Genomic DNA, 57,671 nt, shown 5'->3' with positions numbered 1-57,671 from the left:
GGGAATCGTTATGATGTGCGAAGGAGTTTTCTGAGTTCTTCTCCTGCGTCGAAGCCTTTCGGGTCCGGGGCCGGGCGTTTGAAGATGCCGCTGGCGCGGATGACGGGGTGTGGGCCGACGCGGCCGATTCCCTGGACGAACGCGGCGTTGCGGGTGACGCGCAGGACGTCGGCGTGGAATTCGACCCAGTCGCCGGGGCGGGCGGGGGCGAGGAAATCGACGGTGAGCGACATGGTTGGCAGGATGGGCACCTGCAGGTCGTGTTCGAACATGGCGGCTGTCGCCAGATAACCGTCGCAGACGGTGGCGAGCATGCCGCCGTGGCAGGTTCCGGCGTGATTGCAGTGTTTCGGTTCGACCCGGAAACCGGCGAGGAGATGTCCGTTTTCGGCCCGGACGGCGAAGGAGCCGGTCAGGGCGTCGAAGCCCGAGTGGCCAAAGACGGGGATCGACAGGAAATGTGCTGGCAGGGGCGCCGGCGGTTCGGCGGGGCGGGCTGGGGTCATGGTGTCGGTCTTTCCGGCGGGTTGTCGGGGTCGGATGCGGGAGACTGGCTTTCGGGCGGGCGCTGAAGAGGGGGGCGGATATTGCGGGGTCTGGCTGGTGGAGTGGGGGCGCTGATGGCGTGTGTCCCGGCGCGGCCCTGCTGTCGGACAGGGGACCGGGACAGGGACAGGGCCGCGCGGGGTGTGGCGGTCAGAAAACGTCTTCCGGAAGGCTCATCATCGAGGCTTTTCCTGATTTGATTTTGAGATACAGGGCGGCGGTGTCGGGGAGGATGCGATCGTAGAAAAACTGCGCCGAGCTCAGTTTGGCGGCGTAGAACGCTTTGTCGGGACCCTGCGCGTCTGTTTTCGATCCGGCGATCTGCGCGGTGCGCGCCCAGAGAAAGGCCAGGGCGACGAGGCCGGTGAGGCGGAGATAATCGGTTGCGGCGGCGGCGGCTTCTTCCGGGTCGCTCATGCCGCGCTGAGCGATGTGTCCGGTGGCGAGCTGGAGCGCGCCGAAAGCGCGTTCGAGATGTCCGGTCATTTTGCCGAGGGCCGGATGGGATCTGTTTTCCTCGATGAAGCGGGAGACCGGGTGGAACAGGCCGCGCAGGTTCCGGCCTGTATGCGCGGGGAGTTTCCGGCCGACGAGATCGAGGGCCTGGATTCCGTTCGTGCCTTCATAGATCATGGCGATTCGGGAATCGCGGGCGAGCTGTTCGACGCCGTGATCCACGATGTAACCGTGGCCGCCATAGGTCTGGACGGCGAGATTCGCGGCGTCATTGCCGAGATCGGTGAACATGGCTTTGACGACGGGGGTCATCAGCGCGACGAAATCCTCCGCGTCGCGGCGTTCGGTTTCGCTGGCGCCGTGTTCGGAGATGTCGAGTTCTCCGGCGACCCAGGCGCCGAGGGCGCGGCAGCCTTCGGCGGTGACGCGCATGGTCATCAGCATGCGGCGGACATCGGGGTGGACGATGATCGGGTCGGCCGGGAGGTTCGGGTAGCGGGTTCCGGCGAGGGAGCGGCCCTGCAGGCGGTCTTTCGCGTAGGCGACCGCGCTCTGGTAGGAGATTTCGGCGATGCCGAGGCCCTGGATGCCGACGCCGAGGCGTTCGCTGTTCATCATGGCGAACATGGCCTGCATGCCTTTATGGGCCTGCCCGACGAGCCAGCCTTTTGCGTCGTCGAAGCTGAGCTGGCAGGTGGCGGAGCCTCTGATGCCCATTTTATGTTCGAGAGCCGTGCAGACGACGCCGTTACGCTCGCCGGGGCTGCCGTCTTCGCGCGGCAGGAATTTCGGGACGAGGAACAGGCTGATGCCTTTGATGCCGGCGGGGGCGTCCGGGAGGCGGGCGAGGACGAGGTGGACGATGTTTTCTGTCAGGTCATGGTCGCCGGCGGAGATGAAGATTTTCGAGCCGGTGACGCGCCATGAGCCGTCATCGGCCGGAGTGGCGCGGGTGCGGACGAGGCCGAGATCGGTGCCGCACTGGGCTTCGGTGAGGCACATGCTGGCGGACCATGTGCCGCTGATCATCTTTTCCAGGTAACGTGATTTCAGATCCTCCGAGCCGTATTTGCGGAGGGCGGTCATCGCGCCGTTCGTCAGGCCGGGATAGAGGCCGAAGGAGAGATTGGCGGAGCAGATCATCTCCGAGATCAGCATGCCGATCGTTTCGGGCAGGCCCTGGCCGCCGTAATCCGGCAGGCCGGTGACGGAGGACCAGCCGGCCTCGCAGAAGGCGGCGTAGGCTTCCCTGAAGCCTGTGGGCGTGCGGACGATGCCGTTCTCAAGCCGGCAGCCTTCTCTGTCCCCGATGACGTTGAGGGGCAGCAGCACTTCGGAGACGAATTTTCCGGCCTCTTCGAGGACGGTCTCCGCGAGATCGGCATCGATGGCGGAGAACGCATCGAGTTTCGTGAGTCGCGAGAAGTCATGCAGTTCGCTGATGACGAATTTCATGTCGCGGAGCGGGGGGGTGTAGGTCTGCATATCTGTTTTCCCCGTCGTTCAGTTTCTGAGGGGTTTGCCGGTTTCGAGCATGTGCCCGATCCGGTCGAGAGTGGGTGTGGTGCGGATCAGGCGCATGAAGGAGGCGGCCTCGAGATCCAGCATCTGCTGCTCGGTGACGATTTCGGTCACGTCGTGGCCGTTTCCGGTCAGGACGATGGCCAGTTCGCCGGAGACGGTCCGGTCATGCGATGTGACGAGACCCTGTCTGGCCATTCCGTCGACGGCCATGGTGAAGGCGGTGCGTCCGGACTCGCCGGCGACGCGGAATTCCGGCTGTTCGGGGGCGACATAGCCTTCGGCCATGGAGAGGGCGCGGGCTTTGGCGTCGGCCAGAACGCGATCGCGATTCATGGTGATGCCGTCGTCTTTTCTCAGAAGGTGCATACGGCGCGCCTCGGCCGCCGATTTTGACACGCGGGCGGTGGCGATCATCTCGAAGACCTCGCGGGTGGCCGGGATGGGGCCGTGCGGTGTGCGCGGGTCGGCGCGGAGGCGCAGGAGCATTTCGCCGCAGCCGCCCCAGCCGGGGATCAGGCCGACGCCGCATTCGACGAGGCCGGCATAGAGTTCGGCATGGGCCTGGATGGCGTCGGCGTGCAGCATGAATTCGCAGCCGCCGCCGAGCGCCAGGCCGGCCGGGGCCGCGACGACGGGGAACGGGGCGTATTTCAGGGCTTTGAGAACGGTCTGGCCTTTCGCTGTCAGTTTTCTGATTTCCTCCCATGCCGCCATGTTGGCCGCGAACAGGGCGAGGCCGATATTGGCGCCGGCGGAGAAATTGTCCGCGTCGGAGTACAGGACGAGCGCCTTGAAATTTTCCTTTACATGGCTGACTGATTTTTCGAGGAGGGCGAGAACGCCGTCGTCGAACGTGTTCATTTTGGTGGTGATTTCGAAGCAGGCGACGCCGTCTCCGAGATCCCACAGGGCGCCGGATTTGTCGCCGAGAACGGGCCTGCCGCGTCTGCGGATGTCTTCGAGCAGCAGGATTCCGTCGGCGCGGGGGACGGGTTTGTATGTTCCGTCCGGGGAGAAGGCGTTTCTGATGTTATCGCGGTCTTCATAGAATTTTCCGGAACCGACTTTCTCCACGAGTGGCGGGACCGGGATGTTTTCCGCCTGTAGCAGCGCGGCGAAGCGGGCGGGGCCGATTTCGTCGATCAGGGCGAAGGGGCCTTTCTTCCAGTTGAAGCCGAGCTCCATGGCTTTATCGACGCCGGTGATGTCATCGGAGATTTCGGGCACGAGGGAGGCGGCATAGGCGAGGGTTTCGCCCATCACGCGGCGCGCGTAGATGCCGTGCTGGTCGGGCGCGGTCATCAGGTCACTGGCGTGTCTGATATGGGACGGGAGCCGGAAGCGTTCGGACGGGGCGTATTCGCCGGTTGTCAGGCTGATGGATTCCTTGATTTTTTCACTGTCTTTCCGGGTCAGCCGGTAGAAGCCGCCTTTTCCCTTTCTGCCGGTGTGGCCGGTTTCGATCATTTTTCCGATGAGGGGGATGTCGTCGGCGAAGGCGCGGTAGCGGTCGCCGGGCGGCAGGGTGGCTTTCATGCTGGCGTTGATATGCGGCATGAGATCCACGCCGACGAGATCGATCAGGCCGAAGACGCCGGTTTTCGGGATGCCGAAGGGGCGGCCGATGACGGCGTCGACCTGTTCGACGGTGAGGCCGTTTTCGATGGCGGCTCTGACGGCGACGAGCATCCAGAACGTACCGATGCGGTTTGCGATGAAACCCGGTGTGTCTTTGGCCTTTACGACTGTTTTGCCGAGAACGCGGTCACAGAATCCGGTCAGTTTCGCGATATGGGCGCTGTCCGTTTCCGGGCCGCCGACGATTTCGAGCAGCCGCATATAGCGTGGGGGATTGAAAAAATGCGTGATGAGGAAGTCGCGTTTAAAACTCTCCGGCATACCGGCGGTGAGGGCGGCGAGCGGGATTGTTGAGGTGTTCGAACTGACCGGCGTGCCGGGGCGGCGCACGGTGTCGAGTTTCCTGTAGAGCGCCTGTTTCAGGTCCGGGCGCTCGATGATCGCCTCGATGATCCAGTCGCATCCGGCGATGGCGCCGAGATCGTCCTCCGTGTTGCCGGGCTGGATCAGTTTCGCGGCGGCGGGGTCCATGAAGGGCGCGGGTTCGGTTTTCAGCATGCGTGCGACGGCGTTTTTCGCCAGGCTGCTGCGGTCGTCGCCTTCCGGGCGGTCGAGCAGCAGGACGGGCACGCCGGCGCTGGCGATGTGGGCGGCGATGGCCGAGCCCATGACGCCGGCGCCGATGACGCAGATGCGGGAGAGTGCCGGGGGGCTGTCCGGCGCGGTGGCGGGTTTTGCGCTCTGGTCCATCAGATCCGCTCCAGGATGGTGGCGATGCCCTGACCACCGCCGATGCATTGTGTTGCGAGTGCGTAGCGGGCGTTTTCGCGTTTCAGGAGCTGCGCGGCCTTACCGGTGATTCGCGCGCCGGTGGCGCCGAGGGGGTGGCCGAGGGCGATGGCGCCGCCATCGATATTGATGGTTTCGTCGCGCAGGCCGAGTTCGCGGATGCAGGCCAGGGACTGCGAGGCGAAGGCTTCGTTCAGTTCGACGACGCCGATGTCGTCTATACTGAGTCCTGCGCGGGAGAGGGCTTTGCGTGTCGCCTGGACCGGGCCGATGCCCATGATTTCGGGTTCGCAGCCGGAGACGGCGAAGGAGCGGATGCGGGCCATTTTTTCGAGCCCGTTGCGATCCGCGTATTGTTCGGAGCAGACGAGAACGGCGGCGGCGCCGTCTGTCAGGGGGGAGGAGGTGCCGGCCGTGACGCTGCCTGAGACATCGAAGGCGGGTTTCAGACCGGCGAGGGCTTCCGCTGTGGTGTCCGGGCGGGGGCATCCGTCTCTGGTAACGGCGCCTGAGGGGGTCTGTATGGCGACGATTTCATCGGCGAGGCGGCCGGCGCTGATGGCCTCTCTGGTGCGGGTCTGACTGCGGAGCGCGAACTGTTCCTGCTGTTCCCGGCTGATTTCGTATTTCTTCGCGACGTTTTCGGCGGTGATTCCCATGTCCATGTAGACGCCGGGGCGTTTTTTATAAAGAGCCGGGTTGGGCATCGGGTTGAAGCCGCCCATCGGGACGCGGGTCATGCTTTCCACGCCGGCGCAGATGAAGGCGTCGCCGGCGCCCATGCTGATGGCGCCTGCCGCGATGTGGACGGACTGCATGGACGAGCCGCAGAAGCGGTTGACGGTCATGCCGGCGACGGAGAGGGGCAGTTCGGCGAGGATGCTGACGATGCGGCCGATATTGATGCCCTGTTCGCCTTCGGGGAACGCGCAGCCGAGGATGAGGTCCTCGATATCGGCGGGGGGGACGCCTGTGCGTTCGACGAGGGCGCGGACGACGAGGGCGGCGAGATCATCGGGGCGGGTGCGCACCAGTTCGCCCCTGCGTGCCGGCTGGAATGGCGACCTCACATATCCTGCGATGACGACTGAATTCATGGGCGGGGACTCCTCTGCGTTCGGCGTCATCCCTGCTGTTTCGGCCTGTGTTTTATGGCTGTCGCGTGGGTGACGTATACGTAAACACACACATTCATATCATGAATAAACATTATGCAAATATGATTTCTTACTGGCGCACGATTCGTTGATTGCCGGCTGATAATCGAGATTGTGTGAACGGGAAACGGGCAATTCGGACGCGTTTTACTTGCCTCGCGAGTATCTCTTATGCATAGAGTGTTACGTAAACGTCACCCTGAAGAAGGTGATCACCCGCAGGCCGCTCCGCACGGGAGCGGCATCGGGAAGGAAAAAACAATGAAATATTTTCCTGCGGCAACGGCATTCGGGACAGCGGCCACACTGGCTTTTTTTGTGCCCGGTGCGTTTCTTTTATCCGGTCCTGCTTTCGCGGCCGGCTTCGCATTGCGGGAGACCGATGCGACGTCTGTCGCCAGTGCGTATGTCGGCGGTGTCAGCCGGGCGACGGATGCGTCGACGGTGCTGCTCAATCCGGCGGGGATGTCGCTGCTTGAGTACAGCGAGCTTGAGGGCAACGCTTTCTATGTTGGGCCGTCCGCGAAATTTTCCGGGCAGAACTACTTTGGTCCTGGTGTGACGACGCCGGGCACCAACGGAAACAAGAACATCAGCGCGGCGGCGACGGCTTCGGGCTATGGAGTCTGGAAGATAAACGATCGCTGGGCGGTCGGTTACGGGGCTGCGACGCCGTATGGCCTGAGAATGAATTATCCTGAGAACTGGGTGGGGCGGTATCAGAGCCTGGTGACGTCCATATCGGACTATGAGCTTGCTCTTGCCGTTTCTTACAAGGTGACGCCGCATCTTGTGATCGGTGTCGGGCCGCGCTTCGGTTTTCTGCAGGGTCGTTTCACGGAGACGGCCAATCTGGGTGCGCTGAACGCTTATGGTCCCACGAATGCGAGTCTGGCCGGCAATGGGTTTGGCTTCGGGTATTCGGCGGGTGCGATTTATCGTTTTGATGACAGGACGCAGATCGGGATCACCTACCGTTCGCGGATTTCCTATCCGGTTGCGACCAAGCTGAAATTCGCGCCGCCGCTCACGCTTTCGGCCAGTCAGCCGCAGGTGGATGCGCTTCTGGCGGCGGAGAGCGGTCATTCGAAGATGCAGGTGACGCTTCCGGATTCGGTTTCCTTCGGTTTTACACATAAACTTTCGTCACGATGGACGCTTATGATGCAGGGGGAGTGGACGCACTGGTCGCTGCTGCAGAGTCTGAACGCGGTTTCGGATCACGGGGGACTCGACACGACGATTCCGGTCAGGTGGCATAATTCCTGGTTTGGCGGGGTGAGCGCGTCCTACCGTGTTCTGTCGAATGTGACGCTGCGTGGCGGCTTCAGCTACGATCAGAGTCCGGCGGACATTGAATCGCGGTTTACCCGTGCGCCGGATGCAAGCCGGTACACTCTTGGATTTGGCGCTGAGTATTCGCCGATCAGGCAGCTGACGATGGAACTTTCCTTCGCGCATCTGTTCTTTGCGTCGGCGCCGATCAGCAGTTCGTCCGCGGCGACGGCGGGGCAGATCGTCGGCGAGTACAGCAATCATGCAAATGTTGTCGGTTTCGGGATCAGATCGCGTTTCTGATGTCGTGGCCAGAAGGAATTCAATGAGGAATTCGATAAGGAACCTGATATGGATCGTTTCATGGAGCCCTGTTTTATGGCCGATCTGAAACCTGCTGCGAAAGCGGGGACGCTTTCCGATCTTCTGGTGCGTGCCGCGGCGCAGAAGCCTGAGGCGGCGGCGATTGATTTTCTTGGCAGGCGGACGGATTACCGGGATCTGCTTCATGCCGTGGAGCATACGGCGGCGGGTCTGCAGGCGGCGGGGGTGAAAAAAGGGGATCGTGTCGGGCTGTGTCTTCCGAACACGCCTTATTCTGTCATTCTGTTTTTCGCGGTGCAGCGGGCCGGCGGCATCGTCGTCAATATCAATCCGCTTTATGTGGAGCATGAGATTCATCAGGTTCTGCTGACGGCGGGGGTGTCCGTTCTGGCGGTGACGGATCTGGCGATGATTGCGATGCCGGCGATCGCGGCGACGCGGGACTGTCCGATTCATCACATTGTCGTCTGTCCGTTCACTGAGGCGCTGCCCTGGGGGAAGTCGTTTCTGTTCAGGGCGTTCAGGACGCGCGAGCTGGTGCGGTTCGAGCATGATGCGCGGCTGGTGAGGTGGCATGATCTGGTTGCGACGAAAGCGCGGCCGAAGCCGGTTGAGATCGATCCGGCGCGGGATGTGGCGGTGTATCAGTTTACGGGGGGCACGACGGGGACGCCGAAGGCCGCGATGCTGACGCATGGCAATCTTCTCGCCAATCTGGAGCAGATCAGTGAGCGGATTGACGGGGCGCTGACCGGGCCGCAGGTCATTCTGGGGGTTCTGCCTCTGTTTCATGTTTTTGCGATGATGACCGTGATGCTGCTGGCGGCTGACCGGATGGGCATGATGGTGCTGCTGCCGCGTTTTGACGCGCAGGCGACGCTTGAGGCGCTGCGGCGGACGCATGTGACATTGTTTCCGGCGGTTCCGACGATTCTGACGGCGCTGCTGCGGCAGAAGAACATCAGTCCCGAGTGTTTCACGACGATGACGGCGGTGATTTCGGGCGGGGCGCCGCTTCCGGTTGCGTTGCGCAGGCAGTTCGAGAACACGGCGCATTGTCCGGTGATCGAGGGCTATGGTCTCAGCGAGACATCGCCTGTGCTCACTTTTAACCCGCTGAATGGTGCGCGTGACGGCTCGTGCGGGTTGCCGGTGGCGGGAACGGAGCTGCAGATCCGGGATATTTCATTTCCGCATCAGAGGCTTGCGGCAGGGCAGTCCGGTGAGGTCTGGGTTCGGGGGCCGCAGGTGATGCTGGGGTACAGTGGCGGCGAGTCTGTGGAAAATCCTTTTACGAAGGACGGATTTCTCCGGACCGGCGATGTGGGATATCTGGACGATGACGGCTATCTGTATCTGGTGGACCGGCTGAAGGACATTATTCTTTGTGGCGGGTACAATGTTTATCCGCATGTGATTGAGGAGGCGCTTTACCGGCATCCGGCGATTCTGGAAGCGCTGGTGATCGGAGTGCCGGATGATTATCGCGGGCAGGCTCCGAAAGCGTTTGTGACGCTGAAGGAGGGAATGGCGGTGACGGAGAAGGAGCTTCTCGATCATGTTGGTCAGTTCGTGTCAAAGATCGAGCGGCCGCGTGAGATTGTGTTCCGAGATGTGCTGCCGAAGACGCTGATCGGGAAACTCTCGCGCAAGGATCTGATTGCTCAGGAGGCGCTGCGTAATGCTGCTTCTTCTGTGCCGGAGCGGGGAGCGGTTTCGTGAATCCTGGCGGGGATTTTCGGTGACCTGTCCATGTTATTTCGGAACAAAGAGACCTGGCGAGAGGCCTTTGATAAAAAACAAAAGTTTTTGGGTGCCGCCTTTTTTCAAAAAGGCGGCGTTTTCAGAAGCTTTTTGAAAAAAGCTTCACCAAAAATTTCCTTGTGATTTAAAGGCGGTCTCTCAGTAAAAGCTGAGGTTATCGACTTCCAGCCAGCTTTTCTGCCCTGCGGGGCAGCTCTGGCCTGTTTCCACTTCTGTAATGTCCTTGCCGGTCCAGGCCCGGCTTTTTTTCGGGTCGGCGGCCTGCAGCGTGCTGAAGGGCACGCGGATTTTTTTCCAGTTTTGTGAGACCGCGACCGGAGCAGTCCATGCCATGCCGACAGTGCCATTGACCGTGACCCGGGTCTGGCATTGCGATCCGCGAATGTCCAGAGCGATCCCTTTATAGGCGGTGACATCGACAGGCCGGACCGAGCCGCGTGTGAGCGGCACCGCGACACCGGCATACGCATCCGTTTTATCCGCCATCCGGGCTGCTATGAACAGGGCGTTTCCCTTTCCGTTTTCGCGCGGGATCACAACGGAGACTTCTTCCGTTCTGTCCGGTCCGCGATCCATGGTGTCCTTACGCAGCGTGTCGAGGGAGGATCGTCCGTCGGGACGCTCGAAATCGTCGATCAGTCTGGCGGCGGTTGCGGGAATGGCCCACGCTGAATCGTCGCTGGTCTCCGGCACGGAGCCGATTCCGGCGAGAGAGCGGCCGTCGACCATCGTCATGGCGACATGATGCACGTCGGCTATGTTCCGCCAAGGCCGTCCGTCGAAGACGACGATGTCCGCACGCATGCCGGGGGCGATGGTGCCCCGGTCTCCTTCCTGGCCGAGCAGGGTGGCGCTGACGCGGGTTGCGGCCATCAGCGCTTCCGAAGGCGTCAGGCCGGCACGTACCAGAAGTTTCAGTTCATGCAGCGTGGAGGCGCCGTGAGGGGTCGCGGGCATGCCTGCGTCTGTGCCGACCCCGATGGGCACGCCTGCCCTGAACAGCTTTTTCACGTTTTTAAGAGCGTTTTCAAAAAGCGTATGATCGGAAACGATTTTATGATCGGCGGAGTGCTGCCATTTATCGGGATCATAAACAGAGAGCGTGGGGATATCGCCCATGCCGCTGGCTCTGATTGTTTCGACTTCTTCCGGTGTCAGCACCCGGTCCTGCAAACCGTGCGCCAGCGCGTCGACTTTTGCGCGGGCGGCGATGAGTCCCTTCTCGACGGTAACGGTGTGGGTCAGCACTTTGAGGTGATAATTATGCGTTTCGGCGACCGCGGCGGCGAGCGTCGCTTCATTCATGCTGGTGTTATCCGGCATCCGGCCATACCGCCATCCGTCGGTAAAAATCTTGATCAGATCGGGTTTATACGCAACGACGCTGTCGATGGCGGCTTTTGCGCTCCCGGGAGAGCTGATCCATTTCGTTGTTCCCTGATCCGCCCAGTCCGCGCCGTGGCCGCCGGGCGTGCTGATGCGGGCTGCGAAATTGACGTGGGGGGAACGCAGATGGGTGAGCCATTCGCGGAGCGGAGCGAAGGCTTCCGGCTCTTCATTGAAATCGTTAACCGTGGTCACACCGGATGCGAGATAGGCGTGGGCGATTGCGGGAAAATCGGCGGGTTCGCCACTGGCGGTCCAGTGCGTATGCAGGTCATAAAGGCCGGGCGTGACGGCCATGCCATGCACGTCGATGATTCTGGCGTCCTGCGGGATCGTCAGGTTTTTGCCGACGGCGGTGATGCGGTCATCCTGGATAAGAATGGTGCTCTGTCTGGCGGGAGTCCCTGTTCCGTCAAAGACCTGTCCTCCCACGATAGCGAGAGTTTCCGCCATTGCGGGAGATGCCGCGACACCGGACAATGCGCTCAGAACCATAAAACCATAGAATGACTTCACTACGAACTCCGTTATTTCTGTTCCGGTCCGGTGCCGGAATGTCCTGAGGGAAGCATTGAAACGGTCGGATAAGAGCTTCCGGAAGTACAGGTCGGTCAGCGAGAACTGATGTCTGGCGAACAGTGTTTCTGTTCTCTCCAGTTTCTGTGTCGGGAAGGAGGATATTCTGGCGGCTCTCCCTGGGGGCGTGTCTGCTCTCCGGGCAGACCATGAACGTTACGATTCCAGTATGCATCCTCGTCGTCACGATGAACAGTGGCGGGCGGCCTGTTGCTGTTCAGGGTGGCGTGAACGCCACGTCGGACGATGGGGCTACGTTGGTCGCGCATCGGCATCGTTGTCAGCGATGCGCCATTCAGCGATGGTGCTGTATTTTCCGGTCATTGCGGAAGAACGGGTCTGCCGTCTGAAGTGATGCCGGGGGGCGTGTGATGCGGCGGTGTTCAGTGGCTGGTGGTGGAGGACGGGGCGGTGGACCCGATGCCGGGCTGGCTGACGCGGGAGATGGCGGGGTAACGGCTGGCGGGCGGTCTGTTTTCTGCTCCGGTCTGGGTGTGGGCGCTGTGATATTACATTATTTTACAGCGCGGGGGCTGGTCCGGGACGGAAATTAGCCTGCTACTCCGCGGGCATCTGGCGGGCGGTTCTGCTGTCTGCGTCCGGTGGCGGAGGGGGAAGACGATGAACCGGCCTGTCGTAATTATCGGGGGTGGCGCCAGCGGGGCGCTTCTTGCGATTCATCTGGCGCGTCTGACCGGCGCCGCGCGGGTTGTCGTTGTCGAGGCGCGTGAGGCCGTGGGGACGGGTCTGGCTTATTCCACGACGTGCCCGCGCCATCTGCTCAATGTGCCGGCGTGGAACATGAGTGCGTTTCCCGACCGGCCGGATCATTTCCTCGACTGGCTGCGGAGCGACAGCGAGGTCCGGGCGGAGCGGGGCTCTTTCATCCCGAGGATGACGTATGGCCGTTACCTGCGCGGGCAGTTCGGGGCGGCGGGGGTGCGTCATATCCGGGGAACGGCGATATCCGTCCGGCCTGACGGGGACGATGTCGTGGTGGAGCTTGCCGGAGGAGAGAGGCTGCGGGCGGGCAGGGTCGTTCTGGCCATGGGGCATTTCCCGCCTGTCGACGTTCCTGAGGTCAGCGCCGGGGTGGTGGAATCCGGCGCGTATCTGCGTAATCCGTGGCGCGGCGGGGTGGCTCCGTTATCGCCGGATCTGCCGGCGACCCTCATCGGGACCGGGCTGACTTCGGTCGATATGCTCCTTGGCCTGCGGGAGAGCGGGCATCGGGGTGTGGTCACCATGGTGTCCCGTCATGGTCTTCTGAGCCGGGGTCATGCGCCGTATGAGGCGCGGGACGCGTCTGTTATTCCGCCAGATGCGGCGCCGGCTGCGCTGGCTTATCTGTGCGATTTTCGCAAGGCGCTGCGTGAGGGATGTGACTGGCGCGCGGCGACGGACAGTCTGCGGGGGGTGTCGAACGGGCTCTGGAAGCGATTGTCTCTCAGGGAAAAGCGTCGGTTCCGGCAGCATCTTTTTCATTACTGGAGTGTTTCGCGTCATCGGATGGCGCCGGAGATCGCGGAGGCTGTCCGGCTGGATCTGCGTGAGGGGCGGCTGGTGATCCGGCGGGCGCATGTGCAGTCTGTTGTGGAGAGCGGGACGGGTGCGCTGATCACGCTCAGGACGGCTGTGGGGACGGAGCGCCATGAAGCCGGGCGGGTGATGAACTGCACCGGGCCGGACACGAATTATCGTCGTGTGGCGTCGCCGTTGCTGGCCGGACTTTTCGATGATGGCCTGGCGCGGCCCGGTGATATGGGTGTTGCTTTTGCGCTTGATGCGGACGGGCGGGTTCTTGATCCGGCGGGTGTGGCGCATCCGTCTGTTTACGCGATCGGGCCGATGCGGGCGGGGGAACTTTTTGAGACCACGGCCATTCCTGAAATCAGGCGGCAGGCTTTCGATCTGGCCGGGATTCTGGCTTCTTAGCGGCAAGGTCCTGATTGAAAAACAAAAGTTTTTGGGTGCCGCCTTTTTTCAAAAAGGCGGCGTTCTCTGAAGCTTTTTGAAAAAAGCTTCACCAAAAACTTTTTATAATTTTCGGCAGGATTTTAAAGCAGTCTCTGAATGAACGGGATGAGAGCGGATGTCCGGGGGTTACAGTTTCAGAGGGGCGGCATAGGCGCGGGCGTGGTAGATAAGGGCTTTGTCATTTCCTTCGATGGCGCGTCTGACGAGGCCGAAAAACAGGTGGTGTGTTCCGACCACGATTTCTTCTGATACGTCGCACAGAAATGAGGAGGCGCTGTTTTCGAGATACAGGGCGCTGTGATCGGGATCTGTCTTCCAGTTTACGGCTTCGGCGTCGAGTGAGGCTTCGGCGGATGAGGAGCTGCCGAACAGTTCGGCGACCCTGCGTTGTTCCGGGGAGAGAATGCTGAGGCTGAACATGCCGTTTGCGGAGATCTGGCGGGTGAGGGGGGAGGCGTCTCTGACGGAGACCATCACGACAGGGGGTTCGGCGGAGATGGATGCAAAGGCGCTGATTGTGCGCGCGGCACGTCCCGCGACGCCCCAGGTCGCCACGACGGAGACGCCGGTTGCGGCTTTTGCCATTGCCGATATGAATCGCTCCGGTGTTTCGTGCGGGATGTCGACGGGAGCGGGCATTGCGTCCATAAAAATATCGGTCCTTACCGGTCATTGCTTGTTCGGTATGTTTATTCTGACGCCACAGACAGGCGGTAATGCAAATTATTCCTGTGGATTTTCTGCTTCCGATTTTTTTACGCAGTTGGGTACAGTGCGGCGGCGTCCGGGGGGATGTCTGATGGAAAAAACTATACAGAGACCAGGAAAAACTGCTCTTTACGCATCGGGAATGTCACGCCTACGCTTTGTCCGGGACTGCGTGAGAATGCCGGGGAGGACAGATTGAGCGAAAGCTGCGAACTTTCAGTGCGGACAGATCTTGCCGCGGCGTTCCGCATCGCGGCCCGGCTGGGCTTTCATGAGGCTGTCGCCAATCATTTCAGCGCGGCGGTGTCGGAGGATGGTTCCCGCTTTCTCATCAATCCGAAATGGCGGCATTTTTCACGGATCAGGGCCAGCGATCTGGTTCTTGTCGATGTGAACGAACCGGGAGACGCCGCGAGCCGGGATCTCGATCCGACCGCCTGGGCTATTCATGGCCAGCTGCACAGGATCGTTCCGCGGGCGCGGGTGGCGATGCATCTGCATCCCGTTTATGCGACCACCATCGCGACATTGCAGAATCCTGAGATTATTCCGATCGAACAGAACACGGCGCGCTATTTTCGCCGCGTGGCTCTGGACAGGCTGTATGGCGGCATGGCGGACAGCGAGAATGAGGGCGCGCGTCTGGCGGGGCTGATGGGCGACAAAACCCGTCTGATGATGGGCAATCACGGCGTGATGGTTGTGGCTCAGACCGTTGGTGAGGCGTTCGACGATATGTATACCCTCGAGCGGGCCTGCCAGATTCTCGTCAATGCGTATTCGACCGGGCAGCCTCTTTCCGTTCTTCCGGATGACGTGGCGGAAAAAACCGCGCGTGACTGGGAGGGAATAACGGATTTCTCGATCCGCCATTTTGAGGAAATGAAGCTCATTCTCGACAGGGAAGAGCCTGATTATCGCGACTGACCGGCAAAATGGTGCGGACACCGGTGTGGTGTCCGCATTTTTTGTTTGTGCGGACGTCGGGAATGCGTGGCTTTGTCCTGGCGGGTTGCTCAGTTCTGCTCGCGGTGGCCGGAGTGGCTGTTCGGCTTCTGATCCTGAAAAGGCCTGATTACATATGGCATCGTCGGAGGATTTTCGGGGGACGACGCGGCGCAGAACGCTTGCGGGGATGGGAATGAGCGCTTTTGGGGCGGCGTTCGGGCGGACGATGAGCGCCGGCGCCCGGACTACGGATTTCAGGGGCGAGCCGGGGCTTTCGGGCGGTCGGTCCGGAACGAAAATTCTTGTTCTTGGCGGCGGTCTTGCCGGAATGCTGTCGGCCTTCGAACTGCGCAAAGCCGGGTATCAGGTTCGTATTCTGGAGTTCCAGAATCGTCCAGGCGGCCGGAATATTTCACTGCGTGGCGGCGATACGCTTCATGAACTGGGCGGGGCGACGCAGAACGTCAGTTTTGCGGCAGGGAATTACTTTAATCCTGGTCCCTGGAGAATCCCGTATCATCATCAGGGGATTCTGCATTACTGCAGGGCTTTTGGCGTTCAGCTGGAGCCTTTTGTTCAGTTCAATCAGAATGCGTGGCTGCATTCATCGAAGGCTTTTGGTGGAAGGCCGGTTCGTTATCGCGAATATGCTTCGGATTTTTACGGATATACGGCGGAGACGCTGGCGAAGGCGGCCGATCTCAGGACTGAGGGGCTATTTGACACCGATCCGGAGCGATCTCAGTTTCGGGCCGCCATGACTGAGTGGGGCGGTCTGACGCCTTCGGGGGAATATGTGAAGGGGGAGCGGAGTTCCTTTCGCAGGGGGTTTTCCCGGCCACAGGGAGGTGGTCCCGACGGTGCGCCGGTTCCGTCCGCTCCCTATGCCAAAAGCGAGATTCTTGATGCGCAGCTCTGGAAGAATATCGCGTTTTTCAATGATCTCGAAATGCAGGAGACGCTGTTTCAGCCGGTGGGCGGGATGGATCAGATCGGCAGGGCGTTTTATCGGCGCACCGGTGACCTTATGACGCTCAACGCCATGGTGAAAGCGGTTCATCAGGGGGAGAAGGGGGTGACGGTCATCTATGAGGACACGTCCCATCCTGGAAACATTCAGTCTGTCGATGCGGATTACTGTGTCTGTACGATACCGCTTTCCATTCTGTCCCAGCTCGATATTCAGGTGAGTGCGCCGATGCGCGCCGCGATTTCGGCGGTGCCCTATCTGTCATCGGTGAAAATCGGGCTCGAATTCCGGCGGCGTTTCTGGGAGGAGGATGATCAGATTTATGGCGGTATTACCTTTACGGATCAGCCGATTACACAGATCTCCTATCCGGCCGGCGGTTTTCTCTCCCCGGGTCCTGCCGTGCTGCTTGGCGGGTATATGTTTGACGAGCCCGCAGCCTATGATTTCGCCGGCATGACACCGGCGGAGCGTATCGAAAATGCGCTTGCTCAGGGAGAAAGAATTCATACCGGCTACAGGAAGGAGTATCGCGGGGGTGTTGCCGTCGCGTGGAGCCGGATGCCGTGGACTCTCGGATGCTGCGCGCTCTGGTCGCAGGAGGCGCGGGCGGCGCATTACCGGACTCTGTGCGGGATCGATAACCGCATCATTCTGGCGGGCGAACATGTTTCCTGGTTCTGCGGCTGGCAGGAGGGAGCGATCCTGTCCGCGGCCGACGCCGTGACCCGGCTGCATCGGAGAATTGTTCAGTCTGGCTGACTGGTTTGTGGCAGGCGGGTCACGGATCGTTTGTTCTGTGTGAAGTCAGAGACCGAGCGCGGCTGTGGTGTCGGGATCGACGGGTATGCCCTGTCGCGCGCGTTTTTCGGTCTCGGCCCATTCCCGGTCGCCCGGCGCCATGATCCGCTGGTCCGGATTTCTGGCCGGAGAACCGCGTAGTGCGGCGAGGTAATGGGTGATCGCGGTGCGATATCCGGTCTGGCCGACGAAACGGCCGGGATCGAGGGCGATAAAGAAATGACCGATATTGGACGGACCTTTTGCGTCTGGTCCTGACGGGATGTCGGGATCGCATGTTGCTCCGGTGAGGATTGCTGACAGGAGCGTGACGACACCTGCGAGGGCCGCGCCTTTGAAGCCGAATTCCGGACCGCCCAGGGGTTCGAGAAAGCGTGCTTTCTGCGGGTCCCGTGTTGGCTGGCCGTCGCTGTCGAGGGCTACGTTTTCCGGCAGCGTTATTCCGAGGGAACGGTAAAGCTGCACGCGATTGAACGGGATGGAGGAGGTTGCCATGTCGAGCAGCCAGGGGTTGCTGTCCGGAACCGGCGCCGCCATTGCGATCGGGTTTGTTCCGTGAAACGGGATGCTGCCCTGGAAAAGACTGACCAGTGATTCCGCGTTGCAGGTGCTGATGCCGATCATGTTCTGATATGCGGCTTCCAGCGCATAGGCTCCGGCGGCGCCGAAATGGGTTGAGTTCATGACGCCGACCGCGCCGATTCCGGCGTTTCTGGCCAGGGCGATGGCTTCGTTCATCGCAAGGTAGGAAGCCGGGTGGGCGAGACCGTGATCGGCGTCGAGCAGGGCTGTTGCCGGGCCGGTGTGTCTGACCTGACGGTGAGGTGATGCGTTCAGCCGTCCGGATCGCAGCAGGCGCGCGTAGTAGACCGCGAGGCGGACGCCGTGGCTGTCGACTCCCGTGCGGGACGCATGCAGGAGGGCTTTTGTCGTCTGTGCGGAATCGTCCGGCGAGGCTCCTGCCTGGCACAGAAACTCCCGGATGACCGGTTCCAGAACATTTTCCGGAAAATATCTTACATCTGGCATGTGTTTTCCGTTCCGAACAGGGAATGTCTTTCAGAAATCTGTAATGGTATTCCTCGCAGCGTGCAATCGGGGCCGGGGGGGCGCCGCTGACATGGTGACTGGGGGTTGTCTGGAGGATGGAATCAAAAAAGCTGTTTCGTGTTCGTGAATAAGGCTCTGTCCGGGTTGAACTCGTCATCCGGGTGTCGCATAAAATACCGGTCAGTGCCGTCCTGCCGGCGGAGCCCTTCCGGAGACAGAAAAGACGATGTCAACTGAGGATATTCTCAGGACGCTGATTGGTTTCCCAAGTATCTGCGGTACGCCAAACGGAGATATCATCGGCTGGATCGAAGAGTTTCTGGCCGGGATCGGTGCGCGCGTGCGGCGTGTCGCGGGAGATCGCCCGGACGCGTTCAGTCTGTTCGCCTCGCTCGGGCCGGATGGTCCGGGCGGGATCGTGCTTTCGGCCCATTCCGATGTCGTGCCGGTGGCTGGTCAGAACTGGTCCACGGACCCTTTCACGCTGAGCGGGCAGGAGGACCGGCTTTACGGTCGCGGGTCGAGTGATATGAAGGGCTTTCTTGCCTGTATGCTGACCGCGGCGGCGAAAGCTTCGGCGCGGACGTTGCGGCGGCCTCTTCATCTTGCGATTTCGTATGATGAGGAGCTGGGTTGTCTGGGTGTGCGCTCTCTGTTGCGGGATCTGAAAGAGAACGGGCTGGAGGCCGGCGGGTGCATTGTCGGCGAGCCGACAGGGATGCGTGTTGCGACGGCTCATAAGGGCAAGATTTCGTTCCGGATACGCTGTACCGGGCGGGCCGCTCATTCGGCCAGTCCGTTTGAGGGGATCAATGCCATCAGTCTGGCTGCCGGCATGGTTCAGGAACTGGGGCGTCTGCAGACGTATATTCGGGATACGGAGACGCATGACACGCGGTTTACGGTTCCGTTTTCGACTGTTCAGGCCGGACTGATTGAGGGCGGGGCGGCGCTCAATATCGTTCCGGAGCATTGTTCGGTGATGGCTGAAATGCGGCTTCTGCCCGGGCAGGACGGTGCGGGGTATCTGGAACGGCTGCGGGAAGCGTCCCGTTCTGTCATATCCTCTGTGGGCGGTGGTGAAATTCTAATTGAGGTCGAGAATGCCTATCCGGGGCTGAACAGCAGCCGGAATACTGAAATCTGCACTCTTGTTCTGCATGAAACCGGAAGAAATGAAACGGATGTCATTAATTTCGGGACGGAGGCGGGCTTGTTTGAGGAGCAGCTTAGTCTGGCGTGTGTCGTCTGCGGGCCGGGTTCGATCGGGCGGGCGCATAAGGCGGATGAGTACATCACGCGTGAAGAGCTTTTGCAGGGCGACCGGTTTCTGGAGGGTGTGCTCGACCGGCTCTGCCGCTGATACCGGTTTTTTCAATTTCCCGTCGGAAGGGTAATCATGACGTTTTCAGTTATAGCACGGTGTGCCCGCACGGGGCAGTTCGGAATGGCGGTTTCTTCCTCGTCTCCGGCGGTGACCAGCCGGTGTGCTTTTGCCCGGGCGGGTGTGGGTGTGGTGGCGTCCCAGAATGTTACCGATCCGCGGCTCGGCCCTGCCGGGCTGGATCTTCTGGAGAGGGGAGCCAGTGCGGCGGAGTGTCGTGACATTCTTGTCCGGAACGCGGATTTTTCCGAATTCCGGCAGCTCGCGATTCTGGATGCCTGTGGAGACGGTGCGGTCTGGTCCGGCGAGCGCACGCTTGGCTGTCATGCGACGTTTATAGAAAAGAACGTTGTTTCCGCCGGGAATATGCTGGCCAGTCAGTCTGTTCCGGAAGCGGTTGGGAAAGCGTTTCTGGAGGCTGATGAATCGCTGGATCTTGGAGAGCGGCTTGTCATTGCCATGCTGGGCGGGCTGGAAGCGGGTGGTGAGGCGGGGCCGGTCCGGTCAGCGGGTATGATCGTTGTCGACCGGCAGAGCTGGCCGCTTGTGGATCTGCGTGTTGACTGGGATGATGAGCCCGTCGGGCGTCTCGCGGAACTGTGGAAAGTCTGGCAGCCTCAGATGAACGATTATGTGACCCGTTGCCTGAATCCGTTATCCGCGCCGTCTTATGGTGTTCCGGGGGACGAGTAATCTCGGATGGAAGGCGGGGCGCTGGATGCTCTGAAGAGACGGGGGATGGAACGATGGTTTTCCCGGGCTTTGCCCCGGGCCCCACAAAGGGACGCGGTCCCTTTGATCCCGGTTTGTCAGAGGGTGTTTTCAGTCATAAAGGGGCGGAATTTTATAGCAGACTGATGCTGTTATCTTTTTTCGTTCCGGTTATCTGCCTGCTTCAGCCGGAATCAAAGAACACTTCGTGGCAATCTTTGATAAAGAAGTTTTTGATGAAGCTTTTTCAAAAAGCTTCAGAAGACGCGGCCTTTTTGAAAAAAGGCGGCGCCTAAAAACTTTTTATAATTTACCAGAGGTTTTGCAAGCGGGCATCTGAAACGGTTTCTGTGCCTGCGGACACTGTGATTTTTCGGTGTGCCGGATCAGTCTTTCACCGCGATGACGTCGACTTCCACCAGCCATTCGGGGCGGGCGAGAGCCACGACGACGAGGCCGGTGAACACGGGAAAGACGCCGCGCAGATGCCTGCCGAGTGTCCGGTAGACGGCCTCGCGATGTCTGATATCGGTCAGATACACGGTGACTTTACAGATATGGCGCAGTTCGGCGTCACATTCATCCAGAAGAAGTTTTATATTTTCAGCGACTTTTTCGGCCTGCTTTTCCGGATCGCCGACGCCGACATTCTCGCGTGTGTCGAGATCCTGCGGAACCTGGCCACGGAGATAGATCGTGTTCCCCGCGACGACCGCCTGACAGAGATCGTTGTCGAGATTCTGTTCCGGATAGGTCTGTTTCGTATTGAAGGGGCGGATACGCCGGTGAGTCACGGCTGAATGAATATCGGCTGTCATGTTTTCACCATCAGAAAAGATATGATCATATCTGCATAGCATCAGTTTGTTGGCAATGAACAATATGCTTCGTTTTCTTCTGTTTGCGACATAGGAGAAATGTGGCGGTGCCTCCGGCGCGGGCGGAAATGTCTTCCGGAATGGAGAGCCTGGCCGGACCGGGATCGGCGGAACTGTTTCCCTTTTGGGGCCGGTGGTGAAGCCCTGAAGGGAAACGGAACAGACCGGCTTTGGAAGAGACGTTAAAGTGCGGGGGCTTTATCCATGCTGTCGGAGGGTGTGTCGATGACAGGGAGGATGAGAGCGGAGGGATGATCCCGATCGTGCCAGATTTTCTGAAGCGCTTTCTGATGGCGGTCCGATGTTCCGAATACGTCTCCTGTGTTGGGATTTGGCGCGAACTGAGGATAATCGCTCGATGAGATTTCCAGTCTTATGCGGTGTCCGGGCATAAACAGATTGCTGGCTGGCCAGATCTTGATTCTGTATTTGTATATCTCGCCCGGATGGACGGGTTCGGGATGACTTAATGAATTGCGGAAGCGTGTGGCCTGGATGCCATTGTTCAGGTTCACGGCCGTGCCGTCCGGAGCGACATCGACCAGTTTCGCGGTGAAGTCGGTGTCGGTCGCACTTGTCGATGCATACAGTTCGACACTGATCGGGCCAGTTACATTGAGGGGTGTCGTGAGGGGAGAACTGGTGAAAACGAGGATATCCGGCCTCTGCTCGACCGATGACTGATCGTACTGGCCCTGCGGTCCGGAATCCCAGCTGCAGCAGGAATGTCCGCCCACGCTGGGAACCGGATTGTCCGGATTGTAGGTAAATTCATCGGTTTTCGCTGTCAGGGTGGCCGGGTCGGTGTCTCCGGTGGGCAGGGGACGCGTCTCTGGCGGATGCTGGCCTGGCGGAAGCGGGGTGAGGGCGCCGTCGCCCATGACGGATGACGCGCTGTGCTGGCTGCCGAGATACCAGGTCTGCCATTTGGTGCCCGGGACCGGCCAGGCGTTCGCGGTGTGCCACCTGTTTTCACCCATGGTGAAATAATCGATACGGGGGCCTGTTGCGACGCCGTTATTGTCACCTTTCAGGAAGTGGTCGAACCATTTCAGCATGAGATCGTTGACGGGGCTGTTCGCGACCGGGCCAATGGCTTTCAGGCGGGGGCTGACTGTCGAGGCTTCTCTTCCCCAGCCGATATGATCCCAGGGGCCGATGACGATGCGCTGGTTCCGGCGCGCTTCGGGAGTGCCGCCTTCACGCTGCATCCCGGTGAAGTTCTCCAGCGCGCCGTTCAGGAAGGCGTCGTACCAGCCGTCGAATGCGAGGACGGGGACGGTCACCTTGTGATAACGCGATTTTATATCGAACTCTTTCCAGTATTCGTCTGAGGCCGGATGGCGGATGGCGTCATAGAAATAGGGCGCGACCTTTTTGTCCTGCGGGCGCAATGGCGGAAATGTCGTGTAGGGCGTGTAGGTCATCCATTTCGCGGGGTTTCTGCCGGCCTCCGCGAGTTCCTTCGCCAGTTTCGTGTCTCCGCGGTTCGCGGCGGCGGAGGAGGCGATGTCGGCCATCATCCAGGGTTCGATGAAGGCGAGGCGGAACGCGCCGTCTTCGTATGTCCAGCCGTCTCCGTAATCGGAGCCTGTGTTGGACGGGGCGATCGCGGCGAGTGATGGCGGGGTTGCGGTGGCGGCGAGCCATTGTGTGGCGCCGACATAGGAGGAGCCGTACATGCCGACTTTTCCGTTTGAGCCTGGCAGGCGGGCGGCCCATTCGACCGTATCGTATCCGTCATTGCGGTCGTAACGATATTCGTAGAAGGTTCCGTCGGATTTTCCCTGACCGCGGATGTCCTGGATCACCACGATGTAGCAATGCGAGGCGAACCAGTCCGGGGACTGGAAGCGGGAGGGCTGCATCTGGGCGGCGTCCTTGCCGTACTGCGTGCGCATGAGAATGACCGGGACCTTGCCGGAGGTTTCCGGTGTGTAGATATCGGCGCGCAGAACGACGCCGTCCCGCATTCTGGCCGGGACATCGGTTTTTTTACTGACTTTGCAGCTGCCCCGTCCGGTCTGGGAGGGCCACGTGCTGTCCGCAAGGGCGGGCGCGGTTGCCAGGCAGAAGGAAAATCCGGTGAGACAGGCTGTGAAAATGGATGTTCTGGTCAGGACGGAGGGGAATTTCCGGCCGGAAGCATCAGGGGTTTCCTGGCGTCCGGGCGGGTTATGCCGCTCCGGGTGGTGGCGCGGCGTTGCCACTGATTGCGGGGACAGGCCTTCTGTCGGAAGGGAGCATGGTGTTGGAAACTTTTTTGCTGCCTTCTGTGATGACATGACCTGTTCCTTTTTTGCGGAAAACTCTGGCGCCTTTTCCGGGCGGGGCTGCTTAAAGAGACTGTTTCAGAAGCCTGCCTGTGAAGTCTTTGGTTAATTATAAAAAGTTTTTGGTGAAGCTTTTTTCAAAAAGCTTCAGAAGACGCCGCCTTTTTGAAAAAAGGCGGCACCCAAAAACTTTTATTGTTTCTTATCAAGGGTTTCTAATAGGCTTTCCGGCGATCGACCAGGCCGGCGGGAGGCTGGCCGGCCTGAAAGCGTCTGATATTGGCGATGACGCTCTCCGCGCCGCTCTGTGCGTTTGTGTTGCTTGCGATATGGGGTGTGAGGATGATCCAGGGGTGTTCCCACAGGGGTGAGGTGGCGGGCAGAGGTTCGGGGCTGGTGACGTCCAGGACGGCCCAGCGCAGCTGGCCGCTGTCGAGGGCGCCGAGCAGATCGTCGGTGACGACGTGTCCGCCCCGGCCGGCGTTGATGAAGCTGGCGCCTTTCGGGAGCTTCGAGAACAGCGATGCGCGGAACAGCCCGCGGGTCGCGTCGGTCAGGGGCAGAAGGCAGACGAGGATGTCCGTGGAGGCGAGGAAGGCGTCCAGTTCCGTGTCGCCGGCGAATACGGGGACGTCTGCGATGTCGCGGGGGCTTCTGTTCCACCCCTGGACCGCGAAGCCGAGGGAGAGGAGGGCTTTTGCGCAGGGTGTTCCCAGCGTGCCCATGCCCATGATGCCGACGCGGGTTGCGGCGGCCGGGCGTTCGGGGTGGGCCTGCCACAGGCGCTCTGTCTGCTGCTGTCTGTAAAGCGGGAGGTCGCGCTGAATGGCGAGGACGAAGGCGGTGACGTATTCGACCATGCCGGCCGTGAGGGCGGGTTCGATCATTCTGACGAGGCTGACCTGGGGAGGCAGGGTGCTGAGGTCGAACTGATCGACGCCGGCGCCCAGGGAGAACACCAGTTTCAGGTTCGGGAACTGTGCGAAGATTTCAGGGTCGGGCTTCCACAGCGCCAGGTATTCGACGTCTTCCGGGTTGCCGCATTCGGGCCAGAAATGGAAGGCCATTTCCGGCATCTGCTGGCGGAAGACGGTCTGCCAGTGCAGTTCACGGGTCTGATCCAGCCTGAGCACAAAAGACATTTCGTCTCCCCCTTTCCATGTGGCCGGCCACAGGGCCGGACAGGCTGCGGAGACCGTGGCCGGCCTGATCTCCGGATTGTCTGCCGTCAGGCCGGCCCGGCCGACGCTCTATGCTGTGACGTGTCTGTTCCGGGGGCGGGCAAGGCCGAGATTTTCACGGAGTGTCGTGCCTTCATATTCGGTTCTGAACAGGCCGCGGCGCTGCAGTTCCGGAACGACTTTGCGCGTGATGTCCGTGAGGCTTTCCGGGAGAACCGGAAGGGCCATCATGAATCCGTCGCTGCCGCCTTCGCTGACCCAGTGTTCCATCTGATCGGCGATACCGGAAGGCGTTCCGTAGAAAATGACCTTGCTGCGGTTATATTTCCGGCAGATTTCGCGCAGGGTGAGGCCTTCGCGGATCAGGCCGACGATTTCATTGAAATAGATCTGATGGAAATTCGAGTGGTCCGGAATCCGATGCTCCGGGACGGGCTCGTCGAGCGGGAGGTCGGAGAGATCGGTTTCGAGATCGGTTTTCAGATACATCAGGCCGACCTCGATCGGCACGGTCTCCTGCCACAGCGCCCATTTTTCTCTGGCCTGCTCCTCGCTTTCGCCGACGACGACCGACACGCCCGACAGCACTTTCAGTGCGTCCGTGGAGCGGCCGTAGCGGGTCATGCGTCCCTTGAGGTCGCGGTAGAAGGCCTGTGCCTGTTCGAGGCAGGAGCCGGTTCCGAAGACGACCTCGGCGGTTCTCGCGGCGAATTCCTTGCCGGCTTCGGACGCGCCGGCCTGGAAAATGACGGGCTGGCCCTGACGGGAGCGTCGCATGTTCAGGCCGCCATAAACGCGGAAAAATTCGCCCTGGTGGTCAAGGATATGGAATTTTTCCGGATCGAACATCCGGGCGTTCGCCTTGTCGAAAATAAACGCGTCGTCTTCCCATGTGTCCCACAGCGCCTGAACGACTTCGAGGCATTCGGCGGCTTTTTCGTAGCGTTTATCGTGTGGCGGCAGGGCGGAGAGCCCGAAATTCCGGGCTGCGTAATCATTGGCGCTCGTCACCACGTTCCAGGCGGCGCGACCGTGGCTGATGTGGTCGAGCGAGCCGAAAAGGCGGGCGATATTATAGGGTTCGTAGAAGCTGGTTGAGGCGGTTGCGCCGAGGCCGATATGGCTGGTGGAGCCGGCGAGCGCGGAGAGGAGCGTGATGGGCTCCATCATGTTCATGTAAAGCGGCGAGCGCGTCCAGAAATCCAGGTTCTCGGTGCGGGCGGCGGGTGTGTCGGCCAGAAAGAAAAAATCCAGTTTTCCGGCTTCCGCTTCCTGGATGATGTTGCGGAAATAGTCGACATCTGTCGCCGCGTCGTCCTGGGCCGACGGAAGCAGCCATGCTGCGGAGTGATATCCGTTGGCTTCGAAGAGTCCGCCGAGAACCATTCTTTTCCGGGTCTGTTCCATCTTACAGCTTCCTTTTTTTCCGGGCGCAGGAGCGTACCGCTAAAGATCTGACGACTGTGGTTCTGACGCACCGGCTGCGGGCGGGGTGAGAATGGGCAACGGCGGCAACACGGTAAACCCCATTTTTTTCTACTCATTGCGTTAACGGAACACCGCTTCGGGATGGTTTTTCCATATCAGATCGAAGGAAAAAATTATTACTGCGTCGTAATGCCCGCATGTCAGAGTGATATGACGAGGCCATTCCGGTGATGGCGTCAGGCCTGACGGGAGGAATGCCGGATTCCTGTCGGGGAACCGGAGGGAGCGGATGACCAGAGGGGCTATCGATGATCGGGGCGAATGTGTCAGACTCCCGGACATCTCCAGGGCCAGCCAGCGAAAGTCCGATGAATGACCGCCTGCAGAATTCCATGACAGCAGTTTCTTCGCCGTTCAAACTGAGTATCCGGGGTCTGTATAAAGCTTATGGTGACGCGGTGGCGCTGGAACGCGTGACCATGGATGTCCTCACCGGTGAGTTCGTGACCCTGCTGGGGCCGTCGGGGTCTGGCAAAAGCACGCTCCTGCAGCTGATCTGCGGTCTGGTGCCGCCCAGTGGCGGCCGTCTCTTCATCGATGGCGCTGACCGGACGCAGGCGTCGGCGGCGGAGCGGGACATCGGGGTGGTGTTTCAGAATTACGCGCTGTTTCCGCATCTGACGGTGGGGGAAAACGTTGCTTTTCCGCTCAGAATCCGGGGTCTGGAGAGGTCCGTCATTCTGCGCAGGATGGAGGCGGCGCTCGGAATGGTCGGTCTGACCGGTTATACGGAGCGGATGCCGTCGGAACTGTCCGGCGGTCAGCAGCAGCGCGTCGCGCTGGCCCGCTGTCTGGTGTATCAGCCGTCGCTGATCCTGATGGATGAATCCTTTTCCGCCCTGGACCGGAATCGTCGTCTGGTGCTGCAGGATGAGGTCCGCCGGATTCATCGCGAGACCGGAACGACCTTTATCTTTGTGACGCATGACCAGGAAGAAGCCATGACGATGTCGGACAGAATCTGTCTGATGAATCGGGGGCGGGTTGAGCAGTTCGATACGCCGAGGGCGCTTTACGATACGCCCCGGACGGTATTCGCCGCGGATTTCATTGGCACGTCGACGATCCTTCAGGGGGTGGTGCGGCCCGGAGGGCGGCTGGCCACGCCGGTCGGGGATCTGCCGCTTCCGGATGGTTCATCGGTATCCGCCGGCACGAAGGGGGCGCTGGTGCTGCGTCCTGAGCATCTGCGGCTTCATACCGATGATGAAACCGGTCTGAGGGGTGTGGTTGAGGACGTTACGTTCGGGGGTGCGGAGCAGAGGGTCCGGTTCCGGCTGGGGAACGATCAGAAAATCGTTGTTCAGGTTCCGGCGACTCTGGCGCTGTCGGCCGGTCAGGCCGCGACAGTGCGGTGGAATGCGGGTGACGGGCATTTCATTCCGGATCAGGAGGCATGACATCGGGGCGTATGGGGCAGACCTTTCCGACGCTGCTGACGCGACGGTCCGTGCTGGCCGGGAGCGGCGCCTGCGGGCTGATGGCGGCGGCGCGGCGGGCGCGGGCGGAGGGTGTTTCGGCGCTGACCATCGCGGATGTGGGGGCTGAGCCTTCGGCGGCGATGCGGCGGGCGTTTTACGAACCGTTCGAGAAGGAGACCGGCATTCGGGTCATTGCGGTGCCGCATGCGGCTGATCCGGTGACGCAGTTCAGGCTGATGGTGGAGACGCGCTCCTATATCTGGGACCTGTGCATGCTGAACACGGAGCATGTCGCCCGTCTGCAGCATGACGGGCGGTATTTCGAGCCTCTGCATCTGACTCCTGCCGATACGGCGGATCTGCTGCCTGGAATGTTCAGTGATGTCTGGCTCGGTTTTTCCGTTTATGCGGTGATGATGGCGTGGCAGACGGCGAGTTTTCCGAAGGGAGGGCCTTCTTCCTGGCCGGAGTTCTGGGATGTCGGGCGCTTTCCGGGGCGGCGCAGTCTGTGCAGGTCGCCTGCGGCGACGCTGGAACTGGCGCTGCTGGCGGATGGCGTTCCGCCGGACAGGCTGTATCCGCTGGATGTGGACAGGGCGTTTTCCTCGCTGGCCCGGCTGCGCGATCATGTTGCGATCTGGTGGTCGAGCGGCGCGCAGAATACGCTTCTGCTTGAGAGCGACGAGGTGGATCTGTCCGATACGTGGTCGTCGCGCGCCCAGGCGGCGGTGAGCGCGGGGGCGCCGGTCACGCTGGTCTGGAACGGTCTGTATGTGACTGACGGGTGGTGCATCCCGACGGGCTGTCCGCGCGCCGGGATTGCGCGGGCGTTTGTCCGCTACTGCGCGCGGGCTGACCGTCAGGCGGAATATGCCCGCCATATCGCGAACGGTCCCACCAACAGGCGGGCGTTCAGCTATCTCGCGCCGGAGCGTGCGGCGGTTTTACCGACCGCGCCGGAAAATTTCAAAGGACTGACGAAATTCGATGCGGCATGGTGGGGAGAAAATACCGGGTGGGTTGCCGAGCGTTTCGAAGAGTTCATGCTTGAATAACGACAGGAGAGGCTGATGGCGGCGAATCCTGAAATGGCGGGTATGGCGGCGCGCGATACCGGTAAAGACGGTCGTCTGGCGGGGGCTGTCCGGTTCATCCGGAGCCGGAATGTTTTATCCGCTCTTCCGGTGCTGCCCGGTTTTCTGTTCCTGGTGGTGTTTCTCGTCATCCCGCTCGTGCAGACCGTCTGGAGCAGTGTGCATGATCCTGCCGGATCGGGCTTCAGTTTTTCCGCATTCGGTCATCTGTTCGCGGTGCCTGCGTATCGGGGGGTGCTGTGGACTACCCTTTCCGTGGCGTTGTGGTGTACCGTTCTGTCCGCGGGGCTCGGTTATCCGGTCGCGGTCTGGCTGGCGACGCTGTCTGAAAAGACGCGGCGGCGGGCTCTGTTTCTGATCATGGCGCCTTTCTGGACCAGTGTTCTGGTGCGCAATTTTGCGTGGCTCATTCTTCTGGGGCGCCACGGTCCTGTCGCCGCTCTGATGCGCTTTCTCAACATTCCCGGTGGTGACGCGCTGCTTTTCAATCGGGCGATCCTGATTATCGCGATGGTCTATGTCCTGTTGCCGATGTCGATCATTGCGATGCTGCCCGCGCATACGAGCATCAGTCGCGAGCTGCTGAGCGCGGCGCGGACGATGGGCGCGCGCAGGGCGGATATTTTCTGGCGGATTTATTTTCCGCTTTCCCTGCGGGGCAGCGCGGCGGCGGCTCTGCTTGTGTTTCTGACGGCGCTCGGGTTTTTCATTACGCCCACATTGCTTGGAGGGCGGCATGACGTTCTGCTGGGCGAACTGATCATCCTGCAGATCGACCGGCTTCAGAACTGGCATTTTGGCAGCGCGCTGGCTGTTGTGATTGTTCTGGCCGGCGGTATTGCGATTGCCCTGACGGACTGGTTCTTCGATCTGGCGGGAACGAGGCCGCGCAGGGGGTCGGGCGGGAGGTCTGTTGCGGTGTCCGGCCTGCTGGCCCGTCTTTCGGTGTCGGCGGGTCGGGCGGTTCCGGGTTTCCTTCGGTCCGGCGGGTGGGAGGCGCGGCTGCCCGGGCTCTGTTCATGGTCCATTATCGTATTTCTGGCGGCCCCGCTTCTGGCCATCGTTCCCATGGCGTTCACACGCGATCCGTTTCTGACCTTTCCGCCGCATCTCGGGACGTTTCACTGGTTTCTGCAATATCTCCGGGACCCGCTCTGGATTTCCGCGACGTTCACATCCGTGCGTGTGGGGCTGGGGGCCGCGGCGCTGTCTGTTGTCCTGTCCGGGCTTGCGGCGTTCAGCATTGCGCGTGCGGACGGAAGGCTGGCCAGTCTGGGTATTCTGGCGTTCATGGTGCCGCTCGCCGTGCCGCCGATCGTGATCGCGCTGGCCCAGTTCAGTCTGTTTGCGCGATTTTCGATGATCGCGACGGACAGTGCGATCATGCTGGGTCATACGCTGCTGTGCATGCCGGTGGTTTTTACGATTCTTCTGGCCGGTTTCAGGTCGTATGACTGGCAGCTCAATCAGGCGGCGGCCACTCTGGGGGCGCGGGGTTCGCAGATTCTGACGCGAATTCTGCTGCCGATCATACGGCCTGTGCTGGTGGCCGGCGCTGTGGCTGCGTTTCTGACGTCTTTTGACGAGCTGACGATGGCTCTGTTTCTGGGAGGCGGTCTGAAGACGACTCTTCCGAAGCAGATGTGGGATGCTGTTCTGCTGGAGGTCAGTCCGTTGCTCGTTGCTGTGTCGGTTGTGGTGATGACGGTGGTGACGCTGCTTTTCCTGGTGATGGAGAGGGCTCTGACACGCAGGAGGGCTGGCGGGCCTGGCTGAGAACGGGCGGGTCTGGTGTCAGCCGGTCTGGAAATCGGGGCCGGCCATGCCTGGAATGGAGGCATCGGAGATGAACGTTCTGCAGTGTTCCTCAAAGCTTTCCAGAAGCCGTGATTTTCTTACGTTGGCCAGGGTCGCCGTGCCGATCACCATTGGCCGGTGTTCGCCGGTGAGCCGGATTCTGACGACCCGTCTGCCGTCAAGCGCGATGTCCGAGCGGGGTCTGACGTTGGCGAGTGTGTAGCCGTAGCCGTTGGCGACCATGGTGCGCACGACTTCCTGGTGGGTCGAGCGCGAGTAGATCCGGGGTTCGAGCCCTTCCGCGAAGAAGAGTGTGTAGAAATATTCCCGGCTGATGGGCAGGTCGAGCAGGATCAGGGGTTCGCTGGCGAGTTCGCTCAGCGAGACTTCGTCGCGTCCGGCGAGGGGGTGGGATTCACAGACGAGCGCGTGGGGCGCGAGGCTTGCCAGCGGGGAGAAGCTGACGCCTTCCGGAGTCTGAAGATCGTAGGTGATGGCGATGTCGATTTCGGCTCTTTTCAGCCGGTCGAGAAGCCATTCGTGATCGGCCTCGAACTGGCGGATTTCCGTTGCCGGATAGGTCGACAGGAAGCCGTGCACGAGTTCGGGCATGATCATCGGGGCGAGCGTGACCATCGAGCCGACGGCCAGACGGCCGCGCACCTGGTCCGTGGCTTCGGCGGCGGCGGCATAGAGCCCCTCGGCCATCCCGATAACACGCTTCGCTTCCGCAATGAGCTTGTGTCCGGCGGGGGTGAGGGAGAGGCCCTGCGCGTGGTGGCGGACAAAGAGCTGGACGCCCAGCTCCTGTTCGAGATGGCTGATCGCTGTCGAGATAGATGGCTGGGAGATCGAGAGTTTTACCGAGGCGTGCCGGATCGACCCTGCTTCTCCTGCCGCAACAAAATACTCGAGCTGACGTAACGTGTAACGCATGTCTGTCTCTTACACCACGCTACGTCTCCGTGCGAGCGATACCGTTAAAAACTTCTGCCCGGGAGGTGGAAACCGCGGGCCGGGAGCGCGGAGCGGTCTTGCTATGAGGTCCCGGCCGCCAGCTTCCGGCCGGCTATATGGCCTGCGAGATAATCCGCATCATGCCAGACGCCCCAGATGAAAGGCGAGGCGCGGCGTGACAGTCCGGCCAGGCCGAGGAAATAGAGTCCCGGGATTTCCGCTACGCCGCGCTCGTGGATCGGGTTGCCGGCCTGATCGAAGGCGTCGACTTTCATCCAGCGTGTGAAGTCCAGAGCGTATCCGGTTGCCCAGACGACCGAGGTGACGCCGGCGTCCGCGAGGTTCAGACGCAGGAGCGGGTCGGTGACGCAGGCGGGGTCCGGGGCGATGTGTCGCGCCTCGGGTTCTTCCGGCAGATCGAGACCCTCGCGCGCGACATAGGCGTCGGCGGCGTCGAGCATTGCCAGATAATTGGCGTCGCCGAGCGCGATGTTCTTTGCGAGATCGGGCGCGAAGTGCATTTCGCCGTCAGTGAAACGCTCCGCCCGTCCTGTCAGTGTCATGCCGCGTGAGGCGAGTTCTCTGAAATCGACTGTATGTCCGCCATGAGCGCCGCTGACGGCGATGGTGACATGATCCGCTGACGGCTCCGCCGCTCTGGCGTCCCACATTCCGAGCACGCCAAGCCACCAGACGAAATCCCGGCCGCGATACCGTCTCGGCGGACGGTCATGGGGGCCGACGGAGAGATAAACACGCCGTCCCGAACGCATCAGTTCGTCGGCGATCTGGGCGCCTGAGGAGCCGGCGCCGATGACCAGCACCGCTCCGTCGGGGAGCTGCGCGGGATTCCGGTAGGAGGCGGAGTGGATCTGCACCAGCCCGGCATTTTCGGGAATGACGGATGGAATGACAGGTTTCTGAAATGCGCCGGTTGCGGCGATGACGTTTTCCGCCTCAATGAGTCCGTCCGGGGTTTCGGCGATGAAGCCTGTGCCGGTTTCGTTTCGCGTCAGGGTCGTCACTTCGACTCCGCAACGAATGGGAGCCGAGATCATTGCGGCGTAGGCGCTGAAATATTCGACGATCTTGTCCCGTGACGCAAAGGCGTCGGGATCGACGCCCGGAAAGGTCATTCCGGGGAATCTGTCATGCCAGGCTGGTCCGTTGGCGACGAGAGAGTCCCATCTCGACCGCCAGCTCGCAGCTATTTCGTTTTTTTCGAGGATGAGATGAGGGAGTCCGCGCCGGCCCAGGTGCTCGCTTATCGCGAGCCCTGCCTGTCCGCAACCGACAACCAGTGTCCCGACTTTCTCTGCTGTCATGCTCGACACTCTTTCAATTCCGCTGCCAGATCTGACCGGCAGAGCGTGCTCTGTGTCAACTCACCTAATTTATGAAAAGAAGCCGCGAAACAAGAATATCATTCAGCTCTGATTAGTTTTTTCCGGGCCGGATCATCGCATGGCCGTTCTTATCGCCTGTCATTCTCTGACCACGCTAATCTTACGATCTGCTTTAGAAAATCATCATTGCGATCACGTTATGTTATCCTATGATCCGGATCAGGTTCATATCCGGTCCGGAAAAAAGAGGGCCTGTTCAAAAAGCGTGCACCGCCGCCGGAGCGGGCGGTCCGGGTTCTCTGCCAGTGATAATCATAGTGACATCGGGGGTTTAGCAATGAAACGTCGGGCTCTTTTCCTTGCAGGCATCTCGATGCTGTGTGTGGCGGCGGAGGCGCGTGCGGCGGACCAGTCCTCCACGTCCGCGGCGAAGACCGGAGCGGCGAAAAAAACGGCTGTCCCTAAACGCGCGGCACCGGTCCGTTCGTCGAAAACCGCGCAGGTGAAGGCGCAGCAGGAGGCGCTTTCGGTGACGTCGTCGCGGCATGTGACGCGGGCCGCGACGCAGGTGGTGACGCGGCAGCAGATGGATGAGGCTGTCGCCGGTACGAGTCCTTTCAAGATTCTTGCGCAGACGCCGGGCGTCAACTTCACATCAGACGACGCGCTCGGTCTCGATACATGGAGTGTCGGGCTTTATGTTCGCGGATTCTCGAAATCGCAGATCGCGGTGACGCTGGACGGAATACCGCTCGGTGATCAGGGGTATCAGAAATATAACGGTCTCGATATCAATGCCGCCATCACCCAGGACAACATTCAGAGCATGAGTGTGTCGAAAGGCGGCGGGGCTGTGGATGCGCCGTCGACGACGAATCTCGGTGGTGCGATCCAGTTCGTTTCCCGCGATCCGAGCCGGAAAATGGGTGGAACGGTCTCGCAGATGTTTGGAAGTTTCAATGCTTTCCGGACATTTATCAGATTTGACAGTGGCGATCTGAACAAGACCGGCACGAGGTTTTATACGTCCTATGTGAGAACGGACAGCGGTAAGTGGAAAGGGGCGGGGGATCAGTTTCAGGAGCAGGTCAATTTCAAGCTGTACCAGCCAGTCGGGAATGACAGCCATATCGCGGCGACATTCGACTGGTCGGATATGGCTATGTGGGGATATGAGGATCTGAGTTTCAATGCCCTGAATACGGTGGGGCAGCGTCTGGATATTTACTATCCGAACTACGCGCGGGCCTATCGCGCGGCGCAGGGAATTTATACCGGTGGCATCGAGAAGCTGAAGGCGCCTCTCGACGCGGCTTATTATGACGGTGGTTCGACTGAGGAAAACTTCCTTGGCGCGCTCGATTTCGATTTCAAGCTGGCGGACAATCTTCGCTGGAAAACGGTTGCTTATGGTCATGCCGATTCCATGAATTCGGCCTATACCGATCCGTACGATCCTTCCCCCAACGGCAGTGCGTTGTCGGAGCAGAACTATCAGCCGCGTGTTCAGAGATTTGGTTTCACCAGCAACGTGAATTACAATATCGCGCATAACGATATCGAGACCGGAATCTGGTACGAAAATAACGAATATAAAAATGGATATTTCCTGTATCAGGAGCCTGTTCTGGGTCAGGGCGCGCCGCTCAAGGCGGTCGGCCCCTATACGGTTTATGGTCCTGCTTTCAGCCATCCTTGGGAGAGCGCGTACCATACGAACACGTTCCAGTTCCATCTCCAGGACACGTATTTTGTATTGCCGTCTCTGTCTCTGAATGCCGGTTTCAGGTCATTTCTACAGACGACTGGGGGTGGCGCGACGTATAACAATCCGGCTGAGAGTGGTGTGGCGCAGTTGCCGAGCGGCAGTCTGACGACGGCGGGCGCTTTCCTTCCGCATGTCGCGATTGACTGGCATTTTTTACAGAATCACGAACTTTACTTCGATATGGCTGAGAATCTGCGTGGCTACAGTTATGGCGGCTATCAGAGCGGGAGTCTTCCGAGTGCATGGCAGGCTCATGACCAGGCTGCGTTCCAGGAGCTGAAGAAGACGCTGAAGCCGGAGAGAACATGGGTTTATACGCTGGGATACCGGTATAATTCGAAAATATTTTCCGCGAGTGCGGATATTTACCGGGTGAACTATTTCAACCGGATGCAGTCCATTACAACAGGCACTCTGGTCGATCCGCATTCGACGGTAACGAATGTCGGAAACGTAAATCTGAACGGTGCGGACGCTGAGATTGTTCTGCGGCCGATTAAAAATCTTTCTATCTCCAGCAGCATGAGCTACGCGCATTCTGTTTACGGCAATAACCTTGTTTCCATTGACACTGTCTATCAGACAAAAGGAAAGCATACCGTTGCGTATCCGTCATGGATGTACAAAGGGCGGCTTTCCTATGCTTATGGCAACGCGGAAGCGCATCTTGATGCCAGCTATGTGGGCAGGAGATATTTCAGCTACACGAACGATACCTGGGTGCCGAGTTACTGGCTGGTGGATCTTGGCGCACGGTATCGGTTTAAGAATGTCTGGCTTGCGCATGATCTGACTGTTGACTTCAATGTCTACAATCTTCTGAATCATGCCTATATCGCGACGATCGGCGAAGGTGGCTTCCCTCTTTCGGGTGATCGCCAGTCGATGCTGGCCGGAATGCCGCGGGCCTATTTCGGGTCGGTGAAGATGGATTTCTGATCTGGCGGGATTGCAGGTTCATGCCTGCTTGTGAGTGGAGCTTTCAGGGCTCTGCCCTGAGACCCGTAAAGGGGCGTGGTCCCTTTGATCCCGGTTTGTTAAGTCAAAAGGGATGAAAAGGGGAGCCCTGCCTGTGAAAACGTATGTAAATTATAAAGAAGTTTTTGGTGAAGCTTTTTTCAAAAAGCTTCAGAGCACGCCGCCTTTTTGAAAAAAGGCGGCACCCAAAAACTTTTATTGTTTTTTACTAAATGCTTATCGCTAAATGCCCTCTGGTCCTGGCTGAAGCGAACAGGTGATCGGGACTCGAAAAATATAACATCATCAGTTTGTTATAAGACTTTTTATGTGTTGAAGGCTTTTGAAACGGTTCCTCAGAGATGAGAAGCCGGGTTGTGTTTTCAACTATAAAAGTAATGTCATGGGAAAAGAGTATTCGGCAACTGCGGATGATTTGCCCAGAAATCGCAGTGATGCAGTCCGGCGATATCGTTCCGGTTTTGGATGCCGCCTGATCTGTTGTCCGCGATGACGGTTACGACCGGATTTTCCTGTGTCCAGCGTGACCAGCCTGAATCGGGCTGGCCGAATGCCTGCCACATTGCCATCATTTTTCGTGAAAGTTCTGTCTGTTCCGCTGAAAGCGGGCCGATAACGGATTTGTAGCCGAACAGATAGGGCAGTTCCGCGGTGTGTGACGCGCCCCGGTCGAAGCCTTCGGGGGCAGGCAGTTTCATGGCCAGGGAGTGAAAGGGGGGCGCGGTCCGGTCGGCGAATTCGTAAACCGAGACGGTTGTTGAAGAGGAGAGAGCCGAGGCGGCGCGAAGCGCGGGACAGATGAAAAGCTGGTCGGTACGGATGGCGGCCAGTGTGTAGACGGGAGATGCGTCGTTCTTCAGTGGATAGAGTGCTGTCAGATCTTTTTTGATCTCGGGATAGGCGCGGTCGAGGATGGTCGCATAGGTTTCAGGCGACAGCGGGTAATACCCGGCGAGAAAGCTGCGGAGTTCGTCGCGGTTGAAACCGACGAGGACGGGGACGTGGTGCCATGCTCCGGACCGGATGGCGACTTCCGGTGAGACAGGCTGAAGGGATGAGCCGGAGGGCGTCATGGGGAAGAGGGGGCGGGGCACCTCCTGTCCGTTCTCCAGGCGCAGCAATGGCCGGGTCCAGACCGTGTTCCAGCTTTCCAGCAGTGTCTTTACGGGTTTACTGCGCAGGCAGGCGAACGGATATGGGCCCGTGCAGCCGGCTTCTTTTGCTGCGCCCGCGCCGGCGGCCTGCATGACGGCCAGAGACGGGCGTGCCGGACAGAAACCGCTTTCCATGATGGCCTGGCTGAAAAGCCCGCTCGATGCCGGGGCTGTGAGCAGGTCGCAGACATTGGCGGCGCCGGCGGATTCGCCTGCCAGGGTTACATTTTCGGGGTTGCCGCCGAATGCCCCGATATTCGTGTGGACCCATCGGAGAGCGGCGACAATGTCTCCGGCTGCGAGGTCACCGTCCGGATTTCTGCTCTTCTGTTCTCCGGAGATTGCCAGGAAGCCGAATATGCCAAGACGGTACGCCGGAATGACGACGATCGAATGGGTTGTCTGTGCAAAAGCCGCGCCGTCGTAGATCGCGGGTGTGCCGGCCTGATTGGCACCCCCATGGATGAAGACGACGACGGGAAGCCGTGCGTGTGGCGCTGACATCCGGGGACGATAGACATTCAGATAGAGGCAGTTTTCATTATGCGTTTCAAAGGCGTCGCCGCTGATCAGGGCGGCACAGCCCTCGTGCTGTGTGATGGCGCTGATGGGATGAGATGCTGCCGGAGCGGGAATGGCGGATTGCCAGCGGAGAGGTCCGACGGGCGGGACGGCGTAGGGGATTCCGAGGAATGTGTCGCCATTTTCCTGACTGAGACCGGAGATTACGCCCGCGGGTGCGGAGACTTCGGGGGAATGTGCCAGCGCTGTTCCGGATATGCCTGATGTCAGAGTGGCGACAAGGGCGGCTGTCAGAGCGGGACGAAGCGTCCGGACAAATCCTGTGTCGGGGTGGTGCATGGTGTGTTTTTCCTGGGCGGAGTCCGGCGCTATGCCTTCAGTGGAAACCCGCTGTTTCCGTTTGGCCTGTGGCGGCGGGGCATCCTGCGTTTTCTGTTTATCGGACGTTTTCCGGTTTGCAGCACATGACGGCGGGAGCGGTTTCGGGGCAGTTTTTTCTCCGCAGAGATGATGAGTTTGCCGCCCGGTGTTAAAAGCCGGTCGATACGGAAACACAGGTGCCGGACGTTCTGTCAGCGTAACAGGATGGGGATCGCGCGGCAATCCTGGTGCGGTCAATGCCGGTTATTGCGTCTTCTTTCCGATTTTTGCTGACTGCAATCTGCCTGGCGATACGTTGAAATGGCTTCTTCATCAGCGCCTGACAGGAAAGTTCAGTCTGGCGGTGAATACCGTGTCGCGGAGCAAGGCCCGGAGACTTCGGGGCCTGCTGCATGGTGTCGATCTGCTTTTCACCAACAGCGCGGAGGCGGCTGCGTTATTGCCGGATGAGACGGAGATTCCGGATGAGCGGATTTGTAAGGCACTTTTATCCGCGGGTGCCGGTGGAGTGATCTGCACGCAGGGGGGTGATGGTCTGCTTCTGGCGCAGCCGGGATATCTTCAGTTTCTGCCGGCGCCGAGGGCGGTGGTGGTTGACGTGACCGGCGCGGGAGATGCGCTTGTGGGCGGGACGCTTTCCGCGCTTCCGGAAGGAAACAGCCTGATGGATGCCTGCCGCTTCGGGATGGTGGTCGCGGCTCTGACCGTTGAGTCGAACGACAGCGTCTCTTCCCTGCTGACGCGGACACTCGTTCAGGAAAACATGAGGCGTTATGTGAACTGAGGTTTGCGGGACCTCAGTTGTGAGTGGATGAAAGCTGGCGACGGTTTTGCCGGCGATGAGTCCACTTCAGATTGTGTCAGTCAGGGCGATAGGTATTGGCGATGATTTCGCCTGCTGTTTCCTGTCCGGCGATGTCATCATCGTAGCCGGTACGATGGGCGAGCGGGAGAAGGGGCAGCACCATTTCGCCGAAGAGGCAGGCCTCCTCAAGATGCGGGTATCCTGAAAAGATGAAAGTATCGATCCCGGCTTTGCGATATTCATCGATACGCTCGGCGATGGTCTGCGGGTCTCCGACGAGGGCGGTTCCGGCGCCGCCACGCACCAGCCCGACACCGGCCCAGAGATTCGGGCTGATTTCGAGCCGGTCACGCGAGCCGTTATGCAGGGCCTGCATCCGTGTCTGTCCGACGGAATCCATGCCGGCGAATACTTTCTGCGCCCGTGCAATCGTCTCGTCGTCAATATGTTCGATCAGCCGGGCCGCCGCGGCCCAGGCTTCTTCGGTTGTTTCGCGCACGATGACATGCAGCCGGATTCCAAAGGAGATATGTCGTCCGGCGGCGGCCGCTCTGGCGCGGACGGAGGCAATTTTTTCCGCGACTTGGGCGGGCGGTTCTCCCCAGGTCAGATACTTGTCCGCGTACTGTGCCGCCACAAGCTGGCCGGGTTCGGACGATCCGCCGAAAAAGATTTCCGGGCCGTTCTTCTGACGCGGGCGGAATGTCAGATGTCCGTTTCTGATGTCGAAATGGCGCGTTTTCCGTGTGACGGTTTCACCTCTGAGAAGGTCACGATAGATCGAGAGAAATTCATCGGTAATCTCGTAGCGTTCCGCATGGTCGGCGAGCAGCCCGTCGCCGGCGTTCTCCGCCGGATTGCCGCCGGTGACGACGTTGATGAGCAGGCGGCCGTCGGAGATGCGGTCCAGGGTGGCGGTCATGCGGGCTGCCAGTGTGGGAGAGAGCAGGCCTGGTCTTACTGCGACGAGGAAGCGCAGATTTCTTGTCCAGGGTGCGATTGCCGATGCGATGACCCAGCTGTCTTCACAGCTTGAGCCCGTCGGGAGCAGAACGCCATAATAACCGAGACGATCAGCAGCTTTCGCGACCTGTGTGAGGTAGTGGATATCCGCCGGCCGTCCTCCTTTCGACGTGCCGAGATAACGCCCGTCTCCGTGGGTGGGCAGGAACCACAGAACGTTTATTTTCTCCGGTACGGACTCTGTCATGATGCGGCTGTCTCTTTTCCTATGAAGGCAGGAGCCCGGCCTCGCGGAGGACCGTGGCTTTCTCATGCTGGCGGGCCATGATGTCGGGGGTCATCCGCTGAATGCCGAACGTGATTTTTTCGATGGATCGTCTGACGGTGTCGGCAGCCAGACCGGTGCTGGCTGCAAGGATGCGCACGACATCGGCCCTGTTTTCCTGCGCCCAGGCGTCACATCGGGCGATTGCGGCATAAACGGTTTCAGGCAGTTCCGGGTTCGTTTCCGCGAACGCGCGGCGGGCCAGACAGAACTCCATACCGGCGCCGACATCGGTGCCTGTAATGATCTGTCTGGTGCCGGTGCCGGTGCCGGTGCCGGTGCCGGTGCCGGCGGCGGACAGGTACGGGTCCCAGATTGCCCATGCATCGACTGTGCCGTTTTCAAAGGCGGGTCTGGCGGCGGCGGGAAGAAGCCAGGAAACTTCGACATCGTGAAAGGACATGCCGTATTTTTTCAGTGCGGCGAACAGAAGCCAGTGCGCGTCGGAACCGCGGGTCACCGCGATGCGCTTTCCGGCGAGATCGGCGACGGTCTGAACTGGGCTCGAAGCGGGGACGATGATGGCTTCGCTGGAGCCGTCGGGTGGCTCATGGCCGGCATAGACGAGGGCTCCGGGAGTGCTGGCTTCGGCGAAAACCGGTGGCAGGTCTCCTGTCTGGCCGAAATCCAGGGCGCCTGCCACCATGGCCTGCAGCATGGGTGGTCCTGCGGGAAACTGAGCCCATCGGACGATTACACCGCGCGGAGCGAGTGCTTCTTCCAGGAAGCCTTTTTCCTTCAGCAGAATGAGAGTTCCGTATTTCTGATAGCCGATACGGATGATGTTCGCTCCGGCATGCGCGGAGCGGCCACGAAGCGGGAACAGAGCAGCGGCGCCGGTTGCCCGTAACATTGTCCGTCTGCTGCATCTCACTGATTATGGTTCCTGTTTTCCGTTTGTTGCGGATGTCTGATGGTCAGGGCGTAACCGGAGCGGGTGCTGATATCCGGTTGCGTCAGAGGATGCCGCGCAGGGGGAGGCAGATTTCTGCCATTGGGCCGGGCATCTTCCGGTGGGGTGAATCCGGACGGGGCAGAGCATAGTCGAAGTGACAGGATATCGGCGTGATGTCGGTCATACTCGTTAGCTGTATTCATGAAATCCGGATTTCGGCTTGCCGGGGCCTGTGTTCGTGCGAGGGCCGGGGTGAGGTGGCAATGATGTCCAGGAGACGCCGGAGCGCCCGGAAGCCGTCTGTCCATTCGCCAGGCCCTGCTTTATTGCCGATGTGACCGACGGCTCCGGCGTCGAACAGTTCAGCGTTCCATTGAGCAGCGAGCGCGCGGGCCCGGGGAAATGAGAGCCACTCGTCGTTTCTGCTGGCGACGACAAGAGCGGGAAAGTCCGGAGCTGTAGCTGGCAGGGGTAAAAAATCCCTGATGCGGGCGCGATCGGTATGGATGCACTGTTCTGTGTCAGCCGGAGCGACGAGCAGGGCGCCGGCGATGGCGGGATGGCGAAAACCGGCGCTGAGGACGGCTCCGAGACTGTGTGCGAGCAACAGGACCGGCTGATCGCGCCCGCGGATCGCCTCAGTCAGACCGGCGCGCCAGTGAGCGCGGACCGGGTGGCGCCAGTCATGTTGCCGGACCCGGTCGACGGTAAGATTGTTTTCTGTGAACAGGATTTCCCAGTGTGACTGCCAGTGCTGCGGCCCGGAGCCGTCGAGGCCTGGCACCATGATGATATCGTAACCGGAGAGGGCGCTGATGATATCGTCAGGCAGGGCGGCCGGGGATCGATTGGTGTGCGGGAAGAGGCCGGTTGCCGGAGGGGGTGGCGTCGAGGCTGCGGGCGATAGGGTCATCGTGGAGATCCTGTGCTGCGCGAGGGAGTTTTTGTGGTCGGTGTCCGGGCGTGTGGTGGTCGGAAACTGGAGATGTCTTCGGGCCGGTGGCGGGTGTGATGTCCGTTTCCGGCCGGATGGTCGTTACTGTATACAGGGATTTAATCGTATATTAAAGGAAAATGCGTTTAATAAACGTGATATATGAGTTTACGTCCGCTAAAGCGGGATGTCGGTTTGCTGCGTGTTTTTTAGGTGTTTATGTGTTTTGTAAGTCAGATGCTGTCGCTTTTCGGGGCTTTGCCCCGAACCCTACAAAGGGACACAGTCCCTTTGATCCCGGTTTGTTAAAACAGCGAGATAAAGGGGGTATCGTGTGCAGTGTGTTTTAAAGTGACACGTTCTTTTCTGTGCAGAGGAAAAGCCTGTCCGGTTTCCTGTTTGCAAAATATATAAGTGCTTTTTACAGGAGGTTACGGTCGCCGGTCTTCGGTAAACTGTGCGGAAGGCTTTTTTGGCGTCTTTTTTAAAGACGCTCATGGATTCTTTGCACAGGAAACAGAGCAGGGCTCTGTCTCATAAGCGCAAATATGAGAGTTTTCGCTGAATCCAGGCGCTTTGATTGTCCGGAACTCCATGTTCCCAGGAGTGTTCGTCGTTCTGCAGATTCAGTGAAACTAAAGTGTTCCGGGCGCCGGAGACTTTTTCAACAGCCTCATCGTGGCACATCCTGAAATTATAAAGAAGTTTTTGGTGAAGCTTTTTTCAAAAAGCTTCAGAAGACGCCACCTTTTTGAAAAAAGGCGGCACCCAAAAACTTCTTTATTTTTTCAAAGTCTTATTGCTCTTTGTCGGGGCGGGGCTCTGAAAGACTGCGGCTCCGTTACCAGTCGTCCCGGTGTCCGAGCCGGGTCAGGATGTCCCGCCGAAGCTGCAGGACCTGCGGATCGTCGCGATGGCGGTGAAAGGGGAGATCAACCTGGATATCGGAGACGATCCGGGCGGGGCGGGCGCTGAGTGTGACGATGCGGGTTGCGAGGAACAGGGCTTCCTCGACATCGTGCGTGACCATGACGGCGGTAAACCCGCGTTCTTTCCACAGACGATGCAGTTCGGTCTGCATTGTAAGCCGTGTCAGCGCATCGAGTTTGCCGAGCGGTTCGTCCAGGAGGAGAAGCTTCGGATGGTTGATCAGGGCGCGGGCGAGCGCGGCGCGCTGGGCCATGCCGCCTGAGAGCTGGTGTGGCCAGGCGCGTTCGAAACCGCTGAGGCCGACGAGGGAGATGATGTCATCGACGGCGGCGGCGTCCTTCTTTCCCGAAATATCCTGTGACAGAGAGACGTTCTGGCGAACCGTGCGCCACGGATAGAGCGTCGGGTCCTGAAACATCAGGATGCGGTCGGGATGCGGTCCGGCAACGGGAAGACCGTCCGCGAGGATTTCGCCTTCATGGGGGGCTTCGAGACCCGCGATGAGACGCAGCAGTGTCGATTTTCCGCAGCCAGAGGGGCCGAGAAGGGCCACGAACTCGCCGGCGGCGATGTTCAGCGTGACGCCGCCGATGACGGCTGTGAAATCCCTGCCCAGGGTATAGCCGTGGCGGATGGCGGAAAGGCCGAGAGAGAGGCCGCTGGTGGCTGGCGTTGTTACCATTTCAGTCCATCCTTTTGCCAGACGAGGATACGATCCCGCAGCCTGAACAGGAGCGTGATCAGGCCGGTGCACATCAGGGACATGACGATCAGCGCCGCGTACATGTTCGGATAGGCGGCCCAGCCCTGAGCCCATTGCATGTAAAATCCGAGCCCGGCTTTGACGCCGAGCATTTCAGCGATGATCAGCATGGCGAAGGACGCGCCGAGCCCCATGAACAGGCCGACGAAAATCTGTGGCATGGCGGCGGGCAGGGCGACGCGGAGAGTCAGGAAACGCTCGCGGGCGCCCATGGTGCGGGCGACGTCATAATAAGCGGGATCGACTGCGGCGATGCCGGACCATGTGAGAATGGCGGCGGGGAATCCTGAAGCCAGCGCCATGAGCGCCTCGCCGGCGAGCCAGCTCGACGGGATCAGCACGAAGGTAAGCGGGAGCAGCGCCACGGGCGGGAGCGGGCCGATCGCACGCAGGACCGGATGCACCCAGTAACGAAAACGCTTTGACCGGCCGAGGCCGATGCCGGTTGCGATGCCGGCCAGCGACCCGACGGTGTAGCCCGCGGCGAGCAGTCCGAGCGAGTGCAGCAGACTGTCGCCGAGGCGGTGCCAGTCCGTGATGAAAACATCGAGCAGATCCTGGGGGGTTCCGAAGAATGGCCGTGGCAGGCTGAGGAGTTTGGCCTGGGCGATTTCCCATGCTCCGAAGCCGGAACCGAGCGCGGTGGCCCAGGGTGCCCGCTTCGTCAGCACCCCTGTCGCGGCGGCTGTGAGGAGGGCGATACCGGTAACGGCAAAGAGGATCGCGAGAAGAGTGGTATCCGGGAAATCGTCGGCGTCCGGCCAGCGCCATGTGACGAGGGCGTCAGCCAGCCAGACGGGGCCGGGGAGCCAGGGGAGGATCGCGGGGTGTCTGCGGGTGATTCCGGCGTCCGGGTGACGGGTGCCGATGCGATCGGTAAGAGAGATATCCGTTCCGCTCATTACACAAACAGGTCCTGTGTCACGCGGCTCGCATAGCGGGCTGTGTCGAAAGAGGGGCGAAAGATGCCGACATTTTTGAGGGCTTCCGCATAGGTGGCGATTTCGTCGCGGAAGGAGCCGGTCAGCGTCTGGTGATGGTGGCCCTGGGCGCGGATCATGGCGCCGAGATCGTCAGCGGAGGCTTTTGGCGAATAGGCGTGGAAGATCTGTCCGGCTTCGACGGGGTTGCAGGCGAGCCACGCGCCGGCGTCCAGAATGGCCCGTGTGATGGCGCGGGCGACGTCCGGTTCGTTCCGCACGAGGCTGCCGCGAACGCCAATCACGCAGCATGTGGTGTGCGCCCATTTTCCGGTCATGTTGGTATCGATATCGCGCAGGCTGAACTGTCGTTTTTGCAGCCAGTTCACCGGGTCCGAGTTTGAAAGGGCCTGGATGTCGCCGCGCTGCAGGGCCAGAGGCAGCAGGTCGGTGGGAAAAGCGCGCCATGAGACGTCGGATTCCGGGTCGAGCCCGGCTTCTTTCAGGCGGATTGAGAAAAAGTTGCGTTCCGGGCCACCGATATCGGGCACGCCGATTGTTTTTCCCTTCAGATCGGTGAGCTGTCTGATTGCGCTGTCGGCCGGCACCGACAGATAGAGGCATCCGGCATGGAGGCCGGCGACGAGTTTGACGTCGAAGCCCTGTTGCAGCGGTTTCAGCCAGCGCAGCGCCATGCCGGGCGCCGCGTCGGCTTTGCCGGTTGAGATGGCTTCGAGAAGCTGGTCGGTGGAGCCGCCGAAATTCACATAATCGACATCCAGATTATGTTGCGCGAAGAAGCCTTTTTCCTTCGCGACCGGGACGGCGGCGACGCAGACGGAGTTCTCGTTCCAGGCGATCGTGACTTTGCGCGGCGCGCCGGGAAGGGGTCTGACCTCGCCCGGAATCGCGGCGTGGCACATCTCCTCGTGTCCGGCGCTCTGGCCGGAAGCGGGTCTGATTGCGAGAGCCGCGACGCCGGACAGGCCGGCGCCGAGAAGAGTTCTGCGGGAGGCGAGGCGGTGAGAGATCATGGGGGCAGACCCGGTTCGGGTTATTTCGTCAGGTTCTGAAGCAGCGGCAGATGGTGGAACTGCCGTCCGAACCAGGCGAGTCCGGCTTCAGGCGCGTCGTGAAGGGTGATGGCTTCGATGGTGCAGAAGAGGACATCGTGGCTGCCTGAGGCGTGGATGTCGCTGATGGTGCAGTCGAGCGCCACGACGGCGTCGGCGAGAAGCGGTGCGCCTGTCTGGCCTTTTCGCCATTGTCCGGCGGCGAATTTTTCTGCCGCGCTGCGTTTGCTGCTCGCGAAAGCGCCGGCGAGTTCGCTGTGCGGGGAGCCGAGAATGCTGATTCCCACAACGCCGTTCTGTAAAAAGGTCTCGTGCGATCTGTTCGAGCGGTTCAGGCAGACCAGCACTGTCGGGGGCGCGTCGCTGACGCTCGTGATCGCCGAGACCGTCAGTCCCTGGCGTCCGGCGGGGCCGTCCGTGGTCACCAGTGTGACCGGCGCGCCGAGCCGGCTCATGGCTTCCCGGAAGAGATCGGTGGCGACGGGAGGCCGGGTGAGCGTTGCGAGTGTTTCAGGCTGCATGGGAGGTCGTTTCCTGTTTCAGACCGAGTGCGTCGAGGATGGTCGTGCTTGCTGTGCGGTCCATCCAGTCGGGGGAAATATCGGCGAAGCGCACGACGCGGCCGGGGCCGATGATCAGGACGGCCGGTTTCGGCAGTTCCCAGGTGTCATCGAGGCCGTTCAGGGATGCGCTGTTTCCGCCTTTCGACAGGGCCGCCTGCCGGGACGGCTCATCGAACCGGTAGGTGATGCCGAGTGCGCGGGACAGCGCAAGGCCGGTGTCGGAGACGACAGGGAAGGGAAGCGCCTGCCGGGTGACGATGTCGCTCAGGAGTTCGGGCGGCTGCGGTGAGATGGCGATCAGCGGGATTCTGGCGGCCGACAGCGCGGGCCAGAGGGTGTCGCGATAATACGGCAGGGCGATGTTGCAGGCCGGACAGCCGGAAAAACGGAAAAAGATGAGCACTGCCGGACTCTTTGCGGAGATCTGGCTGAGGGAAACGCCGGAGCCGCCGACGGCTGGCAGGGAAATGTCCGGCAGGATGTCTCCCGGGCGGATGTGGGGCGTTGTGCCGTGCTCGCGGACGAGAAGGGCGCGCTGGTTGTGATTGATGGCAAGCGCCCCGGCTGTCCAGGTGCGGGCGCGTTCGTCCTCAAGGGCCTGAAACCGGGAGCGGAGCGGCGCGTCATCGCCGGTACGGTCAGTGCTTATGCTGGCAGTACTCATGCTGGTCCTCAGAAAAAGAATATCCGGATGCTGATCCTGCCGCGAAGGCATTGCCGGTGCATAAGGAGTTCTTCTCAACTGTTGCATGAGCGCCGCTCAACCTGCCGCCGCTTTGCTGAGCAGGTCGCCGAGATCGGTGCCTGCGTCCGAAAGGGTTTTGCGCCGGACAAGAACGGTTTCGATTTCCGGGACTTCGGGCAATGTGCCGGAGGTGATGACGGGGAGGCCTTCTGTGGTCGCGAAACGGCGGGTGCGGCAGCTGATCCCCATGCGGCCGCGCACGCCCGCGCGCAGGGCCGGCAGATTCGGTGTTTCCAGCACCAGTCTGTAATCCCGGCGTTCCTGTGTGAGCACGCGCAGGGCGGCGTCGCGGAAACGGCAGGGCTGTTCGAGGAGAACCAGGGGCACTTCCTCGCGTTCGGCGATGGCGGGGTCCCCGATCCAGGCCATGCGGTCGTGGCCGACCACGTCCCATGTGGCGCCGGGCCGGTCGCCGTGCTGGCCGAGGCAGAGAACGAGATCAAGACGGGAGCGGTCGAACATGTCGAGCAGTTCCACGGAGCCGCCGACGCGCACGACGAGGCGCGATCTGGGGTGCGCGAGGCGAAACTCGCCGAGAACGTCGGGGAGAATCGTATCGGCGAAATCCTGGACCATGCCGATGGTGATGGGCTCGGGATCGAAATCCTGGCCGAGTGTCTGCACGATCTGGTCGTTGAGCGCGAGCAGCTGTCGCGCGTAGGTCACGAGTTCCTCGCCGACGGGGGTCAGCAGCAGGCGGCGGCCGTCGCGGCGGAACAGTTTTTGCTGGAGCGTGTCTTCCAGCCGTTTCATCTGCAGGCTCAGGGCGGACTGGGTGAGAAAGATGGTTTCCGTGGCCTGCGCCATGGAGCCTGCCTCGACGATGGCGACGAAGGAACGCAGAAGTTCGGTGGGCACATTACGGGCCATGCGCTGCGGCAGGGACGAGCCGGACTGTGACATGGCTGGCACTCCTGATGCGGGCCGGGTCCGGGCGGAGGGGTGCCGGCGGAATGGTGCCCGTGGGATATTAACGCTCTTAAACTGGACGATGATTATTTCTTGCTTGTTTTTATGACATATACAAGAGTTAATTTACAGACAAACTATTTGTGATAGTGAATTAACGAGGTGTCGCATGTCTGTCGAGTTCATTGGCTACATCGGGAGCCGCAATCAGTCCGAGATCATTCCGCCGGCCGGTCCGGTCGTGGATCTGAATCATATCGAGGCGTCGGCGAAACTCCATGAAAACGGCGGATTCGACCGGACGCTGGTCGCTTTTCACTCCAACTCGCCGGAGAGCATTCTTATCGCCCAGCATGCGGCGTCCGTGACCCGTGATCTGGGGCTGCTGATTGCGCACCGGCCCGGTTTCAATGCGCCGACCATCGCGGCGCGCCAGCTTGCGACACTCGATCAGCTCACGCGGGGTCGTGTTGCCGTGCATATCATCACGGGCGGTAGTGATATCGAGCTTCAGGCCGATGGCGATCACACCACCAAGGCGGAGCGTTACGCCCGGACCGGGGAGTATCTCGACGTTGTGCGCCGGGAGTGGACGGAGTCCGTGCCGTTCGACTACCGGGGCAGATTCTATGATGTGCGCGGGGCGGGATCGCTTGTCCGTCCTTATCGGGAAGATGGCATTCCGGTCTATTTCGGAGGCTCGTCGGCGGAGGCGATCGAGGTCGCGGGTCGTCATGCCGATGTTTACGCGCTGTGGGGCGAAACCTACGAGCAGGTTGCCGAGACGGTGGCCCGCGTCCGCGCCTCCGCCGCGCGGCACGGGCGCTCGCCCCGGTTCTCGCTCTCGCTGCGTCCGGTTCTGGCGGAGACGGAGGAGGCCGCGTGGGCCAGGGCGGACCGGATTCTTGAGACGGCCCGTGTTCTTCAGGAAAAAACCGGTTTTACCCGGGCTGCGGATGTGCCGAATGAGGGTTCGCGTCGTCTGCTTGCCGCGGCTGACAAGGGCACGCGTCTCGACAAGAGGCTGTGGACGGGGATTGCGGCTCTGACGGGAGCGAAGGGGAATTCGACGTCACTGGTCGGCACGCCGGACCAGGTGGCGGATGCGCTGCTGGATTATTACCGGATTGGCATTACGACGTTCCTGATTCGTGGTTTCGATCCGCTTCTGGATACTTATGAGTATGGCCGTGATCTCATTCCCCGCGTCCGGGCGCTGATCGCGCAGGAAGAGGCGCATGTCGCGTCCCGGGCCGCCTGAGGCTGGTATGGGTCTGCGGGCTGCCCGTCTTCCGGTGTTGCTGAACCAGCTGGGCGACCGGCCCGGCTCCGGGTTTGACCGCTTTCGGGACCGGGTCTCCGTTGTGGCGGGGGATCGCGACGGCGTGGCTCCGTGGGAGACGGGCGGGGCGGAGATTCTGTTTACCGGGCCTTCGCCCGCCTGGAGCCGTGCGCCCCTGAAGGCTCCGGCGGAATGGGGTGACGGGCCGCGCTGGGTGCAGATTGCTTCCGCCGGTGTCGATGGTTTTCCGCAGTGGCTGCTGCGTGACCGGCTGGTGACCTGCGGTCGCGGTGACGCGGCGGTTCCGATTGCGGAATACGTGCTGACGGCGCTGCTTCTTCATGAAAAGCGCATTGATACACTGCGTCCGCAGGGACCGGCTTCCTGGCTGGAGACGGCGCGGCGGTTCCGGGACGATCCGGCGCAGGGGACGCTGGAGGGGCGCACGCTGGGGCTGTTCGGGTTCGGCAGGATCGGTCATGCCATTGCCGCGCGGGCCGCCGCGTTCGGGATGCGTGTTCTGGCGCTGCGTCGGGGGGCGTGGACTGAAAGCGTGCCGGGTGTGGAGCCGGCGTCATCGCTGGCGCAGCTGATCGCGGAGGCAGATCATCTTGTTCTCGCGGCGCCTCTGACGCCGGAAACGCGCGGCGTTATCGATGCTGCCGCTCTTTCCGGAGCAAAACCCGGTCAGCATCTGGTGAATATCGCCCGTGGCGCTCTGATCGATCAGGAGGCGCTGCTGCATGCGCTGGATTCCGGGCGTCCGGCGTTTGCCACGCTGGACGTGACGGACCCGGAGCCGTTGCCGGAGGGGCATCCGTTTTACACGCATCCCCGCATCCGTCTCACGCCGCATATCTGCTGGTCCGGGCCTTTTGTACGGGAGCAGTTTGCTGTGCGGGCCATTGAAAATCTCGAACGGTATCTGGACGGGCGACCTCTTTGCGGGGTCGTCGATCCGGTATCCGGCTACTGAACACGGACTGATCAGGAGTTTCTTTCCATGAACGCTGTTACACAGTTTCCGGCCAGAGCCCGCACGCGCCGTCTTGAGCCGCGCGCGCCGGCGGCTTCCTTTGAAGAGGAGCGGCTGCATCGCAAACAGCGTCTTGCCGCGACCTTCCGGCTTTTTGCCCGTTATGGTTTCGATCAGGGGCTGGCGGGTCATGTGACGGCCCGTGATCCGGAATTCCCCGAGCAGTACTGGATCAACCCGCTTGCGGTGCATTTCTCGCAGATCCGGGTTTCCGATCTTCAGCTCGTGGACCATGACGGGACGATCCTGATCGGAGACAGGCCGATCAATACGGCCGGTTTCACGATTCACTCGGCGCTGCACAGGGCGCGTCCCGACGTGATTGCGGCCGCGCACACCCATTCGACCTATGGCAAGGCATTTTCGGCGCTCGGGACTGAGCTTCTGCCTCTTACTCAGGATTCCTGCGCTTTTTACGAGGATCATACTGTTTTCGATCCGTTCAGCGGCGTGGTGCTCGATGACAGCGAGGGCGAGCGTCTGGCTGAAACGCTGGGCAACAGGAAAGCGATCATCCTTCAGAATCACGGCCTGCTCACCGTTGGCGGTTCCGTGGAGGCGGCGGCGTGGCGGTTCATCTCCATGGATAACGCCGCGCACACGCAGCTTCTGGCCCAGGCGGCGGGACCCGTGAAGCCGATCGCGCCGGAAGTCGCGCGGCTGACGGCCAGTCAGGTGGGCACGGATCAGGGAGCGTTTTTCTCCTTTCAGCCTCTGTGGGACCGGATCGTGGCCGAGGAGCCGGATTTTCTCGACTGATCCGGGACGGTTCCGGTCAGAAGAGCAGCTTTTCAGAAGAGGAGGGACAGGGACTATGTCATCCATTGCGCCGCTCCGCGACTTTGTCGTCGGGCTCACGAAAATATACGACCGCAATCTGCCGGAGGAAGCGGTTCAGCAGGAGGGCGCCGCGCTGCTGCGCGCGCTTGTGGCGCGGGATGACTGGCTGCCTGACGAATTCGCACGGCCTCATCCGGAGCGTTACAGTCAGTATCTGCTGCATTGCGATCCGCTGGAGCGGTTTTCGGTTGTGAGTTTTGTCTGGGGACCTGGACAGAAAACACCGCTTCACGATCATCGTGTGTGGGGACTGATCGGGATGTTGCGGGGGCGGGAATCTGAAACCCAGTACCGGCAGGCGGCGGACGGATCGTTTCAGGAAACGGAGACGACATTTCTGGAGCCGGGCGAGGTGGCGGCGCTGACGCCGGGGGTCAACGATTATCACCGGGTTGCGAACGCCTTTGATGATCGCGTGTCGATTTCGATTCATGTTTATGGCGCGAATATCGGTGGTGTGGCGCGGGCGACCTACGATCCTGTGACCGGTGCGGAAAAAGCCTTTATTTCCGGTTATTCGAGTGAGGATGTCCCGAATCTCTGGGACCGTTCCCTGAAAAAGGAAGCAGCATGAATGCGTTTTCGTCTTCCTCCCGGATTCCGGTGAAAGAAAAATCATCGGAAGATGTCCGCCATCTGCTGCGTGACGGGCGGGAAATCGCTCTTCTCGATCTGCGGGAGGAAGATCCGTTCGCGGCGGGACATCCGCTGTTCGCGGTTAATTTGCCTGTCGGGCGCATTGAGGAGCGGGTGGCCGGTCTGCTGCCGCGAAAGACGGTGCCGGTCGTTCTTTATGACAATGGCGAGGGCCGGACCGGCAGGGCTGTGACTGTGCTGCACCGGCTCGGTTATACGGATGTGTCGTTGCTGAAAGACGACCTTGCAGGCTGGAAAGACTCGGGTGGGGAGATTTTCATCGACGTCAATGTGCCGTCGAAAGCCTTTGGCGAACTGGTTGAACACATCCGGCACACGCCGTCTCTGCCGGCGGAAGAGCTGAAGGCGCGTCTGGACAGGGGCGACGATCTGGTCGTGCTCGATGCGCGTCGTTTCAGCGAATATAACACGATGTCGATTCCGGGAGGCCGGTCCGTGCCGGGAGGGGAACTGGCTCTGCGGGTGCGCGATATTGCGCCGTCGCCGGAGACGACCGTGGTTGTGAACTGCGCCGGCCGGACACGCTCGATCATTGGCACGCAGTCGCTGGTCAATGCGGGGATTCCCAATCCGGTTTTTGCTTTGCGCAACGGAACCATCGGCTGGACGCTTGCGGGTTTCACGCTCGACCACGATGCGGAGCGGCGGGCGGGAGAGCCCGGTCCGGACAATGTGGCCGAGGCGCGTCGTCATGCTGTCGGGCTGGCCGAACGGACCGGGGTGCGGACGATCACGGCGGACGAGCTCCGGGCGCTGGAAGAAGACACGGCCCGGTCATTTTACAGGCTGGATGTGCGTTCGCCTGAGGAATATGAAGCCGGGCATCTGAAAGGGTTTCGTTCCGCGCCTGGCGGACAGCTTGTGCAGGCGACGGATGAATGGGTCGGTGTGCGGCACGGGACCATCGTTCTTACGGACACGGACGGGGTCCGGGCACGGATGACGGGGCACTGGCTGCGTCAGCTTGGCTGGCGGGAGGTTTTTGTTCTCGATGACTGGGCCGGTCTGCCATCGGAGAGCGGTCCTGAGCCTTATCTTTTCGCCGGACCGGTGCCGGAGCCGGCTACGATATCACCTGATGATCTCGCGGCGGATCTGAACACGGACAGTCCGCCGTTCGTTGTGGATCTGGCGCCCAGCCCTGTCTTCCGGAAGGGGCATATTCCGGGGGCGGTGTTCGTTCTGCCATCGGATCTGGAGAACAGCCCGCGGGTTGCGGCGGCGAAAACTCTTGTTCTGACCTCGCCGGACGACCATGCGGCGTGTTTTGCGGCGGCGCGGTTGTCCGAAACCGGGCAGCAGGTGTACGTCCTGGATGGCGGGACGGATGGCTGGGAAAGGGCCGGGCATCCGTTGCGGAAAGGGCTGTCCGGAGAGGAGGCGCTGTCGGCGCCGACCGATGTTTACAAGCGGCCGTATGAGGGCACGGATAATGCCCGCGCCGCGATGCAGGCTTATCTGGACTGGGAATTTGGTCTCGTTGCTCAGCTTGAACGCGACGGGACGCATGGCTTTAATGTGCTGAGCTGACAGTTTGCGGGGCTCTGTTCCGCTTCCCGGCTGGTGGGGTCGGCTCCTGAAAATCATAAAGAAGTTTTTTGTGAAGCTTTTTTCAAAAAGCTTCTGAAGACGCCGCCTTTTTGAAAAAAGGCGGCACCCAGAAACTTTTATCTGTTTTTATTAAAGATTTGTTTGCCGGGTGCTTTCTGACAGACCGGGATCAAAGGGGCTGCGCCCTGAAAGCTTCACAGTGTAAACTTCGCCGAGACGAAGATTGTGCGCGGATCGGCGAACTGAGCGGATTCGTAGACCGGGACGCCTCCACCCTGCACGAAGGTTTCGCTCTGAAGATAGCGGCGATCGAGAAGGTTGCGGGCCGTGGCCTGAACGGACCAGCGTGCGTCGGGGCTGGTCCAGCTCGCCATTGCGTTCACATAGGTCTGGGGGCCGAGGCGTGTCTGCGGATTGGCCGCCGAGCTTGTGTAGAGCGATGACTGGAAGGAAACGTCGGCGCCTATATGGAATGTGCCGGGCAGTTTTACCGGTATCCGGTATGTCAGCGATCCCATTGTCTGAAAACGTGGTGAATAGGACAGCGGCGCGCCGGTATAGGGCGTGTTGTTATAGATCTGGCCGCTTGCCAGCACTGTGCGGCTGACCGTGCCCTGGAATTTGTCGAGTACGGCATAAAGGTAGGATGCCGTATAGTGCAGATCCAGATCGCGTGTGATCTTAACGGATGTTTCGATTTCAGCGCCTGCCGAATGGCCCTTTCCGGCGTTGAAACGGCGTGAGAGCCCGGTTGACGGATCGGTTGTCGTCAGCTGGATGTCATCGAACTGGTTCCAGAACAGAGCGCCGTTGAAATGCACGCGGCCGGGGAGCGGGTCCGTTTTGACGCCCAGCTCATATGTCGTGACGATTTCAGGGTTATAGGGAATGGATGCCTGCAGACTGCCGGTTCCGGTGGGGGTCTGTGCGCGGAAATCATAACCGGCGGATTTGCCGCCCTGAGAGATCGACGCATAGGCCATCAGATTGGGCAGGGCCTGCCAGTTGAGCGTTCCTTTGGGAAGGAGCTGATACCAGCTTTTCCGTTCTGACACCTGCCAGGCCAGATCACCGGGAGCGCCCCACACGATATAGGAAAGCTGGTTTGCCGGGGTGGCCAGATGGGACGGGCCCGGGGCCAGGTAACTGAGGGATTCGGAATTTGAATGATTTTCCCAGTTGAATCGGAGTCCGGCCGTGAAGGTGAGTTGCGGTGTGATGTGGTAGCGTGCCTCGCCATAGACGGCCCAGTTGCGCGTTACCTGATCGATGACGGCATAGACCGGCATATAACGGATCTGTGCCGGATTGCTGGTGGAGGTGCCGGATGTGTTGTTCGCCCAGCGCTGTGTGAACCAGTCCTCATACATGAAATAGGCGCCGACGTTGAAATCGACCTTGCCGTAATCCCCGTGGAGACGAAGTTCCTGCGAATACATCCTGTCCCGGTAATAGAGAGGCTGAGATGTCCGTGAGTAATAATCGCCGGAATTGTCGTAAATGCCCTTGTCGTCATAACCGCGGATTCCGGTGATGGAATACAGGGTGAGATGCGGTGTCAGCGTATAACGGACGTTTCCGGTAAACCCGGCTTCACTATAATTGTTCTTCGGGTAAAGCGGGTTGTAATTTCCGTAGATATACGGATTCATGAGGTTGCCGACGCCCTTGTTCGTGCTGCCGTCCACGGTTCCGTCGAAGGCGAGGGTGATGTCGAGCGCTTCATTCGGGGTGAAGCGAAGCTTTCCTCTGGCCTGGCTGTAATCGATGTTGTTCGTGTCTTTTCCGACCGTATAGTTGTGATCGATCCCGCCACGTGCATGGCGTCCGAATGCGATACTGCCGTAGATTTTATCGCGCAGAATTGCGCCGCTGGCCGCGACGCCAATCTGATATTCATTGTAGGTGCCGTAACCGGTCTGCACGACGACACGACGCTGGTTTGTCGGAACCAGCGTGCTGATCCTGACCGCCCCGCCTTCGGACTGATGGCCTGAGAACACGACGGGACCGCGATCGACTTCGATGTCGGCCACATCGAGAAGTTCCTGCATATTGCCCATGTTCCGGGGCAGGTAGACGCCGTCTATATAGGTTCCGACGGACGGCTCACCCTGCGGATCGATTTCACCGATGCCGCGAATGAAATAGTTGGTGACGGAGTAACCCGGCATGTTGTTCGGAATGTACAGATTCGGTGTCAGCCTCGCCAGTTGCTTTGTGTTCTGCACTCCCAGCCGTTCGAGGCTGGCGGCTGTGAGGAGCGAGGCTGACTGAGGCGTTTTCTGGAGTTCCGCCACGCGCCTCGCGTTGCGGGACTGGCCGCGGACCGACACTGTTTCGGAACTGGCCGCGCGGATTGCGGCGGGGCGGTGTTTTTGGACAGGATTTGCGTCTGTCCGGGTTTTTTCAGGAGGCGATGCCTGTGACGGGCCATTCTGTGCTGAACGCGTTGCGCGGTTGTGTTTCGGGGCAGCGAGCGCTTCGTTGCTGAAAAGGCTCAGAACAGCGACGCAGCATGTGGTCCCGAGGAGGCAGCCCGGCAGGACTCCCCGGCTGAGAGGGCGCGATGATGGCCTGGCATCATATTGGGGCGGCATATGCTGATTATATCCACAGAGATGTAAGAGCGGGGCTGACGGATTTCCGCGCGATACGCAGTTCTCCCGGTCTCTGATGATATTTTTCTTCTGTTGTTTGTCGATGATGTTATTGTTGATTAATATAAATTCCTTCAATGACGATAAGTTTATAATTCAGTTTTATTTGTTAATATTTTATCGTGACAGACCTGATTGTTTTTTATGCATCACGATGTTCCGGTGGTGTCAGGATATTGTGCTTCGCGTTTCTTCAGAGGAATATCCTGTGTCTGTTTTCGATATCTCTCTTTCCCGACGCCGGTTTTCTCAGGTTGTGTCGGGGATTGCCGGGCTGGGAGTCGCCGGTCCGGGACTGGCCGGGCGTTATGCCAGGGCGGCCGGTCTGTCGGCTCTGTCGTCGGTAACGCTTCGTGTTGCGAGTTTCCGGGGCATGGAATCCTGTCTGCTTCCCGCGCTCGGGCTGGATGATTTTCCGTATCGGGTCGTTTTCAGTGAGTTCAGTTCAGGCAATCTGATTGCTCAGGCGATCAGCGCCGATGCGGTCGACGTGGGGGGATGGAGCGAGATTCCGCTGGTGTTCATCGCCGCGGCGCAGGCCCGTGTCGCGGTTGTGGCGACGACTGATGGTCCGACGACGGATCAGGCGCTGATGGTGCCGGCGGGGTCTTCCGCGCGGTCGGTCGGGGATCTGCGTGGGAAGCGTGTGGGGTATATCCGTTCGACCACGTCTCATTATTTCCTGATCCGGATGCTTGACCAGGCCGGAATGAGTTTTTCCGATATCGTGCCTGTGGCGCTGGGGCCGAGTCAGGGCCTGACGGCCATGCAGGCGGGAAGTCTCGACGCGTGGGCGACATATGGCTACGTGATTCAGAGGCTGCAGGCGGAGGGTTCAGCCCGGATTCTGGAGAGTGCGGCTGATATTCTTTCCGGCCACTACTTTATCGGTGCGAATCCGCTCCACCTTGAGGACGATCTGTTCCGGCGTGCCGTGGCGGATTATATCCATCGTGTCGGCCGGGCTTATGAGATTCTGAGCGCGGATAAACAGCGCTGGGCGAAAATTGTCTCGCCGGTCATTACTGTGCCGGAGCCGGAGGTTCTGAGTTATCTGCAGAATCAGAACAGGCCCTATCACCCGCGGGCATGGACCGGGAGTGACATTGAGGGGGTGGAGAAGGTCGCGCGGGTTTTCGTCAGGGAGCGTCTGATTCCGGGTGATACCGATGTCAGGAAAGTGTTTTCTGACGCCCTGAGCCCGCTGTTGCGGACATAGGGCGCCTCTCCGGCGCTCAGTCGTCGTGGACGCCGAGTGATTCCAGAAGTACTGAGCGCAGATGTTCGAAGCGCGGGTCGGCATGGCGGCGCGGGCGGTCGAGCGGGATGGGAAGGTCGGTCCGGATGCGGCCGGAATCGAGGACGACGGCGCGGTCCGCCAGAAGCAGCGCCTCGTCGACGTCGTGGGTCACAAGGAGGACGGCGCAGCGGTGACGGGTCCATAATCCCGCGACGAGATGCTGCATTTTCAGGCGTGTGAGTGCGTCCAGCGCGGCGAAAGGTTCGTCGAGCATGAGAAAGGCGGGTTCCCGGACGAGGGCGCGGGCGAGGGCGGCGCGCTGCGCTTCGCCGCCGGAGAGGGTGAGCGGCCATGCGTCGGCCCGGTGGCCCAGCCCCACTTCTTCGAGAACCGCACTGGCGCGTGCGCGTCCGTCATTGCCGCCGGTCTGACCGAGAATGATGTTCTGCCAGACCCGTTTCCATGGGAGCAGGCGGCTCTCCTGAAAGACGACGGCGACATCCTGCGGACGCGAAACATGTCCTTCGCTGACGGGGTCGAGACCGGAAAGCGTTCGGAGCAGCGTGGATTTTCCGGAGCCGCTGCGGCCGAGGAGGGCGACGAATTCACCGGGCGCGATGGTCAGGTCGAGCCGGTCGAGCACGGCGGGGCCGCCGTTGAAGCGGCGTGTCAGACCCTGCACGGTTACGGCGTTCTGTGTCCGGGTTTCGTCGGACTGTCTGGGGACGGATTGCGGGATTGCATTCATGTGGGCTGTCCTTTTTCGCGCCGCGCGGGACGCCAGGCCAGAAAGACGTGTTCCAGAGTGCGGACAAGCTGATCCGAGGTCAGGCCGAGCAGGCCATAGACGAAAAGTCCGACGAGGATGATGTCGGTGCGCAGGAAATCTTCCGCGTCCATCATCATATGTCCGATTCCGCTGTCGGCGTTGACCTGCTCGGCGACGACGAGCATCAGCCAGGAGATGCCGACGGCGAAACGCACGCCGGTCAGCAGATCGGGCAGGGCGCCGGGGAGAATGACGTCGCGGATCGTCTGGCGATGCGAGAGGCCGAGAGTTCGCGCCATTTCGAGCAGTTTCGGGTCGATCGACCGGATGCCCTTGTGCAGGTTGAGATAGATCGGGAATGTCGAGCCCAGTGCGACGAGCAGAATTTTCGGTGTCTCGCCGATCCCGAACCAGAGAATGAAGAGCGGGACGAGAGCGAGGACCGGCAGCGTGCGCATGATCTGGAGCGGGGCGTCCACGATATCCTCGCCGATGCGGGACAGTCCCGATATCAGGGCGAGGCTGATTCCGGCGGTCAGGGCGATGGCCAGTCCTGACGCCGCCCGGAGAAGGGAGACGCCGAGATTGACCGGCAGCGTGCCGTCACGGGTGAGGGACCACGCTGTGACGATGATCTGGGCCGGGGATG

At 60.6% G+C, this 57,671-nt stretch carries 46 protein-coding genes (1 of these 46 only partly in view); 20 read left to right on the top strand and 26 right to left on the bottom strand.

The window, feature by feature from the left end:
• Positions 1-8: 8 nt before the first annotated feature.
• The 4 genes from GOB93_RS09435 to GOB93_RS09420 form a co-directional block, all read right to left on the bottom strand.
• Positions 9-506, bottom strand: coding sequence for a PaaI family thioesterase (locus GOB93_RS09435; RefSeq protein WP_173583251.1), 498 nt, complete (start codon positions 504-506; stop codon positions 9-11).
• Positions 507-696: 190 nt separating this feature from the next.
• Complete coding sequence (locus tag GOB93_RS09430; protein WP_173583250.1) at positions 697-2,487, bottom strand: acyl-CoA dehydrogenase C-terminal domain-containing protein; 1,791 nt, start codon at positions 2,485-2,487, stop codon at positions 697-699.
• Positions 2,488-2,505: 18 nt separating this feature from the next.
• The gene (locus GOB93_RS09425; RefSeq protein WP_173583249.1) at positions 2,506-4,854 is read right to left on the bottom strand and encodes a 3-hydroxyacyl-CoA dehydrogenase/enoyl-CoA hydratase family protein; all 2,349 of its coding nucleotides are present in this window, start codon (positions 4,852-4,854) and stop codon (positions 2,506-2,508) included.
• On the bottom strand, positions 4,854-5,990 hold the full coding sequence (locus tag GOB93_RS09420) for a thiolase family protein (protein ID WP_173583248.1): 1,137 nt from the start codon (positions 5,988-5,990) through the stop codon (positions 4,854-4,856). Before GOB93_RS09420 ends, GOB93_RS09425 begins: the two co-directional genes overlap by 1 nt.
• A 321-nt stretch (positions 5,991-6,311) precedes the next feature.
• Here GOB93_RS09420 and GOB93_RS09415 point away from each other — a divergent pair, with 321 nt between their 5' ends.
• Together GOB93_RS09415 and GOB93_RS09410 are read left to right on the top strand one after the other, a co-directional pair.
• Complete coding sequence (locus tag GOB93_RS09415) at positions 6,312-7,628, top strand: OmpP1/FadL family transporter (RefSeq protein ID WP_173583247.1); 1,317 nt, start codon at positions 6,312-6,314, stop codon at positions 7,626-7,628.
• 48 nt (positions 7,629-7,676) lie between these two features.
• A complete protein-coding gene (locus GOB93_RS09410) occupies positions 7,677-9,371 on the top strand; it encodes an AMP-binding protein (RefSeq protein WP_242010662.1) in 1,695 nt (564 codons plus the stop codon).
• Positions 9,372-9,551: 180 nt separating this feature from the next.
• On the opposite strand, the gene GOB93_RS09405 is transcribed toward GOB93_RS09410, so the two are convergent.
• On the bottom strand, positions 9,552-11,315 hold the full coding sequence (locus GOB93_RS09405) for an amidohydrolase family protein (RefSeq protein ID WP_198912684.1): 1,764 nt from the start codon (positions 11,313-11,315) through the stop codon (positions 9,552-9,554).
• Positions 11,316-11,524: 209 nt separating this feature from the next.
• Between GOB93_RS09405 and GOB93_RS09400 the strand changes: the two genes are divergently transcribed.
• Positions 11,525-11,725, top strand: a complete 201-nt coding sequence (locus GOB93_RS09400) for a hypothetical protein (protein WP_173583246.1) — start codon at positions 11,525-11,527, stop codon at positions 11,723-11,725.
• 271 nt (positions 11,726-11,996) lie between these two features.
• Positions 11,997-13,310, top strand: coding sequence for an FAD/NAD(P)-binding protein (locus GOB93_RS09395; RefSeq protein ID WP_173583245.1), 1,314 nt, complete (start codon positions 11,997-11,999; stop codon positions 13,308-13,310).
• 168 nt (positions 13,311-13,478) lie between these two features.
• Here GOB93_RS09395 and GOB93_RS09390 read toward each other — a convergent pair whose 3' ends face one another.
• Positions 13,479-14,000, bottom strand: coding sequence for a flavin reductase family protein (locus GOB93_RS09390; protein ID WP_173583244.1), 522 nt, complete (start codon positions 13,998-14,000; stop codon positions 13,479-13,481).
• Positions 14,001-14,255: 255 nt separating this feature from the next.
• Between GOB93_RS09390 and GOB93_RS09385 the strand changes: the two genes are divergently transcribed.
• Together GOB93_RS09385 and GOB93_RS09380 are read left to right on the top strand one after the other, a co-directional pair.
• Positions 14,256-14,987, top strand: coding sequence for a class II aldolase and adducin N-terminal domain-containing protein (locus tag GOB93_RS09385; RefSeq protein ID WP_242010661.1), 732 nt, complete (start codon positions 14,256-14,258; stop codon positions 14,985-14,987).
• 154 nt (positions 14,988-15,141) lie between these two features.
• A complete protein-coding gene (locus GOB93_RS09380; protein WP_173583242.1) occupies positions 15,142-16,740 on the top strand; it encodes a flavin monoamine oxidase family protein in 1,599 nt (532 codons plus the stop codon).
• A 45-nt stretch (positions 16,741-16,785) separates the two neighbouring features.
• On the opposite strand, the gene GOB93_RS09375 is transcribed toward GOB93_RS09380, so the two are convergent.
• Positions 16,786-17,808, bottom strand: coding sequence for an Ldh family oxidoreductase (locus GOB93_RS09375; protein WP_173583241.1), 1,023 nt, complete (start codon positions 17,806-17,808; stop codon positions 16,786-16,788).
• A gap of 247 nt (positions 17,809-18,055) precedes the next feature.
• On the opposite strand from GOB93_RS09375, the gene argE reads away from it, so the two are divergent.
• The 3 genes from argE (at position 18,056) to GOB93_RS21975 (ending at position 20,264) form a co-directional block, all read left to right on the top strand.
• Positions 18,056-19,192, top strand: coding sequence for an acetylornithine deacetylase (argE, locus tag GOB93_RS09370; protein WP_173583240.1), 1,137 nt, complete (start codon positions 18,056-18,058; stop codon positions 19,190-19,192).
• A 36-nt stretch (positions 19,193-19,228) separates the two neighbouring features.
• On the top strand, positions 19,229-19,906 hold the full coding sequence (locus GOB93_RS09365) for a DUF1028 domain-containing protein (protein ID WP_173583239.1): 678 nt from the start codon (positions 19,229-19,231) through the stop codon (positions 19,904-19,906).
• Positions 19,907-20,132: 226 nt separating this feature from the next.
• Positions 20,133-20,264 carry a hypothetical protein gene (locus GOB93_RS21975; protein WP_277877235.1) on the top strand — a complete coding sequence of 44 codons (132 nt, stop codon included), beginning with the start codon at positions 20,133-20,135 and terminating at the stop codon, positions 20,262-20,264.
• A 46-nt stretch (positions 20,265-20,310) separates the two neighbouring features.
• Here the strand turns inward: GOB93_RS21975 and GOB93_RS09360 are convergent, their stop codons facing one another.
• The 4 genes from GOB93_RS09360 to GOB93_RS09345 all read right to left on the bottom strand — a co-directional run bounded on the left by GOB93_RS09360 (position 20,311) and on the right by GOB93_RS09345 (position 25,663).
• Positions 20,311-20,718: a Rid family hydrolase gene (locus tag GOB93_RS09360; RefSeq protein ID WP_173583286.1), complete on the bottom strand. Its 408-nt coding sequence runs from the start codon at positions 20,716-20,718 to the stop codon at positions 20,311-20,313.
• Between the two features lie 266 nt (positions 20,719-20,984).
• Entirely contained in the window at positions 20,985-23,087 is a 2,103-nt protein-coding gene (locus GOB93_RS09355) for a CocE/NonD family hydrolase (RefSeq protein ID WP_173583238.1), read from the bottom strand.
• Positions 23,088-23,290: 203 nt separating this feature from the next.
• A complete protein-coding gene (locus GOB93_RS09350; RefSeq protein ID WP_173583237.1) occupies positions 23,291-24,217 on the bottom strand; it encodes a 2-hydroxyacid dehydrogenase in 927 nt (308 codons plus the stop codon).
• A 108-nt stretch (positions 24,218-24,325) separates the two neighbouring features.
• The gene (locus GOB93_RS09345; protein WP_198912683.1) at positions 24,326-25,663 is read right to left on the bottom strand and encodes an LLM class flavin-dependent oxidoreductase; all 1,338 of its coding nucleotides are present in this window, start codon (positions 25,661-25,663) and stop codon (positions 24,326-24,328) included.
• Between the two features lie 413 nt (positions 25,664-26,076).
• Between GOB93_RS09345 and GOB93_RS09340 the strand changes: the two genes are divergently transcribed.
• From GOB93_RS09340 to GOB93_RS09330, 3 genes are read left to right on the top strand one after another with little or no spacing between them, the layout of a single operon-like run.
• Entirely contained in the window at positions 26,077-27,144 is a 1,068-nt protein-coding gene (locus GOB93_RS09340; protein WP_242010660.1) for an ABC transporter ATP-binding protein, read from the top strand.
• Positions 27,141-28,220, top strand: coding sequence for an extracellular solute-binding protein (locus tag GOB93_RS09335; protein WP_242010659.1), 1,080 nt, complete (start codon positions 27,141-27,143; stop codon positions 28,218-28,220). Before GOB93_RS09340 ends, GOB93_RS09335 begins: the two co-directional genes overlap by 4 nt.
• A 15-nt stretch (positions 28,221-28,235) precedes the next feature.
• On the top strand, positions 28,236-30,035 hold the full coding sequence (locus tag GOB93_RS09330; protein WP_173583235.1) for an ABC transporter permease subunit: 1,800 nt from the start codon (positions 28,236-28,238) through the stop codon (positions 30,033-30,035).
• Between the two features lie 18 nt (positions 30,036-30,053).
• Here GOB93_RS09330 and GOB93_RS09325 read toward each other — a convergent pair whose 3' ends face one another.
• Both GOB93_RS09325 and GOB93_RS09320 read right to left on the bottom strand, forming a co-directional pair.
• A complete protein-coding gene (locus GOB93_RS09325) occupies positions 30,054-30,992 on the bottom strand; it encodes a LysR family transcriptional regulator (RefSeq protein WP_173583234.1) in 939 nt (312 codons plus the stop codon).
• A 101-nt stretch (positions 30,993-31,093) separates the two neighbouring features.
• Positions 31,094-32,338 (bottom strand): flavin-containing monooxygenase, encoded by a 1,245-nt coding sequence (locus tag GOB93_RS09320; protein WP_173583233.1) that lies wholly within the window; start codon positions 32,336-32,338, stop codon positions 31,094-31,096.
• Between the two features lie 358 nt (positions 32,339-32,696).
• Here GOB93_RS09320 and GOB93_RS09315 point away from each other — a divergent pair, with 358 nt between their 5' ends.
• Positions 32,697-35,066, top strand: coding sequence for a TonB-dependent receptor (locus tag GOB93_RS09315; protein WP_173583232.1), 2,370 nt, complete (start codon positions 32,697-32,699; stop codon positions 35,064-35,066).
• A 419-nt stretch (positions 35,067-35,485) separates the two neighbouring features.
• Here the strand turns inward: GOB93_RS09315 and GOB93_RS09310 are convergent, their stop codons facing one another.
• Positions 35,486-37,120 (bottom strand): carboxylesterase/lipase family protein, encoded by a 1,635-nt coding sequence (locus tag GOB93_RS09310; RefSeq protein ID WP_173583231.1) that lies wholly within the window; start codon positions 37,118-37,120, stop codon positions 35,486-35,488.
• A gap of 187 nt (positions 37,121-37,307) precedes the next feature.
• On the opposite strand from GOB93_RS09310, the gene GOB93_RS09305 reads away from it, so the two are divergent.
• Positions 37,308-37,946 carry a PfkB family carbohydrate kinase gene (locus GOB93_RS09305; protein ID WP_173583230.1) on the top strand — a complete coding sequence of 213 codons (639 nt, stop codon included), beginning with the start codon at positions 37,308-37,310 and terminating at the stop codon, positions 37,944-37,946.
• Between the two features lie 76 nt (positions 37,947-38,022).
• Here the strand turns inward: GOB93_RS09305 and ssuD are convergent, their stop codons facing one another.
• From ssuD to GOB93_RS09260, 9 genes are all read right to left on the bottom strand, one after another.
• Entirely contained in the window at positions 38,023-39,177 is a 1,155-nt protein-coding gene (ssuD, locus tag GOB93_RS09300) for an FMNH2-dependent alkanesulfonate monooxygenase (RefSeq protein WP_173583229.1), read from the bottom strand.
• 19 nt (positions 39,178-39,196) lie between these two features.
• A complete protein-coding gene (locus GOB93_RS09295) occupies positions 39,197-40,108 on the bottom strand; it encodes an aliphatic sulfonate ABC transporter substrate-binding protein (protein ID WP_173583228.1) in 912 nt (303 codons plus the stop codon).
• Between the two features lie 241 nt (positions 40,109-40,349).
• Positions 40,350-41,063, bottom strand: a complete 714-nt coding sequence (locus tag GOB93_RS09290) for an RBBP9/YdeN family alpha/beta hydrolase (protein WP_173583227.1) — start codon at positions 41,061-41,063, stop codon at positions 40,350-40,352.
• A gap of 862 nt (positions 41,064-41,925) precedes the next feature.
• Positions 41,926-42,696, bottom strand: coding sequence for an ABC transporter ATP-binding protein (locus GOB93_RS09285; RefSeq protein ID WP_173583226.1), 771 nt, complete (start codon positions 42,694-42,696; stop codon positions 41,926-41,928).
• On the bottom strand, positions 42,690-43,679 hold the full coding sequence (locus GOB93_RS09280; protein WP_173583225.1) for an ABC transporter permease: 990 nt from the start codon (positions 43,677-43,679) through the stop codon (positions 42,690-42,692). The genes GOB93_RS09285 and GOB93_RS09280 overlap by 7 nt, the downstream gene beginning before the upstream one ends.
• A complete protein-coding gene (locus GOB93_RS09275) occupies positions 43,679-44,731 on the bottom strand; it encodes an ABC transporter substrate-binding protein (protein ID WP_173583224.1) in 1,053 nt (350 codons plus the stop codon). Before GOB93_RS09275 ends, GOB93_RS09280 begins: the two co-directional genes overlap by 1 nt.
• 20 nt (positions 44,732-44,751) lie before the next feature.
• Positions 44,752-45,291 carry a flavin reductase gene (locus GOB93_RS09270; RefSeq protein WP_173583223.1) on the bottom strand — a complete coding sequence of 180 codons (540 nt, stop codon included), beginning with the start codon at positions 45,289-45,291 and terminating at the stop codon, positions 44,752-44,754.
• The gene (locus GOB93_RS09265; RefSeq protein WP_173583222.1) at positions 45,281-45,997 is read right to left on the bottom strand and encodes a peroxiredoxin-like family protein; all 717 of its coding nucleotides are present in this window, start codon (positions 45,995-45,997) and stop codon (positions 45,281-45,283) included. Before GOB93_RS09265 ends, GOB93_RS09270 begins: the two co-directional genes overlap by 11 nt.
• A gap of 96 nt (positions 45,998-46,093) precedes the next feature.
• A complete protein-coding gene (locus tag GOB93_RS09260; protein ID WP_173583221.1) occupies positions 46,094-46,981 on the bottom strand; it encodes a LysR substrate-binding domain-containing protein in 888 nt (295 codons plus the stop codon).
• Positions 46,982-47,156: 175 nt separating this feature from the next.
• Here GOB93_RS09260 and GOB93_RS09255 point away from each other — a divergent pair, with 175 nt between their 5' ends.
• Genes GOB93_RS09255 through GOB93_RS09235 form a run of 5 tightly spaced genes read left to right on the top strand, consistent with a single transcriptional unit; the run spans position 47,157 to position 52,332 of the window.
• Entirely contained in the window at positions 47,157-48,248 is a 1,092-nt protein-coding gene (locus GOB93_RS09255; protein ID WP_173583220.1) for an LLM class flavin-dependent oxidoreductase, read from the top strand.
• The gene (locus GOB93_RS09250; RefSeq protein WP_242010658.1) at positions 48,226-49,245 is read left to right on the top strand and encodes an NAD(P)-dependent oxidoreductase; all 1,020 of its coding nucleotides are present in this window, start codon (positions 48,226-48,228) and stop codon (positions 49,243-49,245) included. The genes GOB93_RS09255 and GOB93_RS09250 overlap by 23 nt, the downstream gene beginning before the upstream one ends.
• 27 nt (positions 49,246-49,272) lie before the next feature.
• The gene (locus tag GOB93_RS09245) at positions 49,273-50,064 is read left to right on the top strand and encodes a class II aldolase/adducin family protein (RefSeq protein WP_173583219.1); all 792 of its coding nucleotides are present in this window, start codon (positions 49,273-49,275) and stop codon (positions 50,062-50,064) included.
• A 55-nt stretch (positions 50,065-50,119) separates the two neighbouring features.
• Positions 50,120-50,719: a cysteine dioxygenase family protein gene (locus tag GOB93_RS09240; protein WP_173583218.1), complete on the top strand. Its 600-nt coding sequence runs from the start codon at positions 50,120-50,122 to the stop codon at positions 50,717-50,719.
• Positions 50,716-52,332: a rhodanese-like domain-containing protein gene (locus GOB93_RS09235; protein WP_173583217.1), complete on the top strand. Its 1,617-nt coding sequence runs from the start codon at positions 50,716-50,718 to the stop codon at positions 52,330-52,332. Before GOB93_RS09240 ends, GOB93_RS09235 begins: the two co-directional genes overlap by 4 nt.
• Positions 52,333-52,547: 215 nt before the next feature.
• On the opposite strand, the gene GOB93_RS09230 is transcribed toward GOB93_RS09235, so the two are convergent.
• Positions 52,548-54,689: a TonB-dependent receptor gene (locus tag GOB93_RS09230; RefSeq protein WP_338422333.1), complete on the bottom strand. Its 2,142-nt coding sequence runs from the start codon at positions 54,687-54,689 to the stop codon at positions 52,548-52,550.
• Positions 54,690-55,221: 532 nt separating this feature from the next.
• Here GOB93_RS09230 and GOB93_RS09225 point away from each other — a divergent pair.
• Entirely contained in the window at positions 55,222-56,232 is a 1,011-nt protein-coding gene (locus tag GOB93_RS09225; RefSeq protein ID WP_338422332.1) for an ABC transporter substrate-binding protein, read from the top strand.
• A gap of 16 nt (positions 56,233-56,248) precedes the next feature.
• Here the strand turns inward: GOB93_RS09225 and GOB93_RS09220 are convergent, their stop codons facing one another.
• Both GOB93_RS09220 and GOB93_RS09215 read right to left on the bottom strand, forming a co-directional pair.
• Positions 56,249-57,001, bottom strand: a complete 753-nt coding sequence (locus GOB93_RS09220; protein ID WP_173583214.1) for an ABC transporter ATP-binding protein — start codon at positions 56,999-57,001, stop codon at positions 56,249-56,251.
• Positions 56,998-57,671, bottom strand: partial view of an ABC transporter permease gene (locus GOB93_RS09215; protein WP_173583213.1) — the 3' portion only. 181 nt of this gene lie beyond the right edge of the window; only the last 674 of its 855 coding nucleotides appear in the window; its start codon lies beyond the right edge, outside the window — the gene reads right to left on this strand; its stop codon occupies positions 56,998-57,000. Before GOB93_RS09215 ends, GOB93_RS09220 begins: the two co-directional genes overlap by 4 nt.

Origin of the sequence: Acetobacter musti, from assembly GCF_011516835.1 — a bacterium.
GTDB lineage: Bacteria > Pseudomonadota > Alphaproteobacteria > Acetobacterales > Acetobacteraceae > Acetobacter > Acetobacter musti.
Note: the sequence above shows the minus strand (reverse complement) of the source record. Positions and strands in the feature narration are given on the sequence as shown.

Coding starts and splice junctions, on each gene's coding strand:
- GOB93_RS09435 (WP_173583251.1), bottom strand. CDS start 506: ATGACCCCAGCCCGCCCCGCCGAACCGCCGGCGCCCCTGCCAGCACAT.
- GOB93_RS09430 (WP_173583250.1), bottom strand. CDS start 2,487: ATGCAGACCTACACCCCCCCGCTCCGCGACATGAAATTCGTCATCAGC.
- GOB93_RS09425 (WP_173583249.1), bottom strand. CDS start 4,854: ATGGACCAGAGCGCAAAACCCGCCACCGCGCCGGACAGCCCCCCGGCA.
- GOB93_RS09420 (WP_173583248.1), bottom strand. CDS start 5,990: ATGAATTCAGTCGTCATCGCAGGATATGTGAGGTCGCCATTCCAGCCG.
- GOB93_RS09415 (WP_173583247.1), top strand. CDS start 6,312: ATGAAATATTTTCCTGCGGCAACGGCATTCGGGACAGCGGCCACACTG.
- GOB93_RS09410 (WP_242010662.1), top strand. CDS start 7,677: ATGGATCGTTTCATGGAGCCCTGTTTTATGGCCGATCTGAAACCTGCT.
- GOB93_RS09400 (WP_173583246.1), top strand. CDS start 11,525: ATGAACGTTACGATTCCAGTATGCATCCTCGTCGTCACGATGAACAGT.
- GOB93_RS09395 (WP_173583245.1), top strand. CDS start 11,997: ATGAACCGGCCTGTCGTAATTATCGGGGGTGGCGCCAGCGGGGCGCTT.
- GOB93_RS09390 (WP_173583244.1), bottom strand. CDS start 14,000: ATGGACGCAATGCCCGCTCCCGTCGACATCCCGCACGAAACACCGGAG.
- GOB93_RS09380 (WP_173583242.1), top strand. CDS start 15,142: ATGGCATCGTCGGAGGATTTTCGGGGGACGACGCGGCGCAGAACGCTT.
- GOB93_RS09375 (WP_173583241.1), bottom strand. CDS start 17,808: ATGCCAGATGTAAGATATTTTCCGGAAAATGTTCTGGAACCGGTCATC.
- argE (WP_173583240.1), top strand. CDS start 18,056: ATGTCAACTGAGGATATTCTCAGGACGCTGATTGGTTTCCCAAGTATC.
- GOB93_RS09365 (WP_173583239.1), top strand. CDS start 19,229: ATGACGTTTTCAGTTATAGCACGGTGTGCCCGCACGGGGCAGTTCGGA.
- GOB93_RS09355 (WP_173583238.1), bottom strand. CDS start 23,087: ATGTCATCACAGAAGGCAGCAAAAAAGTTTCCAACACCATGCTCCCTT.
- GOB93_RS09350 (WP_173583237.1), bottom strand. CDS start 24,217: ATGTCTTTTGTGCTCAGGCTGGATCAGACCCGTGAACTGCACTGGCAG.
- GOB93_RS09345 (WP_198912683.1), bottom strand. CDS start 25,663: ATGGAACAGACCCGGAAAAGAATGGTTCTCGGCGGACTCTTCGAAGCC.
- GOB93_RS09340 (WP_242010660.1), top strand. CDS start 26,077: ATGACAGCAGTTTCTTCGCCGTTCAAACTGAGTATCCGGGGTCTGTAT.
- GOB93_RS09335 (WP_242010659.1), top strand. CDS start 27,141: ATGACATCGGGGCGTATGGGGCAGACCTTTCCGACGCTGCTGACGCGA.
- GOB93_RS09330 (WP_173583235.1), top strand. CDS start 28,236: ATGGCGGCGAATCCTGAAATGGCGGGTATGGCGGCGCGCGATACCGGT.
- GOB93_RS09325 (WP_173583234.1), bottom strand. CDS start 30,992: ATGCGTTACACGTTACGTCAGCTCGAGTATTTTGTTGCGGCAGGAGAA.
- GOB93_RS09320 (WP_173583233.1), bottom strand. CDS start 32,338: ATGACAGCAGAGAAAGTCGGGACACTGGTTGTCGGTTGCGGACAGGCA.
- GOB93_RS09315 (WP_173583232.1), top strand. CDS start 32,697: ATGAAACGTCGGGCTCTTTTCCTTGCAGGCATCTCGATGCTGTGTGTG.
- GOB93_RS09310 (WP_173583231.1), bottom strand. CDS start 37,120: ATGCACCACCCCGACACAGGATTTGTCCGGACGCTTCGTCCCGCTCTG.
- ssuD (WP_173583229.1), bottom strand. CDS start 39,177: ATGACAGAGTCCGTACCGGAGAAAATAAACGTTCTGTGGTTCCTGCCC.
- GOB93_RS09295 (WP_173583228.1), bottom strand. CDS start 40,108: ATGTTACGGGCAACCGGCGCCGCTGCTCTGTTCCCGCTTCGTGGCCGC.
- GOB93_RS09290 (WP_173583227.1), bottom strand. CDS start 41,063: ATGACCCTATCGCCCGCAGCCTCGACGCCACCCCCTCCGGCAACCGGC.
- GOB93_RS09285 (WP_173583226.1), bottom strand. CDS start 42,696: ATGGTAACAACGCCAGCCACCAGCGGCCTCTCTCTCGGCCTTTCCGCC.
- GOB93_RS09280 (WP_173583225.1), bottom strand. CDS start 43,679: ATGAGCGGAACGGATATCTCTCTTACCGATCGCATCGGCACCCGTCAC.
- GOB93_RS09275 (WP_173583224.1), bottom strand. CDS start 44,731: ATGATCTCTCACCGCCTCGCCTCCCGCAGAACTCTTCTCGGCGCCGGC.
- GOB93_RS09270 (WP_173583223.1), bottom strand. CDS start 45,291: ATGCAGCCTGAAACACTCGCAACGCTCACCCGGCCTCCCGTCGCCACC.
- GOB93_RS09265 (WP_173583222.1), bottom strand. CDS start 45,997: ATGAGTACTGCCAGCATAAGCACTGACCGTACCGGCGATGACGCGCCG.
- GOB93_RS09260 (WP_173583221.1), bottom strand. CDS start 46,981: ATGTCACAGTCCGGCTCGTCCCTGCCGCAGCGCATGGCCCGTAATGTG.
- GOB93_RS09255 (WP_173583220.1), top strand. CDS start 47,157: ATGTCTGTCGAGTTCATTGGCTACATCGGGAGCCGCAATCAGTCCGAG.
- GOB93_RS09250 (WP_242010658.1), top strand. CDS start 48,226: ATGTCGCGTCCCGGGCCGCCTGAGGCTGGTATGGGTCTGCGGGCTGCC.
- GOB93_RS09245 (WP_173583219.1), top strand. CDS start 49,273: ATGAACGCTGTTACACAGTTTCCGGCCAGAGCCCGCACGCGCCGTCTT.
- GOB93_RS09240 (WP_173583218.1), top strand. CDS start 50,120: ATGTCATCCATTGCGCCGCTCCGCGACTTTGTCGTCGGGCTCACGAAA.
- GOB93_RS09235 (WP_173583217.1), top strand. CDS start 50,716: ATGAATGCGTTTTCGTCTTCCTCCCGGATTCCGGTGAAAGAAAAATCA.
- GOB93_RS09220 (WP_173583214.1), bottom strand. CDS start 57,001: ATGAATGCAATCCCGCAATCCGTCCCCAGACAGTCCGACGAAACCCGG.